Source organism: Bacillus silvicola (assembly GCF_050524305.1).
GTDB lineage: Bacteria > Bacillota > Bacilli > Bacillales > Bacillaceae_G > Bacillus_A > Bacillus_A cereus_AT.
In genome coordinates this window covers 461,370-519,040 of record NZ_JBNGVC010000017.1, presented here as the reverse complement: position 1 = coordinate 519,040, position 57,671 = coordinate 461,370, and the positions used below count along the sequence as shown (strand labels likewise).

Sequence of the window (57,671 nt, the reverse complement as noted above, 5' to 3'; positions counted from 1 at the left end):
TTGAATCACAAAAGGCATTTATGGAAATTAACGCTTCAGATAGAAAGTATGTGCCTGCAATAATGAACGCTATCTCAGATGTGTCAGTATTTGTATCCGTAATATTAGGTGGTTTAATATTGTATGCAAATAATTTCTTAATCAAAAAACGTAAAAAAGAATTAGGAATATACATGACTTTAGGTATGGGAAGAAGAAACATATCTAGAATATTAGTAACAGAGACATTTCTAGTTGGTGTTATCTCTTTAGTGAGTGGGCTTATAATAGGTATTGGAATATCACAGGGATTATCTACATTTGCATTAAAGTTATTTGACTTGCCCATCAATAAATATAAATTTGCAATTTCAACGGGCGCTATAGGTAAAAGCGTAGTATACTTTGGAATCATGTTTTTGCTTGTTATGTTATTTAATGTATATGTTGTTTCAAAATATAAAATAATTGATATGTTAACAGCAGGTAGAAAAAACGAAGATGTAAAATTTAGAAATCCTCTTATCTATGTAATCACATTTATTATGTGTGTAGCATCACTTGGATATGCATATGTGACTGTATTAAAAATCGGATTGAATTATATGAATCCTATGCTCATGGTATCAATCATTCTTGGCATATTAGGTACATTTCTGTTTTTCTTTAGTTTATCTGGATTTATATTATATGTTGTAAAGAAGAATAAAAAAGTCTATTTTAAAGGGTTAAATATATTTATCATCAAACAAATAAATAGTAAGGTTAATACAAATTTTATATCCATGTCTGTAATCTGTTTAATGTTATTCATTACAATGGTGGCTTTATCTACAGGAATCAGCTTTAACCGAATGATGGACGCAACAATAAAAGAATCAACACCATTTGATGCCAGTATTATGTTGATGAATAGGGATGAAAGTTACACGATAGAAGACGTATTAAATAAATCAAATTTTAAACTAAGTAATAACGAAAAACATGTATCTTATAATGTATATTCAACAGAGATGAAAGTGGGGGACATTGTACCAGAAGCATTTAAAGATTATAGGGATAGCGGTGTGGAGTTCATTAAAGTATCTGATTATAATAAAATTTTAAATCTCAAAGGTGAAAAGAAAATTACTTTAAATAACAATGAAGTTTTACTTTTATCAAATATTAACCGGTTGGTTAATTCGATAAATGAAAGATTAAAAAATAGCAATAAGGTGAATATTAAAGAAAAAGAATATCTGGTAAAAAACGCTAAAGTTATACAAGAGAATCTTTACACTGCTGATACGCAACCTTATTTCTTCACAATCGTTATAAATGATGAGTTTGTATCAGACCACAAAATTAGTACATCCGTACTTAATGTAAATTATGTAGATGGAAATAGAGAAGAATATAATAAAAAATATGATAACGTTGCACGAGGCTTTTATGACGAAAATGGCCCGAAATTAAATATTGTATATATATCAGGCAAATCAAAGGATGAAGTTCGTGCAGGAAGTAAGGGATTGAAAACGATCATAATGTTTATTGGGATATATATAGGAATTGTATTTTTAATAACGAGTATGGCTGTATTAGCTCTTCAACAATTATCTGAAGCCAGTGATAGCATAGATCGATATAAATCTTTGAAGAGAATTGGTTCAAACGGAACCATGATTGACAAAACGATTTTTATTCAAACTTTCGTATACTTTAGTCTTCCAGTTATTCTTGCCCTAATTCATTCTGTAGTTGGAATTTATATTGTTAATAATTTTATTAACGCAATTCAACAAACAGACATTATTTTACCAGCATTGATGACTGGCTTAGTATTCCTTGTAGTTTATGTAATATATTTCTACACGACATATGTCGGGTATAAAAATATTGTAAAAAGTAATACTTGATTTTATAATGTTCATTAAGGCTATTACACCTTGTTTCTCAAGATGTAATAGCCTTATATTCTGTATAGGGAGGGAAAAGTGATGAAAAAAATCATTCTGATTGAAGATGATGAAATCATCAGAGAAGAATTACAACATTTTTTTATAAAGTATGGATATGAAGTAAAGGCTCCCACAGATTTTAATCATATTATCGAATATATAGAAAGTGAGAATGCAGACCTTATATTACTAGACATAAATCTTCCTGTGTTCGATGGCTATTATATATGCAGAGAAATACGTAAAACTTCAGATGTTCCAATCATCATGGTTACAAGCAGAAATAGTGATGTAGATGAACTAATAAGTATGAATTTAGGAGCAGATGATTTTATAACAAAGCCTTATAATACAGAAATACTATTAGCAAGAGTAACAAACATTTTAAGAAGAACATCTGGAGATTTCAAGACGAATCATATCTTAATTTATAAAGATTTTAATTTAAATCTTTCAAATGCAACAGTTACTTATCAAGACAAGTCTGTAGAGTTAACTAAAAATGAAGTTAAAATACTCTCATGTTTAATAAATAATCGCGGAAATATTGTAAAAAGAGATTCACTCATTGAAACTTTATGGAAATCTGATTATTTTGTGGATGATAGCACCTTAACTGTTAATATAAATAGATTAAGAAAAAAGCTTGAAGAGATAGGTATAGAAAATCCAATTGCAACAAGAAGAAGCTTAGGGTATATAATGCCATGAATATAGGTGAATTTATTAAAGATAAAATGGTAGTAATACTATTTAATGTACTGGTATTTATTATACTAGCAGGTATATTGCTGACTGTGAATGTTCCATTCATTATCATATTCTTTGTCTTTTGTATTTGGTTTTTTCCATTGATTTCATATATGGCTATAGAATTTATAAGATGTAAAATTTATTATAATGAGATTAACGGCATATTAGAAAACTTGGAGAAAAAATACTTACTTCCAGAGGTAGTAAAGGAAGCAAACTTTATACATGGGGAAAAGCTTAACGCTATACTGAAAGAAGTAAGTAGAGATATGCATGAAAATGTAAAGTATTATAGAGATATGCAATTGGATTACAGAGAATATATAGAAACATGGGTGCATGAAATTAAGACACCAATAGCTTCTACAAAGCTTATAATTGAAAATAATCAAAATGAAGTAACGAATAAAATTGACTCTCAAATGGATCGAATTGAGGGGTTTGTTGAACAGGTTCTGTATTATTCTCGAAGCTCTAACGTGAATAAAGACTATATGATAAAGCCAATCAACCTTGATAATGTAGTAAGGAATGTAATTAAAAGAAACTATAGGGATTTTATTCATAAGAGAATAAAATTAGATATACAGGATATTGATGAGATTGTATATAGTGATGGAAAATGGATTGAATTTATTATTAATCAAATAATAGGAAATTCTATAAAGTACTCAAATAACAAAGAACAAATGATACGTATATACACAATTAAGAAAACTAACTCAGTAATACTAACTATAGAGGATAATGGAGTAGGGATAGTAACTAAAGATATAAATAGAGTTTTTGAGAAAGGGTTTACTGGAGAGAATGGAAGAAGATTTAGCAAAAGTACAGGAATGGGCTTGTATCTTTGCGAAAAATTGTGTTCAAAATTAGGATTGAAAATTGGCATTGAATCTGAAGTGAATAAAGGAACTAGAGTTACATTAATATTTCCTTTATCAGGTATGGTGATTTTTGAGTCTTATTTATAAAAGAAATGCTGCATCTTCCCACGAATTTCATATGAAACTTATAAACAAATGCAAAACGGTATGAAAAGAGTAGAAATTCTCTTCATACCGTTTGTATTATTTATCCATTTAACATATTGATATATTTAATTGTGAATCGAATGGATGTTAATCTGAAGTAGTCATTACTATTTTTGATGGCCACTAATACTTAACGCAAGATTTGATTCGGTTGCTACACAGACCTCGTTAGCGAGAATATGTACACTACATAAAACAGTAAAGTAAGTATCCGATCCCTTTGCGTACAAGGAATTGTATATTCTGTGTCTAAAATATGTCCAAACGTACAATTTTCTTTTTTTGATATGGTGCCCCCATCGCGATCAAGCTAAAATTTTATAGCACCCCTAGAACTAAATTTTGTACTAACTTGTAACAAAAAAGCTCATTTTTTCGTTTTGGGGTGAATTTTGAATTCTTAAGTTGTGATGGGCATGTGGCAATACCCCAGACACAAGTTGGAGACATTTTAACCCGTTCCCAGTACGCTTAGGAACTGGTTATTTCTTTTACTGCTTTTTTTATAGAATTTTTGTATCATAACGGTCTTTAATTATTGAAATTTGTTTTTAAATTTAATTCCAAACATAATCATCTGTTAACGTGATAAGTTCTCATCCAAGTGAAGATATATGTTGTAAATATTCTTCTGGAATGTCCACTCCTTTAGTGCGCAAAGAATTTACTGCACGTTATATGTATACGGTGACCTCAAGTAATTGTGTATATAAAAATTTATAAAATGTAAAAAGACATGAAAATAGGAACTAATTTTATAGTCTAAAATACGGAATTACCTACAGCAACATTTCATTTAGAACCCATATTTTTGTCTCAATATGCAGACAAGAATATGGGTACTTTTTAAAAACAACAAAACAGGAAACTAAATTTGATATAATCGATAAATTTAAATATACGAGTTAAATGAGTTCTAAATAAGAAATTATTAGCTTTTATCAAAAAAACCATAAAAATTATAAAAACCTCTATCTATAGATAGAGGGCATTCAAAAAAATCATCTTTCAGATAGATGTTCTAAAATAGTATGGATGTTACAATCCTCCAGTAAGTAAGCAAATAAACAATAAATTTATACTTTATGGAGGTTTTAATTTGAATACTCAAGCTTGGATAATGATTGGTGCATTTTTAACAATTATATTATTAACACAAATCGGAAGAAAAGTATTTACAACCACAAAGGCTGTATTGCCATTTATTCTTTGTGGTATAAGTGTTTATTTATTCGTCGAGGAAATACCTACCTCAGGTTCAAATATGACCGCACTCATAATCATGACAATGGTCGGCATGATCATGGGAGGGCTAATGCTTTTTACAGTGAAAGTAGAATATGGTTCTGACAATAAAGCGTACGTAACTGCTGGTATTCCTTATTTATGTTTATGGATTATTGGACTTGGATGGCGTGTCGTATTAGCTTATGTAGCGACAGACTGGTATCCACAACAATTTATAGATTTCATGGTATCGAATCACTTGGACTTTAATGTTATAGCCCCTGCTTTCGTATTTTTTACAATTGCGATGGTAGTTATTCGTACTATTGGAATTGTGATTAGGATACAAAGATATAGAAAAAATCAAAAACAAATTAAAGAAATAGGTTAAGAAAAACAACTTCTTTTGCATAATGAAGTAGGTAAAACAAACACACTATAATAACTACTTCATTATTCTTTTAATTTCAGATTCTAGATGATATGCATTAAAGGAATTTAACTCAACTATGAACTATTATAATTGGGAGCTGTAAATTTCCAGCCTTTAAATCAAGAAATGGGTATTCATCTATAGCTAAAAAATATAGAAACTAAACAGTAAGGTTGGGAGGGAATAAGTACATGGAAAAAGTATTTTTAAAAATTATTGATAGTCATGCAGGAAATGCGATAGGAATCATCTTAATATGTGTATTTTTTTATCAAGGTTTCGCACCTCATGGTACCTTTGCAATATGGGTTTGTAGCCTTTTTGTAACAATTTATCTATGGATGTTGTATTCACCAAAATCTTGGTGGAATGCAAGGAAGTACGCTTTATTTACGAGTATATTAATAAGCATATCATGTGTATTATATTTTTCTCATCCTAATTTTCCAAATTATGCGTTATGGCCACTCATAGTTTTTCTTGCCGCTGCAGAACCAAAGTGGGCACGAGTAACGACAATTTTAGCTGCTATAACGGGGATAGTTATTATTCTATTTATATATGCGAACACGTTTCCTTATCAAGAAACATTAATTATTATTGGCCTCTTTGTCTCGATCCGAAGTACATCCAAGCTAAGAGACGCATATCAAAAAAATCAAAAACAACTAAAAGAATTAGACGAAGCACATGCTGAACTACAAGAAACAACGGTATTTTCTATGCGATATGCAGCTTTTACGGAAAGAACAAAATTAGCAAGAGAGATTCATGATGGACTTGGACATCAAATGACCTCACTTATTATTCAATTACAGGTTCTTAAAATTATCTTAAGGAAAAATCCTGCTGCTGCCCATGATCATGTTGAAGAACTTTTAAAGGTGGCACGTAAAGGAATGGAAGAAATCCGCGTCGCTGTTAAGGAATGGACAAGTGATGAAAAAGATCTCGGGCTTACTTCATTAAAAGGATTGATTTCACAGGTTCAAGCGAATTCTTTATTACAAATTGAGTTCATTCAAGCTGGAAATATAACAGAGTGGACGATGGAGGAAAGTACAATTCTGTATCGCATTCTACAAGAGTCTTTAACGAATGTATTACGACATTCTAATGCAGACTTTGTTATTGTAAACGTAACAGAAATAGACGGAGTAGTAAAACTCACAATTGATGATAATGGTATATATACAGGGGATAAGCCATTAAAATATGGTTTTGGACTAAATGGTATGATAAAACGCTGTCAATCAGTTGGAGGTAATTGTTCCTTTTTTCTAAACGAACCAAAAGGACTTCGAGTTGAAGCCACTATTCCAATTCAGAAAAATGGAGGAGAAGTATGACAGAAAAGATTCGTATTGTGCTAGCTGATGATGAACCCTTTGTTCGAAAAGGCCTATGCTATATTATTGAAATGCAAGATGACATGGAGATAGTTGGGGAATGTAAAGATGGTAAGGAAGCAATTAAAGTGGCTTTAGAAACTGCACCAGATATGGTAATTATGGACATTCAAATGCCTGATTTATCAGGCATTATGGCTACTAAAAACATTATGAGTATACTACCAAACACAAAGGTTGTCCTATTAACAACATTTGATGTACAGCAATATGTCTTAGATGGTATTCGAGCGGGTGCAGTGGGTTATATATTAAAAGATACTGAAACGGAGGAAATGCTAGATAGTATTCGATCTATGAATAGAGGTGCAATGATTTATAATAGCACGACAGCAAATCAAGCTTTTTCACAATTTATAAAACATGATTATAATTTTGCTGGCGAAGAACTAGAATATACGGAAACTCTAACTAAGCGGGAGATTGATGTTTTACAATTATTAGCTTATGGAAAACAAAACCATGAAATAGCTAAAATCCTTTATGTTTCCGAAGGAACAGTTAAAACTCATATCCACAATATTCTTCAAAAACTAGATGTAACAGATCGTACACAAGCAGCTGTAATGGCAATTCGAAAAAAAATTGTAAAGTGAAATCTGCACTGGGAGCCTGTCTGATGGGGCTTTATCGGCTTAAAAAGAAAAAATATTAAGAGCGGATCATGTCTTTCTCAAAATGGGAAGGGGTTTGCTGTGCAACATGAATTTCATTGAATTAAGTGTAGGAGGAATTCGGATGGATGAAGTACCAAAAAATAAAAATAAAAACCTGTTGTTATTGATTTATCTTAGTTTAGGATTGAATCTCATCACAGCTCCATTAGCATTATTTATAGGCGGGATGGCAACAGACCCTCCAGACAGTACTCAACTTGATTTTTTGAAAGGGTTTCTCTTCATTCAAGCAATACCACTTTTTATACTGTTTATATTTTTGGCATGGTACTCTATCCGTAAGAGTAAATATGCTTATGCTGGAATAGCCTTTTTTTTGTCTGTTATCATACTAGGTACCCCTATTGTTTGGATATATGATATGTATAATTCTTTCGCTAAGAAGGTCTTTTTAATACCTGATGGTTACAAAGGATGTGTGGGTGTCCTTCATAACATCAAGGATGCACCACCCCTAAAAATTGAAGATAAGAAAATTATATATCAAGTAACTAAAGATGGACTATTGAAAACATCATCGAATGAAAGGATTGGTAGGGAAAGTGACCTTGATTCTGGGTGGAATAATGTAAAATTCTATTATGTAGACAAAAGCGGAAACCAAGTTAAGAGGTTAGAAAAAGGCAAAGATGTTCACAATATATCAGTAGCATCGCAAGCGGGATTGACATATTCGCAATTCTTTATAGGAACAAAGAAAGAAGCAGAAAAACATCCACAATTCTCAATGTGTTTTAACGAAAAACAACAACTACAAATTGAGCATAAGTAAGTCATTTATTCATATGGATGATTAGGAGGAAGCATCTACGGTAGCCCCAAGTCGAGTATAATCCTTTATTAATGTGTTTTATACATCCAATCATATTTAATGGAGTGGTTTTGAAAGATGGAACTTCCGCTAAAGAAAATGATGTAAATAAGTTGTCCAAATGGGCAGCTTATTATTTGTTTTTGGGTTACTTCAATATCTAAGCTAAATGTCTATGTAGCAGAACTAAAAAAAGACGCCATAAGGCGCCCCCAACTTAGGTTAATGAGGTTTTAGTTTTCCGATCTAAAGAAATATTGTATCAGCTCACAAAGAGAGTATATCCTAACATCCAAGAGAAATAATATGCATTCTTACATATCGAAATAAATCTTGTATTCTTGCACTGACGGACCAGAAATAGCAAGATGTGAAGCAAATAAGCGCTGTAAAAATATCAAGTCTAGGATGTACTTACTTGCAAGCAAACCCAAAAAATAATACATACATTACCATAGAAGCGATTAATTTCTGATATGACATGTTTTAATATCAAAAAAGCCATCACGCAATGATGATTGCATGATGGCTTTTGTTGTTTTCTCATTTCTTGGTCTCATTGACCCATGTAGCGATGTCTCGGATGACATACGCAGGAACATTGGAAGGGACTTCGTATTCACTAGGGTGACTTAATTCCCCGTCGCCCTCCGTGAAGAAGTGATTCAATTTCGGATATTCTTTGAAATGAACATTACTGCGGCTTGAAAGCCCTTCTTGCCATTTCGTAAACTCGTCTTTTACTGTTACTTGATAATCACGTGCGCCTTGCAGAATCAGTAATGGCTCTTTTCGTGATTTCGCTTCCTCAACTGGCCGCCAACGAGTCACATCATACATGAAATGTGGAGAAAGATAATTATAACCAGCTGGTGGGTGATCCGGATCAAAAGTAGGGTCCTCAATGTAAGCGAATTGTTTTTTTATTTCATCAATATATTCCTTAGGTGCCCCGAGGTACTGATACTGATCAAGGAGCATGTCAGTAAAAGGACGCGCAGGTGGTGCCATTAAAATACTTCCTCTCACAAGTGATGCAGGTGCTCTGCTTAATATACGCGGCATTGTGCCAGCTCCTTGACTATGTCCGAGAATGAAAATGTTAGCAGGGTCAATGCCTTCCTGTTGTGCTGCCGATTTAGCTGCATATATGGCATCATCCGTAGTATCACGGTCTAAGGTAGCAGGTTCTGCACTCATTTTAAAACCGTGTTCTAAGGAACGCTTCTCGTAACGTAACACTGCGATACCGCTTGATGAAAGACCAGCTGCAAGGTCTCTAAAGATTTTAGCTCCCAAAAATGTACTATCACGATCATGCGGACCAGAACCGTGAACAAGAACAACAACAGGCACTTTTTCGCCAGCTTTATGTTTTGGAACCGTTAATGTGGCTGGTAAAGGGTATGTAGCATTTCCAATGACGATTTCGCGTTCTTGATAGGAATCAGGTTGGTCGTAGCTAGGATGCGGGATGGTATAAGATTTCTCGGGCGTCGTTCTTACTCCAACTTCATCTACTTTGCCGCCAGGCGTGAATTTAAGGAGTAGTGGAATAGTAGTTCCTTCGATAGCTCCTTGAATTTCAACCGTTTGATGGACCAAGTTTCGTTCTTTTATAACAGGCGTTCCCATGCTTGTAATCCTGCTCCCGCCACTTTGTGTCCACCAGCTTTGTAATATATTTGCCGTAAACCTGGATTGAAAAGCTGCAGACGTCAATTGAAGTGCCTCTGCATATTTACCTTGCTGGAGATATTCAAAAAATAAAGACGTACGCTCCGTTAAAGAGACTTGTTTCTTTTCTGCAGTTTGTGTCCCTTGTGTATCCGCGTGAATAGTTGTTGTAAGCGGAAAAGAAGAAACTCCTAAAGATAAGAGTAGGGTAAAAGAAAGTGCTGATTTTTGTAACTTCTTTTTTTTCATCCTGTTTAACCTCCAAAATGTAATGGTATGAAATAGGGATGGTAATTAGTGGAATGTGTCCCTATTGTGGTTTCGGTACATGTAAGGGGGAATCCTGCGTACATATCATAAAAAGTAAACTTGATAGAGTGGAGGAGTTTTGCGATGGTTCAATACATAAATCAGTGCTAAATCATAGAAATCGATCGTTTTTCCAACAATGATTCCAATCCCGTTATGATGTAGGAGAAGAAATACAAGTAGAGAGGGAGGAGGCATACGATGAAGAAATTTTTGTGGTTCATTTCTACATTGTGCATGTTTTTAGGATTGGTAACAGGGTGTAGTAGCAAAGATGACAATGGGATATCCATTACAAGAAATGTAGCGGAGATAGACCAGCGGAAAGGAAGCGAAACAAAACAAAATAAAACTGAACAGGATAGTTATGAGGCAGCATCCGTACCTATAAAAAAAGAAGAGGATACGGGTAAACTGAAGCATCCAGAATAGGTCAAACAGGTGATGAAGCCAGTACCTGGGGAGAGTAAGAAACAAAATGCAAATAGGATCATCAAAGCTACGATACTGGAACATATCGACGGCGATACGCTTCGCGTGAAGTTAGCAAACGGTAATGTAGAAGTTTACCTAAATAACAACTGTATATGCCGAATGTGTATATATAAGAAATGAGTAAAGAATGTAATATGCAATCCCATCTAATTATCGTGTGTATGACAATTAGGTGTTTTTTTTTGTATATAAAGAGTCTATTGATTACATTACGAATATGTTAAAGAAACTACACAATTGAGCCTAGAAGTATTTCACCATTTAAACTGTAGGGATTTTCCTACGGTTTTATTTGCGTGTTCCTGAATTCATATTGTGTGATGAAAAAGGAGTAAGTAATAAAAATAGTTAAATATTGCTTGTTGAAAGCGTAATTTGTAACACATACGATTAAAGCATATGAGAGTTAGCTTTATATAATCTTGATATAACATTCACTTTGTCTTTCTATAAATATGATTTTATCTAAATATGAACAAATTACACTCTCCTTAGAAAGCATCGAGGAGAGATTAGTATGAACCTATTTAGAAAAACAACATTTTGTGTATTTACACTATCGGTATTTAATACAGGTATTGGTATGTCCCCTGGTGATAGTCCTATATTTAATAAATTACAACCTGCCGTATTACAAGAAGAGGGTGCAAAATCGGAAGTAGAATATGTGAGGGATGTATCTGCAGTGCCAGAAAAGGTTGTTGAAAATGAAAATGTACCTGTAGAACAAGAGAAAGAGATAGTAAGGCCATTGGATGTGCCGCTTATTTTACAAAAGCCAGAATTGATGCGTGGTTGTGAAGTGACCAGTCTTGCAATGATATTACAGTTTTCAGGTGTACAAGTCGATAAGATGGCATTAGCTTCGAAAATAAAGCATGTACCATTTCAAAGAAATGGTTTAAAGGGAAATATGCATAAAGGGTTTATCGGGAATATGGCTACTTTTGATAAACCTGGATTAGGTGTTTATGTAGAACCGATATTAGAATTGGCGAGGTTATATGTATCAGAAGAAAAAGTGAAGGATCTCAGTCACAAAGATCCTCAGCGAATATATGAAGCTATAGATCAAGGACTCCCTGTATGGGTATTAACAAATGCCCGTTTTAAACAGTTACCTGATAATCAATTTGATACATGGAAAACAGATGCAGGGGAAATGAAAGTGACATATCAACAACATAGTGTTGTTGTGACAGATTATGATGACCAATATGTATACATTAACGATCCGTTAAAGACGGAGAAACATATAGCAATCAATCGAAATGAATTTGAACAAGCATGGATTCAAATGGGAAGGCAGGCTATGACCATTTCGATGTAGATAAATGTAGATTGGATGAGAAATGAAATGAAAAAAGTGTTGATCATTGAAGATGAGAAAATTATACGAGAGGCAGTAGCACAGTATTTCTCGCATGATGGATATGAAGTACTAACAGCAGAGGATGGCCAAGTTGGACTCGAAATGTTTGCTTCACATGAGGATATCAATTTAATCATATTAGATATTATGCTCCCTGTTATGGATGGATGGTCCGTTTGTAGACGGATTCGTAAGAACTCTATGGTTCCTATTATTTTATTAACAGCTCGAAGCGATGAGGATGATACATTACTGGGGTTTGAACTAGGAGCAGATGACTATGTAACGAAACCATTTAAACCTTCGATATTATTAGCGCGAGCAAATCGCTTATACAAAGAAACAAATCAAATTGTACAATTCCAGAACTGCATTGATTTATGTGGTATTCGTTTAGATAAATCGGCACGTACTGTTTCGATAAATGAACAAAAGGTTGAGTTTACACATACAGAGTATGAAATTTTATTTTCTTTAATGCAGCATAAGGATCAAGTATTAACAAGGGAAACGTTGATTACGAACATTTGGGGATATGATTATGATGGAGATGATAAAACATTAACGGCACATATGCGTAATGTACGCGTGAAGCTTGGAGAGAAAGCAAGACATATTACAACTGTCGTACGGACGGGGTATAAGTTTGAGGTAGATAGATAATGAGAAAGAAAATTGTATTTCAATTATTTTCCCTTACTTTTTTACTTTGCTGCATGATCATCGCTGTTATATTTTTTGGCCAAATGTATGTGACGAAATACTTGTATATTGATAAGGAAAAAGAAAGTGTTCAAAAACAATTACACCAGTATGAAAAGTACTATGAATCTCATTTACAAGAAGAGAAGGAAATGCAAAACATAGAAGAGAAGTTTGCAAACCAGCATGGCATTTTGATTGCAAGGCTAGATAAAGAAGCAAATATTAAAATGTTGCCATCAGGGGATTATTATTTGAAAGTCGTAGATAGAAATGACCCTACAAAAACTTCTAAAGTTGTGTTTAATAATTTTGTTAATGCAAAAGAACATTTGGGTTCGAATTTTAGTATTATTATTACGGATTTCATTAATAAATTATCTAATGTGGCTCTCTTGGATGTAGCTAGTAAGGATGTAAGTAAGGATATAGTTACCCCAATGAGTATGAGACCGAAAGGATATGATACCAGGTTTGATGTTTCAACATATCATCAGATTTTGAAAAAATCGCATGATGGTACGAAAAAGGGACATCAATTGATAATACTTGATGGGCGGTATGCACTCTATTATTTAGAAGGTGTTGTCAAAGAAATAAATATGCCCAATTATGCAGACCCCGACGCTGTAAATACAATGTATAACAATGATATTTTTGCGAAACAAATTTTAAATTTTCAAGCCGATTGGATTACAGATAAAGTGAAATTGGAGGATAGTAGTTGGACACAAAAAGAAATTCTTATTAATGGAATACAATATATTGAAACGATAAAACCAATTATTAAAAATGGTCAAGTGCAAGAAATTGTATATACATTATCTTCTTTACAACCACTTACCAAAGCAAGCGATTTAATGAGTGATTATTATATATATATCGTTGCATTTGTGTTAGTTCTATCGCTTATTGTGTCTTTCTATTATTCAAGAATCATTACGAAACCACTATTGAAAATAAATGAAGCGACAAAAAAAATTATGGAATTTGATTTTCAAGATCAGCTATCCATAAAATCGAAAAATGAAATAGGGGAACTGTCCTCCAATATTAATCAGCTTTCAGCAAGAATGGAAGGATATATTAATCAATTGAAAGGTGACCTAGAAAAAGAGAAGCAATTAGAACAGACAAGAAAAGATTTTATTGCTGGTGTTTCACATGAATTGAAAACACCACTGAGTGTGATGCAGGTATCGGCATCTATGCTTCAGGACGGGATTGCACCTGAAATGAATCAATATTACTGGGAAGCGTTAGAAAAAGAAATAGAGAAAATGAATGTGTTAATTGATGAAATGCTTAATTTGGCAAAATATGAATCTGGCACGTATCAAATACAGATGGAGCAAGTTCCTATTGGAAGTTTGATACATCAGGTTCAAAATGACCTTTATGTTCAGATACATGAAAAGTCACTGCAAATCAAAACTAATATAGATGAAGTGTATGTAAAAGGGAAAGCCAATTTATTGGAACAAGTGATAAGAAATCTGTTTACAAATGCAATTCGCTATACAGATGCGGGACAAACCATTGTGATTGAGGTAAAAGATGAAATAGATGGCGTATATATAGGGTTTGAAAATAAAGGTTCACATATTGCGGAAGAAAATATAGAGAAAATATGGGATCAATTTTATAGAGTGGATAAATCTAGACAACGAGTTTGTGGGGGCACGGGCCTTGGCCTATCGATTGTAAAAAATATATTTGAATTACATGATGCAGAGTACGGTGTAACCAATACAGAGGATGGCGTATTGTTCTACTTCCGTTTAGATAAATGGGATACAAAATTGTAAGGTGTATCAGAAGTGTTATAGATCTTACTGATATGTTAAAGGGGAAATTCTTATAGATTATTTTGGAAAAAGGTACGAAGTCAAATTTATGACTTCGTACCTTTTTCCTTCACTTGAACTTTGTTAGAGACCGTTTAGATACGCATTGTTACGCGTGAATTGCCTTTAAAATTGACACTTTATTCGTCGTAAATAATACATAATTTTGTTTTACTGTTCTGATTAAAATACGGTCCGTTGTCCCATATGCTGCTCCAATACGGATTGCACTAGGATCTTCAACGCCAGCATAGGTAGCATCTTCAGTAACCTCAATCACATCGCGTAAAGGGATTGTAACCTTCGCCAATTGCCATTTAATTATTAATTCTTCTTCTGTTTTTTTTACATCAATACCTAGCATTATACCAAGACCTTTCTATAATAGAATGCTACACTTCTAATTTTATTATACAAATTTTTAGATTATTTATCTATATGTATGACTAGAATTGGTTTCTACGTGTTCGTATTTAAAGCCTTTCCAACGTATAGAAGGATATGCTGTCTTTCTGATATAAAATATGTTAAGAACTAAAGTTCACATCAAGTTAATATGAATTTGATATGGTTGCAGTATGATGAACGAGAAACATTTAAAGTGGTAGGAAGGAAATGAATTATGAGACTTAAATTAGTAGGAATCTTCACTTGTATGATTGTGGTGTTAGGTATTTTTATTCTTTACACCAACATATCTATTGGTAAAGGACCAAATAGGACAAACTATGAAAATCGTGAAAACTCCATAAATAAAGAGAAAGAAAGTTCTTTTGCTAGTATAGAGGCTGTAGTGAATAAGGAATATGGATTGCCTGAAAACTATAAGCCAAATGATTTAGTTGTCCCAAATGTACCATTCTCATTTAGTGGAACGGTAGAAAAGAGTCACCTTCGTAAAGAGGCAGCTGACGCACTAGAAAAGTTATTTGATTTAGCAAAACAAGAAGGAATTCAGCTGAATGCAGTTTCAGGATTTCGTTCCTATGAGTATCAAAAGAATCTGTATGCCAGCAATGTTAAAAAGAATGGGCAAGAGCATACGGATCGTTTCTCGGCAAAGCCTGGACATAGTGAACATCAAACAGGGTTAACAATGGATGTTTCTTCTAAAAGCGCGAACAATGAACTAGAGCTATCCTTTGCGAATACGAAGGAAGGCAAATGGCTAAAAGATAACGCACATCGTGCAGGGTTTATCATTCGTTACCCAAAAGGTAAGGAGAGTATTACTGGATATGCGTATGAGCCTTGGCACATACGCTACGTTGGAGATATTGCTGAAAATATATATAAGAAACACTTAACTTTAGAAGAATATATGAATATGAAATAAGAGGAGATATTTAATCGCTTGAAGAATGTATATATTTTGTTCGACAAAATAATATTGTTGATAATTAATACAATTTTTCTAAAAAGGCATGGTGGTTGTTATGAAGCTATTAGAGAATAAATTTACGCATACATATGCTTCTGGTGCAAACGCGATTGCTATCCAGGTGGATCATCATAAAATAAAACGATATATACTAGAGTACAGTGATTTACGGCATATTGGTGTGTGTCATGATGATGAGTGTGAATGCGGATGTATGGATTCACACTTACATGAAACAGAAACCATACGGAACGAGGTTACACCGAGTGATATAGTAAGTGATACATGGATTACAGTTTTAGTAGATGAAAGACTGTATGCCGTGCATAAACCGTTTTTTGAGATTATCTATGATGGGGATATTTCATTATTAAGAATTGAAATTGAAGAGAATTACGATGATTTTGTAGGCTTCTCTGTTATACTTTGTCCCAATTGCGGAAAATGGTCTGTTTGTGATTAATCATCATAAACGGGCCATTTTTACTTTAAGTCACTGACAAACATTAAAACTACGATCTCAACAATCTAATACATGTAGTAAGAATATTGGATGATTAAATTGGTACAATCCCAAACTGAGGTGGCGTTGCAATTTAGATAATATAGTAATATCGTCTCGAGGAATGCACTTTGAGCAAAGTATTCAATTTTAATAAATAAGGAGTGAAATGTATGTTTGATGAAATAACAAGGGAAGAACTGATAAATCTAGTAGGTAAAATTGTAGAATGTGAAGGAACTGAAGAGGAGATTGATGAAATGTTAGAAGCTGTAGAAAGAAATGTCCCACATCCAGAAGTAAGTGATCTAATATATTGGAATGATAAAGATCTTAGTTAAGAACAAATTGTAGATATAACACTAGCATATAAACCGATACAGCTTTAGAATTTGGATGCATTGTTATTCTTGCTATATAAATAAAGTTAATGCTTTTTTAGATGAAAATTAGGATGAGTTAAAAATTCAGCAAATCAGGGGGGAGAACTCGCACTTGAGTCCTTCCTCTTATTAAATTCCAGAAAATACAAATTTAGATTGATGCCTATAAATCATTATAGTATAATATACATCTTAACCGATAAAATAGATGTAAATATAAGTAATGGAGAGAAAAGATTGTACTAAAAAATATAAAGTTCATATTAATGTTGTTGATTGGCTCTACACTTTTACTGGCAGGATGCGGGGATACTTCGACATCAACTAATAAGGACACTGTCCAGAAGGTTTAATCCTACACAACTAAGCAAACGAACGGAAATATTGCAATTGTAGGCAACAAAATGAAATTACTGAAACTTGGCCTTGTTCGCTTTGCCAAAAGTCGTGAAGTAGAAGGAAGTATTCTAAATGCAACGATTCGCCGAAACCCAAGTGGTAAATACTTTGTAACCATCCTCGTCGAAACGGAGGTACAAGAAATGCCTAAAATGAAATCCACTTGTGACTACAAAAACAAAAATGTTAAAAATCTAACCATTCGTGAGTGGGATTGTCCTTCTTGTGGCACACATCACGATAGAGATCGGAATGCAGCGCTCAATCTTAGAAATGAAGCCATTCGTCTCTTAACCGTAGGAACTACGGGGATAGGCTATTGAATTAGAAATCGTTAGGTTTCTGTACTTAGGAATTTCACACTTCAAACAGTCCGCAAGGATGTTAAGTGGTGAGTAGTTCAAGATTAAGTGAAGGTATAACCATACATAGCGGTAGAATAATACCATAGGGCATCAAAGATCGATTAGAGTGTTGGTAGCTTTTAAAATAGCTAGTTTATTAAAAAACGAAAAAGTATTTAACGGAATTCCAATAATTTGGTATAATATCTCTGGTATAATGTATATCTAATTATAAAACTTATTGGATTTGGGGAGAAAATCTATGAAACAGAAAAAGATTAGTTTACTAGTATTTACAATTATCATTTCCTTAATTTTTTCAGCTTGTAGTAATAAAACTAATAAAACTGAAACTGGAAGTCAAAAACAGGTATTGAACTTAACGATACCGGAAGAAATTCCGTCACTAGATACGGCAAAAGCGATGGATGGTACATCATCACATATTATGCAAAATATATTTGAAGGATTATATGTACTGGATAATAAAGATAATCCTATTCCAGGTGTAGCAAAGTCATTTGAGAGGAGTAAGGATGGGAAAAAATATACATTTCATTTGAGAAAAGATGCTAAATGGTCAAATGGTGAGATGGTAACTGCACATGATTTTGCTTTTGCTTGGAAACGGACATTAAGTCCTGAAACAGCATCTCAATATGCATACATGTTATTTTATATAAAAAATGCCAAAGAAATAAACAAAGGTATAGTTGCTGCCGATCAGTTAGGAGTAAAAGCAATAGATGATTATACGCTAGAAGTGGAATTGGATCAGCCTGTTCCATATTTATTGCAGTTATTAGCACTACCTATTTATTTACCTCAGCATGAATCGTTTGTTAAAGAAAAAGGAAGTAGTTATGGTTTAGAACCGGAGAATCTTATATATAATGGGCCATTTGTGTTAGAAAAGTGGAAGCATGGACAAGAATTTCAATTGAAGAAAAATAATAGATATTGGGATAAGAAACAAGTAAAGCTAGAAGCAATAGATTTTAATATTGTAAAAGATTCAATGACGGCTATAAATTTATATGAATCGGGTAGTATTGATCGTGCTCCAATTACTTCAAAATATTTTGAGCAATATAAGGGCAACAAGGAATTACATATGAAAAAAGAAGCTGCAATAGCTATGTTACGTTTTAATGAAAAGAACACTACATTAGCAAATAAAAAAATCAGACAATCTATTTCTTTAGCACTAAATAAAGAGGAGATAGTACATCATTTTAGCAATACTGGAGGAACACCCGCAGGAGGTCTTATACCAGCAGGATATACGAATGAAGCAAATCAAAAAGATTTTCGAAAGGAAAATGGTTCTCTTGCTTTGTATGATTTACAAAAGGCTAAACAAACTTGGGAAGATGCCAAAAAAGAACTTAGTATAGAAAGTGTCACACTTGAGCTTCTAACATTTGAGCAAGATAATGAAATACTTATAGCAGAATATATAAAAGGAGAACTTGAAAAACACTTACAGGGTTTAACAATACAGATTAAGCAACAACCATTTAAACAAAAATTGCAGCTTGAACAATCAGGACAGTATGATATCTCTATGGTAGGTTGGACACCTGATTATAAAGATCCAATTAGTTATTTAGAATTATTTACGACAGATAATCCAAATAATAAAATGAAGTATTCAAATTCGAGTTTTGATGACCTTATTAGTAAAGCTAAAAATGAAGTTTTATTAGATCAACAGAAGAGATGGGATTATTTACGAGAAGCAGAGAGAGTGTTGTTAGAAGATGCTGCTGTTGCTCCCCTTTATCATACTGGTAAAGCATATGTGCAAAAGGATTATGTAAAAGGAATTGAAAAACATCAATTTGGTGGTGCTTATACTTACAAAAATGCATTTTTGATTCAAAAATAAAGAGCTTAAAATTGAAAAGAGTTGAGTACTTGATACAAAAAGTATTCAACTCTTTTTTACTTTTCACAAAAAATCCCCTAACCAATAGAATTTTCCTGTTTCAAAGTCTCGTGTTATAACGGTCGACAAGAATCCAGCTTATCCTATAGCAATTGAACAGTTGAAAAAAGAAAAAAGCATACCTAACGGTATGCGACTTAGACAACAAAAGTACTTGAATAACATAGTAGAACAAGATCATCGCTTTATAAAGAAACAAATCCATTCTATGCTAGGGTTCAAATGCTTTGACACAGCTACATCCATAGAGGCTATGCATATGATAAAAAAAGAACAGATTGATTTACGGGACCAGTCTGTCCAAAAACAGAAAGAATTCATCCATCAATTGTTTGAACTTGCAGCATAAAATACAATTCTGTTAGGAATATATGTGTTTTACTAGTTTTTATTTTATCTTTGCACCAGAACCTAGCATATTTACATCAAAATAATGAAAGGTCTAAAGGTAGTTATGGAGATTCTGTTCGTTTTTAATATTAAAAAAATTCCATAAATACAATTGGAAACAAGTTGTATAAATGTTAAAATGAGATATAAAAATGAAAGGATTTTATGAAATGTAAAATCTTTTCACTATTTTTTACTTAAGTGTGTAACTTTTTAAATAAAGTTTTACATAAAAATATTAAAATTTTTTCAGGTCAATATTTGAATTTATATGAATCTGAATGTAAGGAAGGTTTTGGGGATAATATGAGAAAAAATCAAAGCTTAAAACGTTTAGGGGCCACGGCATTAACTATGGGATTATTAGGTGTTGGGGTTCTCCCAAGTAATTCTTATGCAGATGAAGGGGATATAACTAAAGTACAATCAATTTCGTCTAACAAAACTACAGAAGGAAAAGTATTAAGTTATATTGATACCGTAGAAAGTAATGAATTTCTGACTGATAAGGAAGTCAAATCAATTAATCTATCTGCTTTAAATGCTATATATAAAGAAGTGAAAAACATTGCTGACAGCAAATCTGAAGACGAATTAAATCGAATTGTGGTTGAAAAGATTAAAAACAATCAATCAGTATCATTTCGCTCCGCATATTCACTTCAAATACCTGGATTTGGAACATTGACTGATGCTGAAGTTGATTTAGCCAAGAAAAATCCATTTGAATTTGTAACCTATGGGGCTTGTTCCGTTTTAGCAAAGACAACTTCAGAGAAATACTACAGCAACTCAACACTTTATCAAGGAAATGGTGATGCTTTTAGGCACTCTTTTTGGAATGCAGCCCTTGCTAAGGAATTAGGTACTATTAAAGGTCGTGATGTTGGTGTTGCAAGAGCAAAAGTTTGGACAGATGCCCATGAGCAATATTCTAGTGGGGTTGATAAGGAAATGGACCTATATAATAATGAAGTTGGTAGAACGATTGCTTACAACAATTATGCCTGGAGTATTACTCAATATAGTAGTCACATAAGAAATGAAGTTGCAAATGGTTCCATGGTTAGAATTGCTGAAGACAAACTAGTTAGAACAAATGGCGATCTTTAATAAAATATCTCAAAAAAAGAAGTAATATTATATAAATATGCTTTTTTCTTTACTTTTTTGTTTCGTACAAGACAGAATCAATATAAAATAAAAGATTCCATATAAAAAAGACCCTATAGAAAATGAAAAAATCCATTCTATAGGGTCTTTTTAATATAAAGAGAGAATAATCGGAATCAGTGAAATTCGACAATTGAAGGGCGGTGATTATTTACTCTAAAAACACACAACAAGTTCGCACGAAATACCAATTTTACGCAGAATAATACGGTTATATAAAAATCAAATACAGTATCTAGGAATTTCAAGCCCAAGTGCATGAATCTTAGTATATTGGTATACGCCATATAATTGATACTTTATATAAGAATTATCAAATGCTAAATTACTCATACGCAATTTTTATAGTGAATTACATTTTTATTTATAAGAGCTTTTCTTGTGTTGATCTAACTAACTCCTGATTAACCTTGATTAAATTAACCAATTCACATTTTATAACGACTTTTAAACTGTTTTCATGTAATCATTTTGTTAGAATTTATATTTGAAAATCGTTTTATTTTATATGCATATATAATTTTTATAGCCAAGTATGAATTTATCACTTGGTTATCTATAACTTTTATTAGAACAATTACACTTTCCCATTCAATTTCGAGTGAATTTTAGTGTTTCATAATTTAATTATGTAAATAAGTTCGTGTAAAAATTGAATTTAACGCGAACTTGTGTTCGCATCTTTTTTCTGTTATAGTATATATGAGGTGATTTTTATGGATTACAGCAAGCAACGTCAAAAATCCGTACATCGTAAGAAATTATACGAGAATTTAAATGAAATGCCCTTTTACATAGAAGAATTTGTGGAGTACAAAGAATTGCATGATGCCTCTCCCTCCACCCTACTGAATTATGTATATGATTTTAGAGTCTTCTTTAATTGGTTATTATCTGAACAAATTATTGAATTAAAATCCATTAAAGAAATATCCTTCTCTGATTTGGAGAATTTAAAGAAAAAAGATGTTGAAAACTTTATGAGATTCCTAAAACTACAACAAAATATGCAGAATTCTTCTGTTAACAGGAAAATTTCAGCTTTAAAATCTTTATTTAAGTACCTTACCTCCCTATCAGAGAATGAAGATGGAGAATGTTATTTTTATAGAAATGTGATGGCTAAAATTGAAATACATAAAGATAAAGAAACATTAAATGCTCGTGCAAAACGTATGAGATCTAAAATATTCCATAATGATGATGATCAAGAATTTCTGAATTATGTTAAGTACGAACATGAAAAATCTTTAACAAAACATCAGTTATTCTATTTCCTAAGAGATAAAGAGCGTGATGTAGCCATCCTCTCCCTCTTTCTTGGTAGTGGTATTCGTGTAAGTGAATTGGCCGATCTCCGTATGGAGGATATAAACCTAAAAGAAAGACTAATTGATGTAATCCGCAAAGGAAATAAAGAAGATTCAGTATGGATTACCCCAATTGCATTGAATGATCTTGAAAAATATATGGAAATTAGGGATAGCAAATATGCTCCAGGGAAAGAATTACAAAATGTATTCTTATCGAAGTATAAACATACTGCACAGCCTCTTTCTGTTAGGGCTATCCAAGATATAGTAGAAAAATATACTAAGGCTTATGGAAAAAGAATGTCTCCTCATAAATTAAGACATACATTAGCAAATAAATTATATATGGAAGAAAAAGACTCGTTACAAGTAATGCAGCAACTTGGGCATACGAGTCAAGATACAGCGTTGTTATACACTCAACTTGGGGAAACAACTATTAAAGATAGTTTAGGCAGAATAGGGAAAGAAAAATAATAAAAGGTTCAGCTCTCATATGATTGCTGAACCTTTTATTATTTATTGTAATTTTAATTTTATTATGTAAAAAATACATAGTTTATCTGTCGCTTCGTTTGGGATATGAATGATGAAAAATATTAATAAATATTTGAAAAACTATCTTTAATTTGAATGTAGGTATATAAATTCATGAATTTCAGTTAGTATTGTATGTTTCATTTTTCTCATCCTTCTCTATTTTATTTTTTTCAATGTTACAACTTAAAATGTAATCTATTTAAATTTGTTATTACGCACTTCTTACTGTTCGTAAAAGAGATCTAATTTTTCCTTTAATACTTTGTGTAAAACTTCTTCACTTGTAGGTTGCCTTTTCTTTTCACCAAACCTAGTGCTTCTGCTTGATCTTTTTTGATTTGTAATTAAATCCCAGAGTGACCCCTCATACCTCGAATCGTTTCCGTACCCCAACATTCGTTAGAATAGAAAAGAGGCATCTTTCCGAAGCAGGAGAGATGCCCTATTTTACAACAATAGAAATTCAAGATGAAATTTTTTGTGCCAGAATCTTACAATTTAATCTAGTCTCTGTAATTTAAATTTTTGATTAGTACTAGCTGTAAATGGATATACTATAACATTTGTTCCATTTTTAGTACCAGAACCAGTTACATCTAAATACCTAGAGTTTTTCTTGTTTTTTAAATAAAAATATCCATTTCCTGCATCTTCAACTATCCAATAATGCTCTTCATAGTATTGGTTAGGTGTAGCAAAAACATTGTTAGAACCTTGATAGTCATTCCAAGCTAATATTAAATTTTCATTTGTTATACTTTTAATTTGATAGGCCTTTTTATTTGAATCATATACTAACTTCCATTTTTGATGATTACCGCCGTTATTGCTCCATAAGGTAACATTATTCGTTGATCGATCCATATCTATAACGCTACTATTATTTAACGCAGAAAATAGTTGATAGGTACCATTCAAATTAGCTCCAGGAATGTTTTCTCCTACTTCTTTATATATGACATAATCCATTCCATTGACCGTTGCTATTACCGCATATTGGTCTTTTAAGTTTAATGGAAGCCGGTCAATCCACATGCTTGCATTTGGTCCTCCGCTCCACATATTATGAGTAGTCCGTTTTGTTAAATTCATAACTTTATAGGACGCATTTGGTGCATTTGCTCCCGTTTTTATTTCAAATGTATAGGCATTGTGTATCGGTTTGTAGAAATATTGAACACTTGACGGACGAAGTCGATCCATAAGATCCTGCTCTTCTTTCTCCGCAATTTTCACCGATTCATATAATTTATCAGCATAATTCTTAAGATCTTGCCAGCTATCTTTTGCTGTATTAAGATCTGCTTTTATAAAAGCAAATTCTTCTGGGGTAATAAATGTGATATTTTTTACTAAATTATTATATTTTGCTGCTACAGTATCCCAACTATTAGACATTTTCTGTATAGAAGTAATAGCTGTGTCAATTGTTTCCGCCATATTCGTAGTCTTATTTTTTGCATCAGTTATAATAGCTATTTCTGCTTGTGCCCCAGAAATTTGTGCTTTTAAAATTTCTATTTCTCGCTCAGCAGATGCAATATTACTTTTTGCTGTTGCAATCAGCGGTCCACCAATGATACACGTTATTAACGTCGCGCAAAGTACTGAACCTGCAATAATTTGATCATTGCTTTTTTTGATAGACTCATTATACCCATTAATTCGCTGTTCTAAATATGGAATACCTGCAGTTGTACTAGCTAAAATAGTCGTTAATTGAGTTGTATCTTGTTTAAAGTTTTGCGTATCTGCTGTCATTTTATTTCGGAATGTTTTCAGCTGTTCCAATAGCTCGTTAACTTCACTTTTATTAGTCAATATACTTTGATACAATTTTTCGAGCTCAGTTTTCAATTTTTCAGTGTCTTTTTGATCTATTGCAGCTAATAAAATACTATAGTGTGCTTGAAATGTATCATTATAATTTACAATGTTTTGATTCGTATTCATAATACGTGGTTTAAGATTATCTAACCAATAGGTCGCGTTTTTTTTTGCATCGTCCTGGTGCTTCAACATATTTGCTCGTAAATAACTATTAAGAGAACTTATACCACTAAGGTCTGTCTCTTGTTGATTACGTATTGTTTTGGCATATGAATCCATAACAAGTACATTAGACATTGCTGGTGCTAGTACATCTTGAAAGCCCTCAGGACCAAGTGAATAATTATGAATGGTTTCTTGCGATATAGTTGTATGGACTTTTTGTTCTGCCGCGAAAGAATGAAGTGGTACTATATTACTTGTTGCCATTCCAGCAATCATCATTGATAATAAGAATTTCTTGTACAATTTCTTATTCATATTATCCCACCTACGCTTTTTAAGAATTCGTATCTTTTAGTGAGCATTGAGGAAGTTCCCTGCTCAAGTTTGAACAGGGAACCCTTATCACATAAAATCAATTGATTATTTTGTATCTACTAATTTAATATCAGTTTCATAAAGATTTGCAGCAGTATCTCTAACTTCTTTCCAACTATCTTTAGCCACATCGAGATCCTCTTTTATGAAAAATAGATCGTTAGGGTCCATAACTGCAATATTTTTAAGTAAAGATTTATATTTTGATCCAACTACATCCCATTTGGTTGAAAGATTTTGTAGTGCAGTAATTGCTATATCAATAGTCTCTGTTAAGGATTCAGTTTGCTCTTTTATATTGGTTAAACCAGCTACTTCTAATTGAGCCTGGGTTATTTGTCCTGTTATATTCTTAATCTCTTCCTGAGCCTTATCCATCTCTTGCTTTGCTATAACAATTCCCGCTATACCTCCTGCTGTTGCTCCTAAACCACCTACAATGAACACCACTCCTAGTTTAGCTCCTAAACCAGTACCAATTAGAACTGCTCCACCTATAATAGCAAGTGGACCTAGAGCCGTTGCAACTGCTGAGGCAATAAGAAGTTTATTATATTCAGCAATTGTAGCATGATACGTTGTGAGTTGATTTTGCAACAGCGGAATTCCAGCATCTTGACTTGCTAAAATAGACGTTATTTGAGTTGCATCTTGTTTAAAGTTTTGCGTGTCTGTTGCCATTTTCTTTCGGAATTCTCTCAGTTCTCCTAATAATTCGTCCACTTCCGCCTTATTTGCTACAACATCATTATTTAGCCTTGTAAGTCCATTTGATAATGTTTCCTTGTCCTTATTGTTTACAGCTGCTATTAACGTATCATAGTAATTTTGAAATTTAGTATTATAATTAATAATGTTTTGATTCGTTGAAATCATTTGCGGTTTAAGTTTATCTAACCATTGCCCTGCATTTATTCTGGCAATATTTTGATCATTAATTATTTTCGTTCGTAAAGATGTATCAATTGAATTGAGCCCATTGAAATTGGCATTTGCTTGTTTAATGATTGTTAAAGCATAAAGGTCCATTACTAAAGCATTTGACCCTGTATTTGTTATTGCCTCTTTAAGACCCTCTGGTCCTAATGAATAATCCGGGTACTCGTCCGTTGTACCTGTTTTAGCGTGAATAGGAGTTGATTTTGCCGTGCTTTCCGCTGCAGAAGCATATGTTGGCATGATACTACCTGCTGCCATTACCGTTATTAATGCGGATAAAGCCATTACTTTATAAGGCTTTTTTGTCATTTTTGTCTTCTCCTTTAACTTTCAGTATAATCATATTTCACTCTTTGCTTAAACTTAATTTATTGTTACATTTGAAATGAAATTTTCAAACTTTTTTGTTTGCAAATACAGTTCATCACTGAATTCTTTGAGCTGAATTAATTGATTTTGCAATCCAACACTATCCATGTGTGCCCCTGCACTCAGATTGAGTTGGATTTGGATCATTGTATCATTTAGCGCTTTCCAATCATTCATCAAATACTCAAAAGTAGTAATTTGCCTCTTAATCATCTCAGTAAACCCATTCATTTGATCCTCAATAAAAGTCATTTCAGTCACTTGAATTTGGGTTTCTGCTAACTGCTGAATTAGTGGTAGTAATTCTTTTTGTTTCTGCTCAATGATCCTAGCAGAAGCAGCTGTTTGGCTGTCGAAAAGATCTAAAATTCCACCACCAAGAGATGAAATAGAGATAAAATCTATAGTTTGAGTCTGAGCTGCTCCGCCCGCAATCGTAAAGACTTGCTTCCCAATATTTATAACGCCGTTACGAACTTCATTTGGTCTATTTAAAATTTTTGCGAGTTCTACCAGTATCTCTTCTTGAAGTCTTTTAATATCAGCTCTTAGCTGTGTAACAGTTCCATCTGACCCCTCTAAGGATTGAACTGCTATTTTTGCTTTTTCAGAAAACCCTTTGTTATCTTGAAGCAATAAATCATTAAAACGATTTATCTGCAATAAGGTTTGGTTCATACTATCTTGGATAGTTTGTACGTCCTTTTGTAGTCTATTAAAAGCATTTACAAAACTCACCTTTGTTTCCGCATCTGTATTTACCGTTTCCGCTAAATCATATAATGTACCATAATAACCATTGAATCTTGTACTAAAACGCTGCATATCTTGATTTAAATCAACTAACTTAGGATTATATTCATCTAACCATTCGCGAACATGATTTTTTACAAATTCTTGGTGATTCGTTAAACTGCTCATACCAGTCCCTTTAATGGTTGGTTGCTGTAAAATAATTAATCCATATGCTTGCGCTAAAGGTGATTGTGAACCTAACGTTCTAATCGAATGTGATAATGTATTCGCATTTTTGACATTTTGTACATATGTTGACTCTGATTTAGACTGCACCCTCTCCGCGTAAGCACTTACATAGTTGGAAGGACTTGCTAATATTGCTGTAACCAATAATCCTGTAACTAAAGTTTTTTTCACTTGAACTCCTCCTTTTCTTATTTTTTAAAGAGAGATTCTAGAATAAGTCTGTTACAATTACTATTTTTATAATGGAAATAGCAATAGATATTAACTAGATTCTTTCTTATTCTCCTTTTTCGGGGGATGGAAAAAGAAACCCCCTATTAGAATATATAAAAGTCAGAAAATACGCAATGTTATGATTAATTACTCACTATAAGATAATAGTGACTAGTTTTTTTTATATTTTGTTATATATACCATTTGAAATATATGTTTTTTTTTTGGTAATGTCATATTTAAAATAAAAAGATATATATGAATTAAGAAATCCATCGTTAATTGTCATAAATTCTACAATATTTTTGAATGTGCTTATCTTTCCAAAATGTAAAAATAAATACTCTTAAATTATGTTGGGGATTAAAATTTAACCTGTGACCGATTTTTACACGTATCTAAGCTTGTACCCCATGCCATATTGGGAAAATTGTACGTTTAGACACAATTTGGACACATTTGAAGCATCTCCTGTACGCTAAGAGACATCTGTCCAGAAAACCTTATGTTTATGAACAGAGGATAAAATTCAATAATATCAACGTTTTCTAGCTATAATCATGTTCATAAAGTGTGTAAATAAATCAATCAATGTTCAATTAAACTTAGTTTTTTATCTTTCTGAACATGTAGTTATCTCTAAAAAAGGCTGTAACACCAAGGGTTGGCATCCCTTAGCGTACAATTTTCCCAGAATGATATGGTGACCCCATGCCCATCAACTTAAGGATGGATACAAAATTAACTTTTGTTCAATTGAACTAAAATCTCCCAAAATGGGGACAAGTTATTAAAAATAAGCACACGAAATAAACCCTAACGGGTTTCATTTTTTTCTTATGCAGCTTTCTTTTGCTTGCTACATCCACTATACTCATAGATAACACCCATGATATCAAAGACAGTTTTCTTCTCATATCGATGAGATTTCCGCCCGTTTTTCTCTAGAAGGTGGAACAGGCGGATCAGAAGCTTTGTTATCTCTTGGGTGCTTTTCCCTATGGCTTGATAGAGGAGAAACAGATGATCTTGGATCATTCCAATCGCTTTATATTCACTTAATTCTTTTTGCTTCTTTTGTAACACAAGTTGGCGCATTTTAAACATCGTAGAAGAACATAAAAAAATAGCGATGAGTTTCCCGTATAAATGGCACTCTATTCTTTCTTGTTTGACGGTACGACAATGATTAATATCAAACAATGATTTCCACGTTTTAAAAACAATTTCTATCTGCCAACGCAATGTATATAATTCATGTACTTGTTCCATCGGAACCCATTCCCAAGGTGCATTTGTCACATATACATTTAATCCCGCTGCTAATTTACTTTTATCTGAATAGGTTTTGTGTTTTGACTTTTCTTTTTCTGCAATTTTCTCTAGACGTTTTTTTAATTGTGCCTCTGTTAAACGATGAAAAATGAGACGTGAAAATAGCTGCTGTTTATCCCCAATATAAGCTTGCTGATATTCTATCGTTTCGCCTGGTTGGAGTTGATTCAAAATCTGTATGACATTGATTTGTATGTATTCTGATTGTTTTTTAATGGAACCATTTTTAAAATATTCCGGATTTGGATTTTTTACATATACGTTCGTATTTAACTTTAACCTCGAAATATAATACGTACCACGTTGATCCATTTGATCTAAATCCTCTAATGAAAAATACCCTAAATCACGAATACATAAATCGCCTGGCCGTAACGTATCTAAACATTCTGTTCCGAATGTTTTATCATTATTTTTTCCAGGTCCCACTTGAAAATTAAGAAATTGCCCACTATGTAAATCATATTCTAATTGAATTTTGATCCCAGCTGTTTGAGCGCAGCCACCTGAACCAGGATATATATGTTCCAAAGTATGGGGTACTTGAAACATAGTGGCATCCATGATGCGAATGCGTTTAAAATGAGCAAAAAGTTGGTTAGAAATGTGAGTCTGCTCACAGATTTTTTGTTGTAACAATAACGAAAAGACATGCTTTAAAAATAACACTGATTTTGCAGTAAATCGTTTATTTAAGCCCTCTGGGCTGAGTAAAGTACCTGTAGCTGCATGAAGTCTACTACATAATCGGACTAAAGGATCACTGGCCACCCGTTGGCTAATCCAAATACAAATGGTAGCTAAATCTGATCCTGAAAACTTGCGTTTTCGCTTTATAAACTTAATCTCTCTTGCTAGTTCTTCCAAAAATCCAGGTGTGATATAGCGCTGTAATTCTTCTGCAAATGGTTGTAACTCCTCTTGAATCGAGAGATTCATAAAAAACGTCACCCTTTCTCATAGATTATTAAGAAAGAATAACGTTTTTTTGTACTTGGGGGTAGTAAAAAGTCTTAAGTTGATGGGCATGTATGGTGACCCCTCTATGGATCTATTCAATTTTTTATACATTCCTATCTTGGCGCGGTTTTAGGGTTCTCGTTTGTTACTGGATTAGCCGAAAAACTGTATAAAATCTTGCATGCTCTTAACGTGGGGTTTTTCCAAAATGCTGGCGGTCCCCCATCGCCATCAAGCTAAGAAAAGCAAATACCCCCAAAACGAAAAAATAAGCCGTTGTCTGTCAAAAATACATGGAATTTTCATCCTGGAGGTGTTATAAAATTCTTGAGTTGATGAGCATGGGATACCATCAGGAAAATGCTGATTTACAACGATAAGCCCATTTCCAAAACGATTTCCTAGTTTTTAACAACACCAAGAGAGTTTTAGTGATCTTAAAGAATGTAATGATACTACATTATCCAAATTAATATGGTATTCTTCTAGTAAATTGATATGCCTCCCTAAAGGTGACTATAGAAAGCTATGGGAAAGGAACAAATAATCATTCCTTATTCCATTAAAGGGGCGGATTAATAGAACAAGAATAAATTATTTCTTCTATCGAAATATAACCCCAAAAACAAAATAATCCGTTAAGTAATTCTCATTGCACAAAAAGAGGTGTGGAAAAATATCATTAACATCAGTTTTATTAAATGTGTTATTTAAAAAGGGTGATGCTAAAAGAGATAAAGGGTTAACTACCCCAGAAAATATCGAAAGGTTTGACAACCTTGATTACTACGGGGATAAAAGTGAAGACCATTTGCTTGACGTGTATTATCCAAAGGATACGGACAAACCTTTGCCAGTAATTATATCGATTCATGGTGGTGGCTGGGTGTATGGGAACAAGGAAGCTTATCAATTTTACTGCATGAATTTAGCCCAGTACGGGTTTACGGTAGTAAACTTCAACTACCGTCTTGCACCAAAATATAAATTTCCAGCGGCTCTGGAAGATGTAAATTCGGTTTTTCATTGGGTGAAGAATAATTCAACAAAGTTTCATATGGACTTAAATAATTTGTTTATTGTAGGTGATTCAGCGGGAGCCCAGATTGCAAGTCAGTATGCAGCAATAATAACTAATTTAAAGTATGCAAAACTGTTTGACTTCAAAATGCCTGATATAAAAATAAAAGCAATGGGATTAAACCACGGAATGTATGATCCTCTCGATAGAATAAAAAACAAAGAAACGAAAGAATGGTACAAGAGTCTTTTAAATGCTTTGATGAAGGACTACCTTGGAACAGAAATTTATAAATATGAAAAGGAAATGGATTTTCAGTCAAACATTACGTCATCTTTTCCTCCGTCCTTTGTGACTTGTAGTGTTAATGATGGATTGGTTGGGATTCAACCTGTTTTCCTTAGTAAATTAGAATCCGCAGGACTTCATTATATTTACAAGGAATATGGTCATAATGACAAAGCTAGCGGTCATGTATTCCACCTTGACTTAAGAAAAGACGAAGCAACAATACTTAACAACGAACAAATAGAATTTTTCCGCCAATACATAGGCAAATGAGTGGATATCTAGTAAGAAAGGAATTGAAACAAGCTGAAAATGGGGTTCCGCCACATGCCTATCAATTTAAGAATTTTATTACACCCCTAGGATGAAAATTCCGTGTGTTTTTGACAGAAAACAGCTTATTTTTTCGTTTTGGGGGTATTTGCTTTTCTTGGCTTAATAGCGATGTGGTGCTATCACATTGCTATCAACCTAAGCTCATGTAACTTCAATGATAAGCAAGAGTATTTCTTTTTTCAAAAATCTATATGTAAATGCTGTAAAGATTTGTATACGAAATAAAACCTAATGGATTTCATTTTTTAATTTAAGCCGCGGGATTATCAAACTTGGTGCAATTGAAAGCAACACCTAATATATCAAAGACCGTTTTCTACTCATACCTATGAGATTTTCGCCTTTTTTGCTTTAGGAGGTTGAATAGGTGAAATAGAATCTCTGATAGCTCTTGAGTGTTTTTCTGTATAGCTTGGAAAATAAGAAGAAGGTAATCTTTAATTATATATGGCCTTATATTCACTTAGTTCTCGTTACTTTTTCATAAGAAGTAATTACCGCATTTGAAATATGGTAGAAGAACATAGAAAAAGAGCGATGAGTATTCCATAAATTAGGGATTATCATCACTCTCGTTTGATATTGTGCCAATCATGAATATGAAATAAGGATTTCCAAGCTTTAAAGATAATTTCAATCTGCCAGCGAATGGAATAAAAATCATGTATTTGTTCCATTTTTAATGATTCATAAATCCGTTGAAATGTTCGCATCAAATTCATCTGATGTTTTGGTATCTATTTTTTTCCCATCAATTGTCATCTTTATTTTTTGTTTTTGGTTTGCTGTTACCACCCAAGCGTTCGGTAAATAACGATCTTCATGGGATAATGTAGACGGTGAATTTATAACCTTTCCTCCTAAAAATAGCGTAGCAGAAGAACCTCCATCCATAGCCATTGCATTTATAGCTCCTTTTTCATATAGAATATCTTGACACTCTTTTAACGTAGCTCCTATACTATGCGTCTGTCTACCGTCAATAACTAGAAACATAATTGTACCATCTTCTTTTTGGGCCATAATACTTCTTGGAGCCGAACCCCAACCACCGTCTCCTTCTGTAATCATTTTTTCTCCATTTACAATTAACTGTGGCATAAATCCAGCTGCGGAAACGACTTGTTTATCCAACAGTTGTTGGGTAGAATAATTTCCTGTTATCATTTGACCAAACTTTGTTAATCCCGTAATAATTGTAGGGGCATTTCTATCCATATTTGTATCAATAGCTTTCCCATTTTCTATCACAATTCCAGTAGCAACATTTCCTCCACCCCTTCCTGTTTCGTCAGCAAATCCACTTGCATTCACAGCAACAAGTGCATGATTACGTTTTGCCATTACACTAATTTTTTCTCCCCTATTAGCGCCCTGTGTTCCTTGATGGTTAACAAGTTTAACATTGAAGGGGTTGCTAATGGTAACTAAGAGCCTGTTTATAGTCTTATCTTTTTATTAAAATAGCGAGAAATCCTAGGACAACCATTTGTTTACTTGTTTCTAGTTTTCTCTCTACATTTTTGAACAATCGTCTGTATTTTTCTAACCAAGCAAATGAGCGCTCTACGATCCATCTTTTAGGGATCACTTGAAATTGATGCAATTCGGACCGCTTGGCAACTTGTACTTCAGCATTCAATAGCTTTTGAATTTCTTTTTGAAACTTTTCTCCTGTGTACCCACCATCCGTGAGGATGGCTTCTATGGTTTCTTTCAATTCAGGATATTGCTCGTACATTTCGAGTGCGCCTTTTCGATCTGTGACATTGGCAGTGGTAACATGGATTGCATGGGGAAATCCAAGAATATCTACACTGATATGTCGTTTAATACCAGAAACTTTCTTACCACCATCATAACCTTTTTGTTCAGCCGTATCTGCATTCTTAACACTTTGGGCATCGACAATATTAAAGCTAGAGCTTTTGGGGCGATTCACTGCTTCCCTTATTTGCCCAACAATTTTTTTAATAAGGTCTCTAATAGACTACTACCTTCGGCATTGGATTTACTCCATTTTGCATAGTAGCGGTAAACATTTTGCCATTTGGGATAATCTTTTGGTAAAGCACGCCACTGGCAGCCTGTACTCAGAACATAGAGTAGTGCATTGAACACATCATAAAGGTCATACTTTCGCGGACTTGTGCGTTTGCTAAACGTTTCTAGTTCCTCACGAATGATCTCGAATTTTTCACGGCTGATATCACTTGGATAAGACATACACTCATCTCCTGTTTTTGCATACATCCTAACATATTTATAAGACTATAAACAGGCTCTAACTTTCCTTCGAAAAGAAAACGACTATCTTTATTACTTTTAATTGTTTCTACATCAATTTCTAATGGCTGATTTTTTAATTCTTCTAATCTTTTTCCTGCTATTTTTTTATAAATATGCTCATCACTGTTTGACCATTTCGGATGATTAATTCTATCTTGCAATTTATCTAGTTCCTTTTGGGATAGGAATGTATATTTCGCATATTGTGGATGCTGAGAAGTTAGTATACTCCCAGCGATTGTTATACGAAGCTCTCGTCCATAGCTAGTACCAAATAATATTCCTATACCAATAATCATGAAAATAGAAAATAGAAGCAAAATTCGTTTGAAAATTTTTCTTAGATGTTTCATAGTTTTATCCTCCGGTATTAATTACATTCAATGAATCCTTTAAAATAGTATTTATCCCAAGGCAAAAGTGTCTGATTTTCTCATTCCTGAATTCTCCACTATATTTTAGTAATCAAGGCAAAACACTTATTCCCCATTTCGTTTTTATTTCAGTGTATATTTACAAATTTAATAACGTTTTTGCAACCATGAAATAAATTACTAATCCTGTTCCGTCAACAAATGTTGTAATAAATGGACCTGAAACAACTGCAGGATCTAGTTTTAATTTTCTTAGAATTAAAGGTAAAACAGCTGCTACAAGAGAGGCCCAAATAACAATAAATAATAAAGTAATTGCTACAACTTTTGCAACTTCTGTTCCAACTCCTAACATATAAGCACGAGTGAGCCCAGCTATCCCAAGTGCAAGTCCAAGAAGCATACCAATTGCAAATTCCTTTTTCATTACACGGAAAATGTCTTTAAATTTCACCTCTCCAATACCGATTGCACGAGTAATTGTTGCTACAACCTGTGTTCCTGTATTTCCTCCAGTACCTACTAATAACGGTACAAAGAAAGCTAAGGCAACTACTGTTTCAATTTCGTCTTCAAAATACTTTAGTACTGTACCTGTATATGCTTCAGCAACAAAAAGAAGCAATAACCATGGTAGACGTTTTAAGAAAATGCTCCAAATACTAGATTCAAAGTAAGATTGATTTAACGGTTCACTTCCGCCTAACTTTTGGATATCTTCTGTAGCTTCTGCTTCCATAACATTCATTACGTCATCAAATGTTATAATACCAATCATTTCATTATTTGCTGTTGTTACGGGTAATGCTGCTAAATTATAATTCAGTAGCTTTTTTACAACTTCTTGCTGATCAACTTCAGCGTGTACTGAAATTACCTCTCGAATCATGATAGTAGATAATATCTCTTCATCTGCTGCTAGTAATAACTCATGTATGGAAACGATTCCCTTAAGATAACCATGACTATCAAGAACATAGATATAAGATATTGATTCTACATTTTCAGAATGCTCCCTAATGTACTTCAATGTCATTTTTACTGACCAATTCCCTCTAACTGCAACAAAATCACTTGTGACAAGACTTCCTGCCGTTTCAGGTTTGAAAGCCATTAATTTTTTTACATTATGTTTTGTAATTTTATTTAAATACGCCATTAATTTAGCTTGTTTTTCCGGATGAACCGCTAGAAGTAGATCTACTGTTTCATCAATCGGTTGTAAATCTAGTAACTTTTTAGCTTTGTTTTCAGATAAGTGAATTAAGATATTATATTTTTCTTCTGTACTCAAATGTTGAAGAATTTTTGAGCTTTTTAATACAGGAATCTTATCTAGTAATATGACTTGATCTTCAATTGAAAACCGTTTTACTTCTTGCGCAACATCATACGACGGATGACGTAAAACTTTCTCTGCATCCAAATTATTTTGGGTTACAAGTAATTCATTTAATAATTTCTTCATGTTAACTCCTCCTTATATTGCTAAGGGAGACTCTAGAGTTTCATGAGTGGTTTTGTGTTATTTTATCTGTCTAAAATTTTTATTAGAGCATTAATAGTTACATTGCAATCAATTTATTATTTAGAACTACCTCCTTTTTGAATATAGACAAGATAAAAATAAATAACATTAAACAAAAAAACCTTTACTCAAAAAGGAGTAAAGGTTTTTTACAATACAAATAAATGATTATTAAGACAGCTCTGCAAAAAATCCCAGAGGTGCCTTTCTATCAAATCGTATACCACTCCCTCGTTGAGTTTTAGCACTGTATAGCATAGGTTTTTATAACCAGCTACATTAAAAAGGGCCTTAATCCGACCGTTCCTGTTGACCCATTGGCGTCTCTCGACATTTTTGGGCAGCAGCGTTTCTCTATACAGGAGCCTCACCTAACAAAGATTATTGAATTACTTCAAAATTTAAACCAGAATTTAATATTTGTCAACTAACTTTCGATTCGATTCATAATAAATTCTTTTTTAGAGCAATGTAATTCAATTCTATTGTAATTTGAAATTCAACCTAAAAGATATAAAATTTAAATACAATTAGTTCGAAGAAACGTTATAAAATATATGAAATTTCGTATAGGAAACTTATTGTTTATGATCAATTTATAACTTTATAGCAGGAGTTGAATCTTTGGTCATACCGTACTTCAAAAGAACATTATTCAAAAATCTTATTTTATGATTAAAATCTTCTTTACTGTTTATCAAATTTATATGGTTAAACTACTCAATCAAATTATACACTACAGGCCGAAAATAAGTATCTATACGAGATGATTAAATACATTTTCTCGTATTATTTCTCAAAATTCATAAAACAATAAAAAATATAAAATTAGCAATATGCTTACTTGACAAGCAAAAAAAAAGTATTTATGCTGGCTACACGAAACAAATACATAAAATTTATATTGCTAAACCTGTTAGGTGAGGCTCCTATACAAACACAGGCTATTGCCCAAAAATGTCGAAAGACGCCAATGGGTAGAACAGGAATTGTCGGATTAAGGCTCTTCTTAAGATAGCTAAGTAATCAATTTCCATTACTTTACGTTGTATAGTGCCAAAGCTCTACTAGGGGGAGGAAAGCTTTATTTAGTCATGCCAATTTAAATCCCCCCTAGTATGTAACTAGGGGGGATTTTTGCGTAAGAAAACAGGGTGTAAGCGATAGAATCTTTCAAAACAAAAATACTATTTAGTAGTTGATGAGAACAAGATTCTACTCATTAGCAAATGTAATATTAAGTGTTAATGTAAATCAGGAGGATATTAAAATGAAAAAAATATTAAAACTCGATTATCTATTGCTCCTCCCTCTATTCATAACATGTACTTTAGGTATTATCATGATGTATAGCGCGAGCTCCATTGTTGCTGTTCAACATTACGGTTATAACAGTAGGCATTTTGTTGATTCTCAATTAACAAAGCTATTTTTAGGAACAATTGGGTTAATAGTTTGTGCTATTCTCCCATATGAAATATGGAAAAAACGAATAGTCTCTATCTGTATTATGGTTGGGGGAATTTTTTTATTAATTATGGTTTTGTGGAAAGGAAAAGTGGTAAATAATGCTCAATCATGGATCTTTGGAATACAGCCAGCTGAATTTCTTAAATTAGGAACAATACTTGTAACAGCCCGTTTTTTTGCATTACGACAAGAACAAGCTAAAAAGATTTGGCGTGGTAGCGGAAAACTTTTATTTTTTTTAGCTGCAATTTTTTTTCTAATCTATAAACAGCCAAACTTAGGATCTGCACTTTTAATATTAGGTATAGGTTTTAGCATATTTCTTTGCTCTGGAATAAATGTAAATCTATTAATTAAAAGAATTATAATCAGTTCTATTTTTTGGTTACCTTTTTTATACTTTTTAATTCAATTTAGCTTGTCAGAAGTTCAAAAGACACGTATTACTACAATTCTCAATCCCTTTGTTGATGCGCAAGGAAAAGGATATCAGCTTGTAAATTCTTTTATTGCCATTGGCTCTGGAGGAATTACTGGACGTGGATTCGGAAATAGCATTCAAAAAACCGGTTATCTTCCAGAACCACATACTGATTTTATAATGGCAATAGTTTCTGAAGAACTAGGGTTTATTGGTGTATTTATTGTATTGGCAGGGGTTTTGACTATCGTTCTTCGTTCCTTAAAAATTGCACAACTATGTGTAGATCCATTCGGAAGTTTTATAGCAATTGGTATAGGATGTATGATTGGTATGCAATCCATTGTAAATTTAGGTGGTATTACGGGACTATTTCCTCTTACGGGTACTCCATTTCCATTTGTTAGTTTTGGTGGAAGTTCTTTAATGGTCAATTTAATAGCAATAGGAATATTGCTTAATATTTCAATTTTCAATAAAATTAAGTTTAATAATTATAATATATAATTTTTATATAACTCTATTTTTCAGAGATTATAAAATTTAACCTCATTGAGCAATCTATGTTCAAATAATTTCTAATTAGGTTTTTAACTGTATGAATATTAATTTTAATACCAGAAAAGGCAGGAGCTTTTGGTGAAAACTTATTAAATAATTGTTTAATCGATGTATGTGTCTTTTCATTATATGTATTATTCATCTCAATCACATACCCTTCACCTAAAATGATTAGAAATATATTGACTTGTTATTTTTCTTATATTGAATTTAATTGGACCACTTTTGTATTGTCATGTCGCCTATAAAAAAAGAAAACTTAATTAAGTTTTCTTTTTTTGTTATTCCAAACCTGATTAGTTTTCATAAAATAAATGAATAGCTATAATTTGTCTACAATCATAGGTATGGTAATAATATGTACCAGACTCCATACACATTGCGCTTGTATAAATGTTATTATCTAATGTACCTTCTTCCGTTATTACTCCACCTTTTGGAACCTCACAATTTGATAAGATATGAAAAATGGCCGATATGCCCTCTTCTTCGTTATCTATACCTTGAATATTTTGTTTGCCATATGCTGCCCGAACAAACCTTGATGGTGGGGTGAAATCCCCAGGGAGTCCCATCGAGCCTGAACCTTGTCCAAAAGCACTTAATGGTACATTCCCCCATTGTGTTGGCACATATGGCTGCGATTTAAGACCGATATATTGTCTTAAATTTTGTAGATGCCAGTTAAACTCAGGACTATTGGTCATTACCCCAAGAGGATTATCATATATTTTTAGTCCTGCAGTTGTCGGCTCTAGTACAATACAATCTCCCCATTTATCCGCTAAAATCCAATGTAGCGGTGGAGTACCCCCTAAAACAGGTAATGGTACATCCCAAAAGGAAATACTATCTACAGAGTTCTTTAACTCTTCGACAGAATTGAATTGTGTGAGACTCCATGCCACAAAATCAAATGGAGCCAGATTCGTTTTATTTTCATCTATACTGTTACTATAACTAGCGAATCCTGGAAAATAGGGTGTTGCACATGTCATACCTGATTCATTTACTCCGTCCGCCAGGATGATCTTTTCCTTGATGGTTAATCCCCATCCCTACAACAGCTTGTTTCGCCTCGATGGTTTCACCAGTTATATTGTTCCATTGATAACTTCGAGGAACTATTATTACTTCTTGATGGAAATCTAATGTAAAATCCATCGTTCTTGCAAAAAGATGCTGACCGCTTTTTGTCTGTAATGTCAAACTGGTACACATAAAGAACACCCCTTTATTTAGTTTATTTGAATAGAAACCATTTAATTTCTATCCTTAAGTTAATAGGCATGTATCGTGACCTCTATTAATAAATATGGTTGCTAATTTTATTTCGATCTTCCTTGCACCCAAGCAGCAATATCATTTATAACATACTCAGGGATATTAGCAGGACTATAATATTCATCCGGTTTACTTAACTCCCCATCTCCTTCTGTAAAGAAGTGATTTAACTTTGGATATAGTCGATAATCAACGTTATCTCGCTCTTTTAATTGTTCTTTCCAAAGAGGAATTTCGATTTTTGATTGAACTTGATAGTCTCTTTCTCCTTGAAGAATAAGAAGCGGTGTCTTTTGTTCTTTTGACATTTCTGCTGCTTTAATTTTACGAATAGAATCCCAAAATACTGCTGATCCTAAGTAAAAATCTTTTGGAGGATTCTGACTAGAGAAATTGGGATCATTTAATAATTCAAATTGCGATTTGTAAAATTTATATTCATCCGGTTTCATTGCTCCAATGGAAAAAAGATACTCAAATTGATCTAAAACAACATCTTGGATCGTACGGGCTGGTCCTCCCATCACGATTGCCCCAGCAATATTTTGATTTTGGTCTTTTTCAATCATTTTCGGAAGCATCATTCCACCTTGACTATGACCAAGAATATAAATTTGATTCTTATCTATCATAGGTTCATTTTGAAGAAAATGAGTCACAAGAAGAGCATCATCTGTTGTCTCTTTATCAACTGTATAAAAAGGACTGGACTGTGTTTTCAATCCATGCTCATAAGTTCGTTTATTATAGCGAAGGACAGCAATTCCTTTCGAGGCAAGACCCTCAGCTAAATCGCGAAATGGTTTTAAAGCAAACGCTGTTTCATCCTGATCGCTTGCCCCAGATCCTTGAACAAGAATAACCGCTGGGAAAGGACCCTTTCCCTTCGGAACAGACAATGTTCCTGGTAATGGAAACGCACCACTTCCAACTACTACTTCTTTATCAATGAATGATTCAGGCTTACTATATGATGGACGCTCTGCAACAGGACTAAACGACATGCTAAGTTGAAAATCATCTATTTTTCCAGATGAATCTAGCCTAATTAGTAAAGGTACTGTAAATTGTTCAAAAGCTAATTTAATCTCTACATTTGTATGAACGGAATTTGTCTCTTTTTGTGTTACCTCTCCAATTCCCATAAAAGTACCTGCTTGTAATTGCACAGGGAGTCCCTTCCAATAGCTCTTCAGCCATTCTTCGGATATTATTTTCCGTAATGATCGAGAAGTTAAATCAATTGCAGATTTATAGTCTTCTGTATCCAGATAACGGATAAATGAAAGGGTAGTAGCTATAACAGGGTTTTCATCGTCAGTATTGCCTATTTTTTTTATATTTGTGCTTGTTTCCTTTAATGTCGAAATAAATTGGTGATAGAATGGATTTTTATATGTACCAGGATATAAGCTTGATTTCAATACATCCATATTCCGTCCCTCATGCAAACTTGAAGAACTCGCGAAATTTTTAGGTGAAATTACTTCCTCCGCATATGAAACTGAAGGAATAGTTATTGCACAAATGGCACTGACAAGTAATAACTTATTCCCTATTGTCTTTTTCGTGCTCATATTTATTGATTCTCCCTTCAAAATTAAGATTTTTTAATACAGCATGCCATGTTCTATAAGGAAAATTAAAATTATCAAAGAGATTAATAGTCTACTTTATGATCCCCCCTAACAGATTAAAAAGCTATTATAAACAAACTTCAATAAAAAATGCCTTCACCCTCTTTTTTTGATTGGATTTTTGAGTGACATGGAAAGACCAAGCTGAATCACATGTAGCTGACAAAAGGTATACAGATACACCAGTATCCAACAGTGAATATAAAATCTCAGTAGAAATGTTCTTTTGAATTTCTTTTTTCTTGTTATTTGATTAATAAAAAGAGAGCACTCCTCAGTAAGTGCTCTCTCGTAAAAAGTATCAGTAATTCTATTCGTAACCAATCTGCACACCATTCTCACATTCGCAATACGTATTATCTCTAAGGTGTTTTTAATGCGTAATTTCTATATAATAAAGAAAAACATTTATTAACGAGCATTTTCCAATACTTTTATTAAGTCATTTACATTTTCAATTTTCTGCTGAAATTTATCAAGTCTGGTATGTAGCAATGAAGGATTCTTATCTTCTTTTGAAATAACTTGTTTTAATTCTTGATCTAAATGATCATACGCATCAAAAAAATTATCAAATTCTACACTCACAAGTTCTTCATTTTCACGATAATATCTTTTTGCTTCTATGCGGGCTATGACAAAAAACCTGACACTTCCCCTACTAGGCCTATTTCACATATTTTACCCCCTGTGCACAATACTCTTTTATAAAATATATTTTATTCATATATCATTACCCAATATTTTTCTTCTAGCTCACCTTCTTCAATAACTTTTTTCCAGCCCATATTCTCATAAAATTTTAGTGCTTTTTGATTTTTAGAAACACACTTTAATCTTAATGGTGTATTCATCTTTTCTATGGAAGCATGAAGTAACTGTCTTCCAACCCCCTTACCAAAGAACTCAGGATGTACAAATAAATTGTGTATAAAGTTTTCAGGTAAATATAAAGAAGCAAATCCGAGGATATGATTATCTTCCTCTGCTAGTATTATATATTCTCCTTCAGTATGTTTATCAAAATCTTCTACAGTCATTTCATTTCTATCTAGCCAATGAAAACTTTCACGCCGTGACTCTAAATATATCCTTCTTAAATTAGGGTAGTCTAATGCAGTCGCTACTCTAATATCCATTTTCTCACTCTCTCTTCCTTTTTTTAATTGAATAAATCTAACCGTTTCTAGAGGAAATGGTTAGATTGACGAGAGAAAATTTCTTCACTCGTATCTCTTTAAAACAATGGCTGCATTATGACCTCCGAAACCAAATGAGTTAGATAGACCTATATTTATTTTCACTTGGCGAGCAACAGATGGCACATAATCCAGATCACATAATGGATCAGGATTTTCTAAATTAATTGTTGGAGGAACTATCCCTTCCTTTAAGCTCATTGCTAAAGCAATTGCTTCAACTCCACCAGCTGCCCCTAACATATGTCCAAGCATAGATTTATTAGCTGTTACTGGAATCTGATAAGCTTGTTTTCCAAACAGCTGCTTAATAGCCATCGTTTCAGAGATATCCCCTACTTTTGTACTTGTTGCATGGGCACTAATAACTTCAATTTCTTCAGGCGATATATTGGCATTTTTTAAAGCTGATCTCATTGCAAGATAGGCACCTTTACCTTCCGGATGTGTAGCTACGATATGGTGTGCATCTGAACTTGCACCATATCCAATGACTTCTGCATAAATCCTTGCCTTTCTACGTAAAGCATGAGATAAAGATTCTAAGATTAGAATTCCAGCTCCTTCTGACATGACAAATCCATCTCGATTTTCATCAAATGGACGACTAGCCTTTGTGGGAGTATCGTTTCTTGTTGATAATGCTGTAGCGTTACCAAAGCTTGCTATTGATAAGTCTGTTATAGCTGATTCTGTTCCACCCGCAAATATAACGTCAGCTTCTCCAGAACGAATTAGTCTAAAGGCTTCTCCAATAGCTGTATTTCCAATTGCACAAGCAGAAACAGGTGACATAGAAGGTCCCATCGCATTCCACTTGATACTAATTTGTGCTGCAGCAGCATTAGACATTATGGCAGGTACTAGAGTTGGGCTGACTCTTCTTGGCCCCTTTTGCCTAAGCGCATCAACATTCTCAATCAAAGTTTCAATTCCTCCGATACCTGAACCTACGTATACGCCTAACCTTTCTACATCTATACGATCGAGGTCTAACTTAGAATCTGACCAAGCTTGTTCAGCTGCAGCCAAAGCAAATTGAGAAAAACGATCTAAACGTCTTGCTTCTTTCTTTCCTAAAACTTCATCTGCATCAAAATCTTGGACGATACCCGCAATTTTTGTTTTATGATTGGTAACATCGAAAGTATCGATATTGACTATACCAGATTCCCCTTTAATTAGATTGTTCCAAAACGTTTTGATGTCGTTTCCTATAGGAGAAACTACTCCCATACCAGTAATCACAACTCTTTCCACTTTGCATTCCCTCCAATCAATAATATACTTGTATTTTACAGTCAATTTATCCTATTACAAGGGGGAATTTATCCTAGTATAACTACTACTAGGATAAATTGATAAGATAAGGAGTTTTAAAAATGAATAATAAAACAAGGCTTGAAGCTCTGTCGACATTCTTAAAAGCTAAGCGCGCCCAAATTAGGCCAGCGTCTATTGGTTTGTCTGCCGGAAACCGGAGAAGAACACCTGGGTTACGAAGAGAAGAGGTTGCACAGTTAGCAGGTGTAAGCACCACTTGGTATACATGGCTAGAGCAAGGAAGAGATATAAAGGTTTCTACAATCGTACTTGATTGTATTTCTAAAGCTTTGCAATTAAATAATGATGAAACAGACTACTTATATGACCTAGCATTCGAAACAAATTCAGAAATTACTAGTCCAAAAAAGGATCAATCAAAGCTTAGTCCTTCTTTAATACGAATACTAGATGAATTAACATATTGTCCGACTATCATTACGGATCGACATTGCCATGTTGTGGGATGGAATCCTGCAGCTGCTTATGTTTTTTTAGATTTTGAACAAATACCGAATGATCAAAGAAATTTAATTCGTTTAGTATTCACTAGAAAAGAATTAAAAGCATTGGCCGTCAATTGGGAACATTTTGTGAAAGGTTTTCTTGCTATTTTCCGTACCTATTATGGACGCTATTTAGACGATGAATGGTACAGCCAGTTTATTAAAGAAATGATTCATTCCCATTCAGAATTCCAGGATTTATGGCAAGAAAGCCAAGTGAGTAAGGCTCCAGACATGATAATTGAATTCAGACATGCTAAAGCAGGCAAAATGTTGTTTAATTTAACTTCTCTTCAAGTTCAAGGTGATATGGATTTACGGTGCAGTATCTATACTCCAGTAGGGGAAACAGATACAGAAAATAAATTAAAGCGATTAATGAAGAGGGTTTCCAGTGAAAATTAATAAAGTAAGTTCATTACATTAGCAAAATGATACTGATTACTGAACAAAGTCAATATTCCTTATGGGAAAAAAGAGTTAACTTTACTGTTTCCTTTTTGTTCCATGAGTGGATGGCGTTAGTTGAAGGAAAATAAGCTAATTTGCATTCGGATTTCTATGATCCTTCTTCCATTATAGGGTGCTTTAATGGAAGAGGGATCATAGAAATGAACAGACTTTTTTATAAAAGAATGAATCAATTAAATAAAGTAAGAGCGAGAGCGTGTTTCGAACAATTTCAGAAGACATAGGTTATTTATCTCTTTGTTCTGTACCCATTAAAGATTTCCACAATACGAGGTCAATCTATCTTGTTTCTCGTACAGAAAAGATAGAACGAGCTCTTTTTAAAACATTTATGACTTAGCCCCCCATATCTATCAACCTAACAGAAAAGGTTGCCCCAAAACGATAAAAATGAACTTCGGCGCTGTAAAAAACACAAAATTATCGTTTAGGGGGTACTTTAAAGTCTTAGCTTGATAGCGATGTGGCGGTACCCATAAATAACCAAATTCTTTTACTTTATGCAATTTCTATAAGTGGTTCAGTTAGGATTTCATATTGAAGTTTTTAGTTTATGTATTTATTTACACTTGGATTAGTAATAGCAAACATAACACAATTGGAATCTTATTTTTCTTCAGGAGCCAATGACAATAATGAGAAATTTAAAGATACATATTGATTACTCGTATCACTCATTACAACAAAGTTTATTCAACTGAATATATTATGTTCTTTATAAAATAATACAACCCCTGATACAATATGACTACACTGTATCAGGGGTAATTTTTGATGTTGCACTATCTTCTAACACATATGATAAATATAGTTATAAAATGATGGAGATTAGTTAGGCCAAGACCCTGTCCACGCATTGTGTGCACTTTTGGAATGGTGGTCTACTAACCATTAACAGCCGCGAATTAGCTGTTATACAGATTAGCGTAGTACCCGCCGCGCTCCAGCAGCTGTTCATGACTGCCACTCTCGACGACATCCCCGTCCTTCATGTAGAGAATCATATCGGCCTCACGGATCGTCGACAGACGGTGGGCGATGACGAAGCTCGTTCTGCCTTCCATCATCTTCAGGAACGCCGTCTGGATACGAATCTCCGTCAGCGTATCAATGCTGCTCGTCGCTTCGTCGAGAATTAGCATAGGCGGATCAACCAGCATAACCCGAGCGATCGTCAAGAGCTGTTTCTGTCCCTGGGACAAGCTGTCGCCGGAACCGTTGATTACTGTATTATAGCCCTTCGGCAGCCGCTTGATGAAGCTGTGGGCGTTAGCTGCCTTAGCGGCAGCGATAACCTCCTCCTGGCTAGCATTCGGTTTCCCGTAGGCGATATTGTCATGAATTGTCCCGCCAAACAACCAAGTATCCTGTAGCACCATCCCAAAGGTATGACGTAAGCTGTCACGGGCCATGTCGTTAATGTTAATACCGTCTATCGTAATCTCGCCGGCATCAACATCATAGAATCGCATTAACAGATTCACTAGCGTTGTCTTACCAGCACCGGTCTGTCCCACAATTGCGACACGTGTGCCTGGTTCGACAACTAGGTTCAAATCGGTAATAAGGGGACGGTCAGGCTGGTAAGCGAAGTTCACATGATGGAATGTAATCGTCCCCCTCTTAGCTGAGATATGAACTGCATCTTCAGCGTCCGATGACTCCGCCGATTCATCAAGTACCTGGAAGATACGTTGCGCCGAGGCCGTAGCTGATTGCAACTGTGTAATTATTCCGGTAATCTCGTTGAACGGTTTAGCGAACAGATTGGCATAAATCAGGAAGCTCGATAGTCCCCCGACCGATATTCTAGACATAATGACCATAATACTCCCAATTAAGGCGATGATTGAGAAGGTAACATTGTTCACGAAACGGGTGGATGGATTCGACAGAGAGCTGACGAATTGTGATTTTACCCCGGTGTGATACAATTCATCATTTCGCGCTGTAAACTCCGCAAAAGAGTGGTCTTCATAACGGAAGGCCTGAACAACCTTCTGCCCGCCGATCATCTCCTCGACATAGCCATTCAGCCCACCCAATATACGGGCCTGATCACGAAATAACTGCTGGGAGCGCATCGTGATGAACCGCGCTACGAAGAAAGTCACTGGTGCAGATAACAGCACGACGACGGTCATGAGCGGATTCGTATACAACATGAGCGCGATCGCCCCGATGATTGTAACAACACCGGTTAATAATGTGGAGAATCCCTGCAGCAACCCGTCCGATATGGCATCCATATCGTTTACGAATCGGCTGATGCTGTCCCCTTGCGGATGATTATCATGATATTTCAGTGGCAGTACATTCATCCTGTCGAACATTTCGCTGCGCAAATCATTTACTGTTTGATTAGCAAGCCGATTCATAAGATATGTTAACAACCAACCGAACAAGCCTCCGATGAGATACACCAGACTAAGCTGTATAAGCAGTCTGAATATGTCTGCGAACTCAACAGCATCCTTGCCGACCATATGGTCGATCGTAATCCCAATCATAAATGGACCGAACAAGCTGGAAGCTACGCTAATAATCGCACTAATGAAGGCCCAGATTGTATACCTTTTATATTTTCCTGTATAAATTAGTAGTCTTCCCCATGTTTGCTTCATGTTCATTGTTGTCCTACCTCCTCATTAGAGAACTGTGAGCGGCAAATCTCTTGATAGACACTACAATCTCGCTTGAGTTCAGCATCGGTGCCGATGCCAGCAATCCGTCCGTCTTCGATGACTATGATTTTATCCGCCTGCTGCACGGTGCTAACCCGCTGCGAGACGATGAATACCGTAATTCCCTGGCTGTTTTCCCAGATCGACCTTCTTAACGCCACATCTGTGGCAAAATCAAGTGCACTCGAAGAATCATCAAGGATGAGAATATCGGGACTGGCAACAATTGCCCGGGCGATTGTTAAGCGCTGCTTCTGCCCACCCGACAGATTAAGTCCGCCCCTGGACACCAGAGTGTTATAGCCTTCTGGCATTTTCGTTATGAATTCATCGGCCTGGGCAATGATAGCTGCCCGTTTGACCTCTTGATCCGAAGCTAATTCGTTGCCCCAGCGGTTATTATCGGCAATCGTCCCTGTGAAGAGCAGTGCCTTCTGCGGAACGATCCCGATCTCGCCACGTAACTCATGTAGACTATAATCCCTTACATCAATTCCGTTGACGAGTATTTGTCCGGAGGTAGCGTCATAAAATCTCGGAATCAAGTTCACAAATGTAGATTTGCCTGAACCAGTACCACCGATAATTCCCACAGTCTCGCCACGTTTTATCTCCACCGATATATCTGTCAGTGCCGGTTCACTCGTTGTACTATATCCGAAGGAAACATGATTAAATGTAACAGCGGGACCATCCTTCTTGTCTTCTATTTTCGCTGCAGACTGTTTTCGCTCCTCAGGCACAAGATCAGCGATGGAAGGAACGGTTTCGAACACCTCATTGATCCGTGATGCTGAGGACGCTGCCTTGGTAAAAATAATAATCAGATTCGACACGACAATCAAAGCGAGCAAAATTTGCGTTACGTAGTTAATAAAGGCGATGACCTCGCCAGAAGATAATGTCCCCGCATTAATATGGAAACCACCAATCCATAGAATAGCGATAATCACCCCGTTGACAACAACCGTCGTTGCCGGATTAAGCAGCGCAGACACCCGCCCTACTCGGATTGCAGTGGCCGTAATGTCGTCGGAAGCTTCGCGAAATCTCACCTTCTCGGCCTGTCTCTTGGCGAACGCACGGATGACGCGAACCCCCGTCAAATTTTCGCTCAATATTAGTGCGATTCTGTCCAACTTCTTCTGGTATAACCGATACATAGGTGCTGTTTTGGTAATTATCAAATATAGAATAATAGCAAACACTGGTGTTGCCGCAATCAGAACAAGCGATAGTCTAAAATCAAGCAGCATCGACATAATGATTGCACCAATGCAAATGAACGGGGCACGAATCACAAGCCGAATCAACATCGCTACTGCAATCTGGAGCTGATTGACATCATTTGTGATACGGTTGATCAATGATGGTGTCCCAAAGCGGTCAATCTCAGTATAAGACAGCATCGAGATATGCCGGAACAGCGTATTACGCAGTGTTGTACCGAACCCCTGTGATGCCCGGGCTGCATAATATTGACAAATCAGCGAGCTGCCGAAGCCCATTATCGACATGACGACCATTAAACCACCCATCTTCCATACATAAGCGATATCATGCCTGCCTATTCCATGGTTCACAATCAGGGCCACAATCGTCGGCAGAAGAAGCTCGAAAATTGCTTCCACCAGCTTAAAGAAAGGGCCAAGAATACTTTCCTTCTTGTAAGGTTTTAAAAATGTTGTGAGTCTAAACAAAGTATCATCCCCATCATAATTGTTATAAAGGTCGCTTTTGATTATGAAGTGATTTCGATATCGAATCTTGAATTCACCTGGGCATTCCGGCGCTCACGTACAAACTATATACGCTCCGCTCTTCACAGCCTAGCTTCATCCAAATTTCTCAGTACTAAAAAGCGGTCATCCTGAACTTGGACTAAAATATTCAAGTTAATGCAATTCAAAAGGTTTGACGAAATTTATTTACCGGATATGATTAAAAAATAACATAACAGCTTCCATATTAATAATATTTGATTAGTATCTAATCTATATGAAATTAATATGGCAATTCAAAAGGAGAACCTTATGGACATTAGGCAATTGAAATACTTCCTGATGATTGCGGAAGAAGGCCAGATTACCTCGGCCGCCAAAAAACTGCAAATGGCTCAACCCCCGCTCAGCCAGCAGCTTAAGCTGTTGGAGGAGGAGCTTGGCGTAAAGCTGGTAGAGCGCGGTGCACGCAGTATCCGACTCACGGACGCCGGAGAGATTCTGCGCCGCAGAGCGCAGCAAATTGTAGATTTAACAGATTCGACGTCAAGAGAGGTCAGTGACTTTGCCAAAGGATTGAAGGGAACATTGGCAATTGGAACGGTTTCCTCCTCCGGAGCAACGTTATTAAAGGATAGATTATCCGAATTTCACAAAGCTTACACCGGGATCAAATTTGAAATCCATGAAGGAAACACGTTCAGGGTCATTGAATTGCTACAGAGTGGGGTCATCGAACTTGGAATCGTCAGAACTCCCTTTCATAATGCGGGGATGGGATACAAATGTGCGGAAAACGAGCCGATGATCGCCGTGATGACCCCGGAGCTAGATTGGAGCAGCGGGCGGGATGCAATCCGAATCGAAGAGCTGCACGAGCGCCCTCTGGTCATTTATCGTCGATTCGAACAGCTGATTCGCGAGACTTGTCAGAAAGCCGGCTTCGAACCAAACCTATTCTGTAAAAATGATGATGCACGTACCACCCTACTATGGGCCAATGCCGGCCTCGGCATCGGAATTATCCCGAAATCCGCGTTTGAGCTAGCGAACCACAGTAGTCTGATCTATAAGGAAATCGACAGTCCTTCCCTCCAGACCAGAATTGCGGCAATCTGGATTAAGGACCGTTACATGTCCTCATTGGCTAGAAAGTTCCTGGAAAGTTTCAGTAAGGAATAATAAAAGAAAGGAGTGAACCGACTGTTCACTCCTTCTCTCTCCATAGCTTTGAGGGCTTTTTTGATCTTTTCATGAGCAAAGTTCAGGCGCCTCTGATTATTTATAACTATTTTTAAATTAAAAAGGCAATAGCTGCATACTGGGCGTGTGATTTGATATTGTAAAGCTCTCTGACATCAATTTGCTCATAATCTATCATCATGTATCCCATAGCTTTTCTGTACCAATTTCATGTGGATAGCTCAACTTAATGATTTGTTAAACCAATTATCCTGTTTTTCCTTATTGCTTACTTACTAAATTCAGCAAGTAAAATATTTTTATAAGGGTTAGGGCTGTCAGCTCTACCTAAACTGTTCCAATTGACTACCAATGTATGCTTACCTCCAAGTCTACCTCCAACAAGGGTAGTAAACCCTAGAGCGCCACCTGTGTGTCCCCATATCGAGACACCGTTTGGAAGCTTAGTTTCAGAGATTCCAAGACCATATCCATCCATTCCCTCTCTTCCTGTAGGAACTGTAGTAAGCATTTGCTTTAATTGCTGTTCTTTTAGTAGTTTGCCACCGAGCAAGTAAGAGAAAAATTTATTTAAATCGTCAGCAGTAGAGATCATTTCTCCATCCGAGCTACCTGGGTTGGAATAAGTAACGTCTATTAGCTCACTTGCTCCGTCTGGCTGGACATATCCACGGGCATGCTTGGTACCTAGAATAACGCTTGAATTACCAGGTAGAAATGTATTCGACAATTCAAGTGGTTCAATAATCCGGTCTTCAATCTCTTCCGCATAGCTGTTGCCGGCTACTTTTTCAATAAGAATACCCAGTAATACATATCCTGTATTGGAATAAGACCAGCCCTTTCCTGGGGCAAAGTCTGGGGGAAGAGAAATGGGGTACGGAAACGATTCAAGGTATGAGGGGCCACTCTGGGGAAATATTCAAATTAATAAGATAAATATAAACAAGAAACCTATCTGCGGACAGGTTTTTATATATGGTATTTACTTAAAAATTGTATACTAAAAACCGTCGGAATTAATTATTCCTACGGTTTCAACATTGAGAATTATTTACTTTTCTTAATTAGTCCGGATATCAAGTTAAATCTGAACTAGAGTATGTACATTAACTTGAGCACCAAATAAAGATGCACCTTCTAGAAAGAGAATATCCTCAACAACCCCATCTAGTATTAATTAATATTTTCTAGTGGCGAAATATCACAATATTTTAGAGTAAATGACTTTAGAAAAGAAAGTACTTCTTCCGTTAAAATAAGATCTCCTCTAGGTGTTAAACAAAATTGATGCCCTGACCACTCGCTATAATTTCCATTTTCATAATTTACTGTACCTAAAGGAATGAGCCTCCAAAAATTAGGTAATTCTTTATCGGGATATAATTTCTGAAATTCCTCAGAAAGACTAATTAAGCATTCCTCCAATCTAAAGTCTTTCAACTCGCTAGATAATAATGCGTTTTTCAATTTCTTGGAAACAATAAAACAAGGTGTAGATTCTAACAAATCATCGCCAAGCCATCCATAGAATTCATAATGTAAAAATTGGACTTTTCCTGAAATTCCTTCTGCACCAATGCTCTTTTCATTACCATAAACTGTGTGTTCTCCATGTCCACCAGCTACTTCAGGTGATAATAGATATAAATTCATAGTTTTAATCTACCTTTTATATTATTTATTTACTGGAGGTGTAAATTTATCTCCATATCTTTTGTCTAATTCTATCATATAATCAATCACTTCTTTTTTTGTTGGATTAGGATGTGATTTGTAAAATTCATTCCAATCTTTTCTTATGCTTGATAAATGTATTTCATTATTTATTTCTTTTGGTATACCCCTTAAGTTTTGGATATCATGAATTTCTGCTTCGGTAAATAGATTGGGATATTTCTTTAGTACTTGTTGTTCATCTGCATGATGTACAATCACATTACCTTTTAATTCTGGATATTGATCAAAAAATGTTTTTCTATAATTTTTAGAGGCTTTTTCAAGTGCTTTCCCTTTCTTTTCAAGGTCACCAATTTTCCCTACAACTTTACCAATTACACGTGTAGTACCACCTGATACAACGGATAGTGTACCCCAGCCATAATCTTCTGGTCCATATTTCCTACCTGTTACCAGATCTTCACCTTTGATTAACTGTGCAATTTCTATTCCTGTTCCAACACCCGGTGAAATACCTAAGATAAACGCTAGATCTTGGTCATCTTCACGATTATATATTCTAGAAGGATCGCCGCCTAAATCACGTAGTGCATTACTTAAATCAATATTTCCAACATTGAGGGCTGTTGCAGGGATATTATACTTATGTTGGACAACTTTAGAAGCTGTATCCATAAACGCATTCCCAAAATCTAACCCCGTATTTACATCATTATAGATACCTGGTACTCTTTCTTGAAATGCTTGTAAATCTTTTGCTATGACTGGAACATTCTTTCTTGTTACTTGTACAAGTTCCTCCATTCCAGGTTTCGCCTTATCTATGGAGTGTTTCAATCGAATTGTACTTGTTGCAATGTTTCCTAAATCCTCAAATGTACCATTGTCGTGTAATACTTGCTGAATATGCTTATGACTCTCTGCTAATTCATGAATCGAATCTGCAATTTGTTTTAAGTAAATATTACATTGGTCTTGAAACTTTCCTACGTTTTGTATATCTTCTCTAATTACGTCATAAATTTGGTTATTAAATTCATTCATTTGAGTAAGAGATTTTAACACTTCTTCCTGGAATCGAAGCATTTCCTTAGAACCTCTAAGGATTAGTTCTGAAAAATGGTTTGCCCGGTCTTCCGCATATTTTCCAAGTTCATCACCATAAATTCCAGCTCTTTGTGCATCAGCCTGAAACATTTCTATCAGTTGTCGCATCTCTTCTTTTGTTAAGCGGTCCCAGTCATTTTTAATTTTTTTCCCCAGAACTTTCATTTTTTGATCGAATTCTAGTATTTGTTTTTTTTGTTCTTCTAGGTCACGTTTCGCATCTTCAGCGTCTTTTGCAACATTATTCCACAATTCAATCGAATCAGTTGTACTATTTTCTAAATCTTGTAGAGTTTTTAATGTATTATTGAGTAAAGGCTCGTCACTTTTGATGTAGTTAAAAACACCTTCAAAAATTTTCAATTTACCGTCTAATAAAGATAACGGTGTCTTTGCTTCTTGGTCAAAAATAATGGCATCATGGATACGTACATACCCTTTTTCACCCTTATACTTTACTTCATACCAAGAACCAACTTTTCCTGTTACTTCTATTAATTCACCAGTATCCACGCGCTTTGCTCGTAAAACTTTCTTTAAATCTGGTTCTGGATATACTTTTTTCACAAGAGATTCTAATGTGATCCACCCTTTTATCATTTCTCCATCATTATTAAAAGAGAAAACCTTGTCTTTATAAGTAAAATCTCCTGTTTGTAAGGCACCATTCGGATGTAACAAATACCAATCATATTCTAACTTCATCCAACCACTTTTTGGTTCACTCTCATAACTAAAGTAGTACGGTTTTCCATCCACTTGCTGCATACCTCGGGATAAAATACCACTTTTATCAAAATAATGCATTTTTCCATCAATATATTGATTACGAAACTTAATATATTTTGTTATTTATGAAACGGTATTTTCACATACAAAAATACTCCTAATCAAGTCATATCAATGGCTAAGACTATAACCTCATTTACTTATGATACGGTTCACTGAAACTAACGTTAAACTGTATTACTTCTTCTCCGTACATCTATCTCTTTTTTAATGAATTATCCGAAAGAATTCACCTTCCTCTTACCCCTAGCTTCGCTTCCCCCCAGCCAATACGCTCACACCCATAAACAAATATATCTGCCTTATAAAAAAATTGTCTATACACGAAGCGGATAAGCTTCATGTACAGACAATTTTACATATTAATGCTTTAGGAAGTTATTAAATAAAGAGGTGACTTTTAAATGTATAATGAGTCATTATATTATCCTTATATAAATTATGATCAATATTTCGATCGTCAATTTCCTGGTCTTCAAATTCCTGGTTTTGCAGGTGGATCAGGTTTTCCGAGTGGACCTGGTTTTCCGGGTGGACCTGGTTTTCCAGGAGAACAAAGTTCACAAGCCCCAACATCTCCTCCCCCATCATTTATTCCTCAACAATCAGCAGCTTCACCATTTGCTATTGATCCAGGAGCAATTTCATTCTGTTTATTTCGAAATACCTATATATGGCTTACAAATGGTGAACAGTTTTGGTATTATCCGATTTTTGTAGGACCTAAATCTGTTACTGGCTTTAGATGGAATGGTAGGTTTTGGATGATTTTTGGAATTGATACAAGAAGGATTAGTTCATTTACATGCTTTTAAAAATTATAGAGTAATGTTAAAAGTTTAATTATATAAATAAAGAGGTATTAGAATGAAAAATTTTCAATCAGTTGAGGGTACAATAACTATGATTAACGATTTTGCAACAGGATCAAATGAAGAAATGGGATGTAATAAGTTAATATCCGTAAATAATGGTTATGGAACTCTAATAAATTTTGTAGTGAAACCAAATACTTATTTTATTGACTACGCAACAGTAGTAATAGGAGATAAAGTAAGTGGATTTTACGATGCTAACGCTCCTGTTCCTCTCATTTTCCCACCACAATTTCAAGCAATTGTTATGGCTAAATATAAACCCCATCAAAATGTAAAAGTAGACTATTTTAATGAACAGTTGGAGAGTGGTGATGGAAAATTAAAATTAAATATTTCTCCTTCTACTCAAATTTTATTAACAAATGGTCAATTTTTTACTGGGAATCTTGTAAATCGAAATTTAATAGCTATTTATGGTCTTACAACAATGAGTATACCAGCTCAAACTACACCATATAAAATTATTGTTTTGTGTTAAAAGGATCGCAGACCGATGCTTATCAAGTTAATAAAAAGAAACACCCCAGTAGCAAAGATGAGATTTCACTTTTAGAAATTGTCTTAGCGTATAAAATTCGGACTTATCTTAACCTCAATGTGTGAACTATTGGATTATTAATGGTTCTCACATTGCTTACATGCATTCAACGAAAGTTTGGTTTCTTCTTCTTCAGACTCAAGCGTATAAACACGCTTTTACAAAGTACAGCTTAAACTATTCTCGAATTTTTTTCCATTTCAACAAAAAGTGTAATACTCCAGAAAATTCCCTTTCATTCGGAGTAAACGTACTTAAAGTTTTATATCTAGCCTTTTCATATATATGAACGGCTTTTGAGCTTTCACATCCCGGATCAATTAATAAAGCAGTCAGCCGATCACCGAGAAATTTTTAGAATGCTATAAGTGTTAAATATGATAAGCCTGTCCCTTAGAACTTTTATTACCTCTTAAAGAATCAACTATCAATGTAACCCCCCTCGGTTTCATATAATTTATACGGTGTTCCGATATATCCGGTTCTGGCGCAAAGTTTCTCAAGAGATAAACATTTAGACAGTACATTTACAGCAGATTCTATTATTTTTTCTTCATCATTTTCATTTAAATTCAGTAAGGAGCCAAGATTATGGTGCAAAAATAAAACATAGGAGAATAAAGCACATATATTCCTAACGGAATCGTATCTTATGCTGCAAGTCCAAATAATTGATGGATGAATTCTTTCTGATTTTGGACAGACTGGTCCCGTAAATCAAACTGTTCTTTTTTAATCATATGCATGGCTCCTACTCCAGAAAGAATGGATGTAGCTGTGTCAAAACATTTGAACCCTAGCATAGAACGGATTCGCTTCTTTTTAAAGCGATGATCTTGTTCTACTATGTTATTCAAGTACTTTTGTTGTCTAAGTTGCATACCATCAGGTATGCTTTTTTCTTTTTTCAACTATTCAATTGCTATAGGATAAGCCGGGTTCTGATCGACTGTTATAACACGTGGCTTTGAAACATGAAAAGACCGCAAAGCTTTCTTGAAAAAGCGCTTTGCAGCCTTCTGGTCTCTTGTTTTGTTTAGGAAAAAATCAATTGTGTTTCCTTTCAAATCAACAGCACGATACAGATACATCCATTGACCTTTTACTTTGATATATGTTTTATCGACTCTCCAAGAGTCATTTGTTTGTTTGAGGTGACGGCGGATTAGTTTGTCCAATTCAGGACCCTACTGATGAATCCAACGCATAATCGTTGTATGAGGAATGGATAAACCCCGTTCTTCTAGCATTTCCACCAAATCACGAAAACTGAGGTTGTACCGTAGGTACCATCTTACCGTTAACAAAATAATATCAGGCTGATAATGCTTCCATTTGAATACATTTTCCTTTTACATACCAATCACGCCCCCTTTTTAAAGTAATAGTAACAGTAACAGTATGTCCAAGATTTATAGATTCATTGCAATTGTTCTTAAGTTTTTGCACCAGAACCCAATTTATCGAAAGGATTTTTTAGTTAAAATAAAGTAGAAAATAGTTACCTTAAAAAGGAATACCTTGATACTTTAAAGAATCTTATAGTCATTGAACATCTAATAAATAAGGGTATTACTGCCTATTAATATATTTAACTACTAACAAAGGAGGTAAATTAGATACGGTAATGAAAAAAGAAACAAACTTAAGTTCATCGTTAAAACAGAATACACAAAATAGAAATTTAGTTTCAACTATTACACAACTCCCCAGTACTTACGTGATGTTTATTTTGGGTGTATTGATTTCTAGGCTCGGTGATTCCATATATACCTTTGCCATTCCTTGGATTGCCTATGAGTTAACTGGTTCAGCAATAATTATGAGTTCACTTTTTGCTATCGGAGTGTTACCTATTGTTTTGTTTGGACCAATAGTAGGTGTAATAGTAGATTGTTTTGATCGAAAGAAATTAATGTGGTTCGCTGATTTAGGATGTATTATTTTAGTAGCATTAATCCCCATCCTTTATTATTTAGAACTACTTCAACTCTGGCATCTATATGTTGTTTCCTTTACTTTAGCAATACTATCCATGTTATTTGATGTAGCAACTATTACAGTAATTCCACACATTGCGGGTCAATCTTTAATAAAAGCTAATTCGGCATACCAAATGGTTAATCAAATTGCTAGTTTAATAGGA

38 protein-coding genes, 12 pseudogenes and 2 riboswitches (2 of these 52 cut by a window edge) are annotated in these 57,671 nt (G+C 34.4%); of the genes and pseudogenes, 26 read left to right on the top strand and 24 right to left on the bottom strand.

Annotated features, from left to right (window positions below):
* The 7 genes from ACP6L7_RS34010 to ACP6L7_RS33980 all read left to right on the top strand — a co-directional run.
* A protein-coding gene (locus ACP6L7_RS34010) for an FtsX-like permease family protein (protein ID WP_097831861.1) crosses the window boundary here: on the top strand, positions 1–1,880 show its 3' portion. Its footprint begins 109 nt before the window's first position; only the last 1,880 of its 1,989 coding nucleotides appear in the window; its start codon lies beyond the left edge, outside the window; it ends in the stop codon at positions 1,878–1,880.
* Positions 1,881–1,961: 81 nt separating this feature from the next.
* Complete coding sequence (locus ACP6L7_RS34005) at positions 1,962–2,633, top strand: response regulator transcription factor (protein WP_097831860.1); 672 nt, start codon at positions 1,962–1,964, stop codon at positions 2,631–2,633.
* Positions 2,630–3,652, top strand: coding sequence for a sensor histidine kinase (locus ACP6L7_RS34000; RefSeq protein WP_097831859.1), 1,023 nt, complete (start codon positions 2,630–2,632; stop codon positions 3,650–3,652). The genes ACP6L7_RS34005 and ACP6L7_RS34000 overlap by 4 nt, the downstream gene beginning before the upstream one ends.
* 1,159 nt (positions 3,653–4,811) lie before the next feature.
* Complete coding sequence (locus ACP6L7_RS33995) at positions 4,812–5,330, top strand: hypothetical protein (protein WP_430529739.1); 519 nt, start codon at positions 4,812–4,814, stop codon at positions 5,328–5,330.
* A gap of 233 nt (positions 5,331–5,563) precedes the next feature.
* Positions 5,564–6,721, top strand: a complete 1,158-nt coding sequence (locus ACP6L7_RS33990; RefSeq protein WP_098519660.1) for a sensor histidine kinase — start codon at positions 5,564–5,566, stop codon at positions 6,719–6,721.
* Positions 6,718–7,377: a response regulator gene (locus tag ACP6L7_RS33985; RefSeq protein WP_098361741.1), complete on the top strand. Its 660-nt coding sequence runs from the start codon at positions 6,718–6,720 to the stop codon at positions 7,375–7,377. The genes ACP6L7_RS33990 and ACP6L7_RS33985 overlap by 4 nt, the downstream gene beginning before the upstream one ends.
* Before the next feature lie 142 nt (positions 7,378–7,519).
* A complete protein-coding gene (locus ACP6L7_RS33980) occupies positions 7,520–8,230 on the top strand; it encodes a DUF6843 domain-containing protein (protein ID WP_097831070.1) in 711 nt (236 codons plus the stop codon).
* Between the two features lie 582 nt (positions 8,231–8,812).
* On the opposite strand, the gene ACP6L7_RS33975 is transcribed toward ACP6L7_RS33980, so the two are convergent.
* Complete coding sequence (locus ACP6L7_RS33975) at positions 8,813–10,195, bottom strand: alpha/beta hydrolase family protein (RefSeq protein ID WP_141533405.1); 1,383 nt, start codon at positions 10,193–10,195, stop codon at positions 8,813–8,815.
* 261 nt (positions 10,196–10,456) lie between these two features.
* Here ACP6L7_RS33975 and ACP6L7_RS33970 point away from each other — a divergent pair, with 261 nt between their 5' ends.
* From ACP6L7_RS33970 to ACP6L7_RS33955, 4 genes are all read left to right on the top strand, one after another.
* On the top strand, positions 10,457–10,687 hold the full coding sequence (locus ACP6L7_RS33970) for a hypothetical protein (protein ID WP_098361742.1): 231 nt from the start codon (positions 10,457–10,459) through the stop codon (positions 10,685–10,687).
* A gap of 580 nt (positions 10,688–11,267) precedes the next feature.
* Positions 11,268–12,080, top strand: a complete 813-nt coding sequence (locus tag ACP6L7_RS33965) for a C39 family peptidase (protein ID WP_430529738.1) — start codon at positions 11,268–11,270, stop codon at positions 12,078–12,080.
* A 27-nt stretch (positions 12,081–12,107) separates the two neighbouring features.
* Entirely contained in the window at positions 12,108–12,785 is a 678-nt protein-coding gene (locus tag ACP6L7_RS33960) for a response regulator transcription factor (RefSeq protein ID WP_430529737.1), read from the top strand.
* Entirely contained in the window at positions 12,785–14,632 is a 1,848-nt protein-coding gene (locus ACP6L7_RS33955) for a sensor histidine kinase (protein WP_430529736.1), read from the top strand. The genes ACP6L7_RS33960 and ACP6L7_RS33955 overlap by 1 nt, the downstream gene beginning before the upstream one ends.
* Before the next feature lie 148 nt (positions 14,633–14,780).
* Here ACP6L7_RS33955 and ACP6L7_RS33950 read toward each other — a convergent pair whose 3' ends face one another.
* Positions 14,781–15,035 carry a SunI/YnzG family protein gene (locus ACP6L7_RS33950; protein WP_097831075.1) on the bottom strand — a complete coding sequence of 85 codons (255 nt, stop codon included), beginning with the start codon at positions 15,033–15,035 and terminating at the stop codon, positions 14,781–14,783.
* A gap of 258 nt (positions 15,036–15,293) precedes the next feature.
* On the opposite strand from ACP6L7_RS33950, the gene ACP6L7_RS33945 reads away from it, so the two are divergent.
* From ACP6L7_RS33945 to xerS, 8 genes and pseudogenes are all read left to right on the top strand, one after another.
* On the top strand, positions 15,294–16,007 hold the full coding sequence (locus tag ACP6L7_RS33945; protein ID WP_071735009.1) for a M15 family metallopeptidase: 714 nt from the start codon (positions 15,294–15,296) through the stop codon (positions 16,005–16,007).
* Positions 16,008–16,107: 100 nt separating this feature from the next.
* Positions 16,108–16,515: a hypothetical protein gene (locus ACP6L7_RS33940; RefSeq protein WP_097831076.1), complete on the top strand. Its 408-nt coding sequence runs from the start codon at positions 16,108–16,110 to the stop codon at positions 16,513–16,515.
* 212 nt (positions 16,516–16,727) lie between these two features.
* The gene (locus tag ACP6L7_RS33935) at positions 16,728–16,895 is read left to right on the top strand and encodes a bacteriocin immunity protein (protein ID WP_097831077.1); all 168 of its coding nucleotides are present in this window, start codon (positions 16,728–16,730) and stop codon (positions 16,893–16,895) included.
* A 395-nt stretch (positions 16,896–17,290) separates the two neighbouring features.
* Positions 17,291–17,659 (top strand): annotated as a pseudogene (locus ACP6L7_RS33930) (zinc ribbon domain-containing protein); the annotation flags it as partial.
* Between the two features lie 283 nt (positions 17,660–17,942).
* Positions 17,943–19,571: a peptide ABC transporter substrate-binding protein gene (locus tag ACP6L7_RS33925; protein WP_097831078.1), complete on the top strand. Its 1,629-nt coding sequence runs from the start codon at positions 17,943–17,945 to the stop codon at positions 19,569–19,571.
* An 88-nt stretch (positions 19,572–19,659) separates the two neighbouring features.
* Positions 19,660–19,980, top strand: a pseudogene (locus ACP6L7_RS33920) (DDE-type integrase/transposase/recombinase); the annotation flags it as partial.
* Between the two features lie 347 nt (positions 19,981–20,327).
* Entirely contained in the window at positions 20,328–21,134 is an 807-nt protein-coding gene (locus tag ACP6L7_RS33915) for a DUF6973 domain-containing protein (protein ID WP_098361743.1), read from the top strand.
* Positions 21,135–21,910: 776 nt separating this feature from the next.
* Positions 21,911–22,984: a tyrosine recombinase XerS gene (gene xerS / locus ACP6L7_RS33910; RefSeq protein WP_087952154.1), complete on the top strand. Its 1,074-nt coding sequence runs from the start codon at positions 21,911–21,913 to the stop codon at positions 22,982–22,984.
* Between the two features lie 561 nt (positions 22,985–23,545).
* On the opposite strand, the gene ACP6L7_RS33905 is transcribed toward xerS, so the two are convergent.
* The 5 genes and pseudogenes from ACP6L7_RS33905 to ACP6L7_RS33885 all read right to left on the bottom strand — a co-directional run bounded on the left by ACP6L7_RS33905 (position 23,546) and on the right by ACP6L7_RS33885 (position 30,196).
* The gene (locus ACP6L7_RS33905) at positions 23,546–23,911 is read right to left on the bottom strand and encodes an RICIN domain-containing protein (RefSeq protein WP_430529748.1); all 366 of its coding nucleotides are present in this window, start codon (positions 23,909–23,911) and stop codon (positions 23,546–23,548) included.
* Between the two features lie 369 nt (positions 23,912–24,280).
* Positions 24,281–25,357: pseudogene (nheC, locus tag ACP6L7_RS33900) on the bottom strand (non-hemolytic enterotoxin subunit C); the annotation flags it as partial.
* A 105-nt stretch (positions 25,358–25,462) separates the two neighbouring features.
* Positions 25,463–26,665 carry a non-hemolytic enterotoxin subunit B gene (gene nheB, locus ACP6L7_RS33895; RefSeq protein WP_097831081.1) on the bottom strand — a complete coding sequence of 401 codons (1,203 nt, stop codon included), beginning with the start codon at positions 26,663–26,665 and terminating at the stop codon, positions 25,463–25,465.
* 54 nt (positions 26,666–26,719) lie between these two features.
* On the bottom strand, positions 26,720–27,880 hold the full coding sequence (gene nheA, locus ACP6L7_RS33890; protein ID WP_098361744.1) for a non-hemolytic enterotoxin subunit A: 1,161 nt from the start codon (positions 27,878–27,880) through the stop codon (positions 26,720–26,722).
* Positions 27,881–28,759: 879 nt separating this feature from the next.
* On the bottom strand, positions 28,760–30,196 hold the full coding sequence (locus ACP6L7_RS33885; RefSeq protein WP_430529099.1) for an IS4 family transposase: 1,437 nt from the start codon (positions 30,194–30,196) through the stop codon (positions 28,760–28,762).
* Positions 30,197–30,920: 724 nt separating this feature from the next.
* On the opposite strand from ACP6L7_RS33885, the gene ACP6L7_RS33880 reads away from it, so the two are divergent.
* Positions 30,921–31,799 (top strand): alpha/beta hydrolase, encoded by an 879-nt coding sequence (locus ACP6L7_RS33880; protein WP_240523194.1) that lies wholly within the window; start codon positions 30,921–30,923, stop codon positions 31,797–31,799.
* Between the two features lie 313 nt (positions 31,800–32,112).
* Here the strand turns inward: ACP6L7_RS33880 and ACP6L7_RS33875 are convergent.
* From ACP6L7_RS33875 to mgtE, 5 genes and pseudogenes are all read right to left on the bottom strand, one after another.
* A pseudogene (locus ACP6L7_RS33875) lies at positions 32,113–32,539 on the bottom strand (transposase); the annotation flags it as partial.
* Between the two features lie 10 nt (positions 32,540–32,549).
* A pseudogene (locus tag ACP6L7_RS33870) lies at positions 32,550–33,293 on the bottom strand (phosphodiester glycosidase family protein); the annotation flags it as partial.
* Positions 33,294–33,309: 16 nt separating this feature from the next.
* Positions 33,310–34,088 (bottom strand): IS5 family transposase gene (locus tag ACP6L7_RS33865; RefSeq protein WP_430528891.1). Its coding sequence is split into 2 segments (ribosomal slippage): positions 33,310–33,827 and positions 33,827–34,088, totalling 780 coding nucleotides; the frame shifts between segments, so codons are not numbered across the junction.
* Positions 34,089–34,120: 32 nt separating this feature from the next.
* Positions 34,121–34,504: pseudogene (locus tag ACP6L7_RS33860) on the bottom strand (hypothetical protein); the annotation flags it as partial.
* Positions 34,505–34,664: 160 nt separating this feature from the next.
* Positions 34,665–35,993, bottom strand: coding sequence for a magnesium transporter (gene mgtE, locus ACP6L7_RS33855; RefSeq protein WP_430529735.1), 1,329 nt, complete (start codon positions 35,991–35,993; stop codon positions 34,665–34,667).
* 278 nt (positions 35,994–36,271) lie between these two features.
* Positions 36,272–36,439: riboswitch (M-box (ykoK) riboswitch) on the bottom strand.
* Between the two features lie 519 nt (positions 36,440–36,958).
* Positions 36,959–37,135, top strand: a riboswitch (M-box (ykoK) riboswitch).
* A 188-nt stretch (positions 37,136–37,323) separates the two neighbouring features.
* Here mgtE and ACP6L7_RS33850 point away from each other — a divergent pair.
* Entirely contained in the window at positions 37,324–38,451 is a 1,128-nt protein-coding gene (locus ACP6L7_RS33850; RefSeq protein ID WP_430529734.1) for an FtsW/RodA/SpoVE family cell cycle protein, read from the top strand.
* A 106-nt stretch (positions 38,452–38,557) separates the two neighbouring features.
* Here ACP6L7_RS33850 and ACP6L7_RS33845 read toward each other — a convergent pair.
* The 6 genes and pseudogenes from ACP6L7_RS33845 to fabF all read right to left on the bottom strand — a co-directional run.
* A pseudogene (locus ACP6L7_RS33845) lies at positions 38,558–38,647 on the bottom strand (serine hydrolase); the annotation flags it as partial.
* Between the two features lie 157 nt (positions 38,648–38,804).
* Positions 38,805–39,726: pseudogene (locus ACP6L7_RS33840) on the bottom strand (choloylglycine hydrolase family protein); the annotation flags it as partial.
* A 107-nt stretch (positions 39,727–39,833) separates the two neighbouring features.
* Entirely contained in the window at positions 39,834–41,366 is a 1,533-nt protein-coding gene (locus tag ACP6L7_RS33835) for an alpha/beta hydrolase (protein WP_430529733.1), read from the bottom strand.
* Positions 41,367–41,837: 471 nt separating this feature from the next.
* Positions 41,838–42,053, bottom strand: a pseudogene (locus ACP6L7_RS33830) (hypothetical protein); the annotation flags it as partial.
* Between the two features lie 92 nt (positions 42,054–42,145).
* A complete protein-coding gene (locus tag ACP6L7_RS33825) occupies positions 42,146–42,565 on the bottom strand; it encodes a GNAT family N-acetyltransferase (RefSeq protein WP_097831086.1) in 420 nt (139 codons plus the stop codon).
* A gap of 84 nt (positions 42,566–42,649) precedes the next feature.
* Entirely contained in the window at positions 42,650–43,885 is a 1,236-nt protein-coding gene (gene fabF, locus ACP6L7_RS33820) for a beta-ketoacyl-ACP synthase II (RefSeq protein ID WP_097831087.1), read from the bottom strand.
* A 122-nt stretch (positions 43,886–44,007) separates the two neighbouring features.
* Between fabF and ACP6L7_RS33815 the strand changes: the two genes are divergently transcribed.
* Positions 44,008–44,859: a helix-turn-helix transcriptional regulator gene (locus tag ACP6L7_RS33815; protein WP_097831088.1), complete on the top strand. Its 852-nt coding sequence runs from the start codon at positions 44,008–44,010 to the stop codon at positions 44,857–44,859.
* Positions 44,860–45,830: 971 nt separating this feature from the next.
* Here ACP6L7_RS33815 and ACP6L7_RS33810 read toward each other — a convergent pair.
* Positions 45,831–47,555: an ABC transporter ATP-binding protein gene (locus tag ACP6L7_RS33810; protein WP_098519672.1), complete on the bottom strand. Its 1,725-nt coding sequence runs from the start codon at positions 47,553–47,555 to the stop codon at positions 45,831–45,833.
* Positions 47,552–49,309 carry an ABC transporter ATP-binding protein gene (locus ACP6L7_RS33805; protein WP_430529732.1) on the bottom strand — a complete coding sequence of 586 codons (1,758 nt, stop codon included), beginning with the start codon at positions 49,307–49,309 and terminating at the stop codon, positions 47,552–47,554. Before ACP6L7_RS33805 ends, ACP6L7_RS33810 begins: the two co-directional genes overlap by 4 nt.
* A 333-nt stretch (positions 49,310–49,642) precedes the next feature.
* On the opposite strand from ACP6L7_RS33805, the gene ACP6L7_RS33800 reads away from it, so the two are divergent.
* The gene (locus tag ACP6L7_RS33800) at positions 49,643–50,512 is read left to right on the top strand and encodes a LysR family transcriptional regulator (RefSeq protein WP_097831091.1); all 870 of its coding nucleotides are present in this window, start codon (positions 49,643–49,645) and stop codon (positions 50,510–50,512) included.
* 289 nt (positions 50,513–50,801) lie between these two features.
* Here the strand turns inward: ACP6L7_RS33800 and ACP6L7_RS33795 are convergent.
* The 3 genes and pseudogenes from ACP6L7_RS33795 to ACP6L7_RS33785 form a co-directional block, all read right to left on the bottom strand.
* Positions 50,802–51,407 (bottom strand): annotated as a pseudogene (locus ACP6L7_RS33795) (serine hydrolase domain-containing protein); the annotation flags it as partial.
* A gap of 302 nt (positions 51,408–51,709) precedes the next feature.
* Entirely contained in the window at positions 51,710–52,189 is a 480-nt protein-coding gene (locus ACP6L7_RS33790) for a hypothetical protein (RefSeq protein ID WP_097831092.1), read from the bottom strand.
* Between the two features lie 330 nt (positions 52,190–52,519).
* Positions 52,520–54,145: pseudogene (locus ACP6L7_RS33785) on the bottom strand (N-acetylmuramoyl-L-alanine amidase family protein); the annotation flags it as partial.
* 368 nt (positions 54,146–54,513) lie between these two features.
* Here ACP6L7_RS33785 and ACP6L7_RS33780 point away from each other — a divergent pair.
* Together ACP6L7_RS33780 and ACP6L7_RS33775 are read left to right on the top strand one after the other, a co-directional pair.
* Positions 54,514–54,924 carry a collagen-like protein gene (locus tag ACP6L7_RS33780; protein ID WP_430529731.1) on the top strand — a complete coding sequence of 137 codons (411 nt, stop codon included), beginning with the start codon at positions 54,514–54,516 and terminating at the stop codon, positions 54,922–54,924.
* Positions 54,925–54,976: 52 nt separating this feature from the next.
* The gene (locus ACP6L7_RS33775; RefSeq protein WP_002169395.1) at positions 54,977–55,465 is read left to right on the top strand and encodes a hypothetical protein; all 489 of its coding nucleotides are present in this window, start codon (positions 54,977–54,979) and stop codon (positions 55,463–55,465) included.
* Between the two features lie 710 nt (positions 55,466–56,175).
* On the opposite strand, the pseudogene ACP6L7_RS33770 reads toward ACP6L7_RS33775, so the two are convergent.
* Positions 56,176–56,838, bottom strand: a pseudogene (locus ACP6L7_RS33770) (IS6 family transposase).
* Between the two features lie 410 nt (positions 56,839–57,248).
* Between ACP6L7_RS33770 and ACP6L7_RS33765 the strand changes: the two are divergent.
* A protein-coding gene (locus ACP6L7_RS33765) for an MFS transporter (protein WP_257156224.1) crosses the window boundary here: on the top strand, positions 57,249–57,671 show its start. 744 nt of this gene lie beyond the right edge of the window; 423 of the gene's 1,167 nt are visible here — the first part of the coding sequence; it begins with the start codon at positions 57,249–57,251; its stop codon lies off the right edge, out of view.

What these genes read in the sequence shown, in the direction of transcription:
- ACP6L7_RS34005 (WP_097831860.1), top strand. Translation starts at nt 1,962, where the DNA reads ATGAAAAAAATCATTCTGATTGAAGATGATGAAATCATCAGAGAAGAA.
- ACP6L7_RS34000 (WP_097831859.1), top strand. Translation starts at nt 2,630, where the DNA reads ATGAATATAGGTGAATTTATTAAAGATAAAATGGTAGTAATACTATTT.
- ACP6L7_RS33990 (WP_098519660.1), top strand. Translation starts at nt 5,564, where the DNA reads ATGGAAAAAGTATTTTTAAAAATTATTGATAGTCATGCAGGAAATGCG.
- ACP6L7_RS33985 (WP_098361741.1), top strand. Translation starts at nt 6,718, where the DNA reads ATGACAGAAAAGATTCGTATTGTGCTAGCTGATGATGAACCCTTTGTT.
- ACP6L7_RS33980 (WP_097831070.1), top strand. Translation starts at nt 7,520, where the DNA reads ATGGATGAAGTACCAAAAAATAAAAATAAAAACCTGTTGTTATTGATT.
- ACP6L7_RS33975 (WP_141533405.1), bottom strand. Translation starts at nt 10,195, where the DNA reads ATGAAAAAAAAGAAGTTACAAAAATCAGCACTTTCTTTTACCCTACTC.
- ACP6L7_RS33970 (WP_098361742.1), top strand. Translation starts at nt 10,457, where the DNA reads ATGAAGAAATTTTTGTGGTTCATTTCTACATTGTGCATGTTTTTAGGA.
- ACP6L7_RS33965 (WP_430529738.1), top strand. Translation starts at nt 11,268, where the DNA reads ATGAACCTATTTAGAAAAACAACATTTTGTGTATTTACACTATCGGTA.
- ACP6L7_RS33960 (WP_430529737.1), top strand. Translation starts at nt 12,108, where the DNA reads ATGAAAAAAGTGTTGATCATTGAAGATGAGAAAATTATACGAGAGGCA.
- ACP6L7_RS33955 (WP_430529736.1), top strand. Translation starts at nt 12,785, where the DNA reads ATGAGAAAGAAAATTGTATTTCAATTATTTTCCCTTACTTTTTTACTT.
- ACP6L7_RS33950 (WP_097831075.1), bottom strand. Translation starts at nt 15,035, where the DNA reads ATGCTAGGTATTGATGTAAAAAAAACAGAAGAAGAATTAATAATTAAA.
- ACP6L7_RS33945 (WP_071735009.1), top strand. Translation starts at nt 15,294, where the DNA reads ATGAGACTTAAATTAGTAGGAATCTTCACTTGTATGATTGTGGTGTTA.
- ACP6L7_RS33940 (WP_097831076.1), top strand. Translation starts at nt 16,108, where the DNA reads ATGAAGCTATTAGAGAATAAATTTACGCATACATATGCTTCTGGTGCA.
- ACP6L7_RS33935 (WP_097831077.1), top strand. Translation starts at nt 16,728, where the DNA reads ATGTTTGATGAAATAACAAGGGAAGAACTGATAAATCTAGTAGGTAAA.
- ACP6L7_RS33925 (WP_097831078.1), top strand. Translation starts at nt 17,943, where the DNA reads ATGAAACAGAAAAAGATTAGTTTACTAGTATTTACAATTATCATTTCC.
- ACP6L7_RS33915 (WP_098361743.1), top strand. Translation starts at nt 20,328, where the DNA reads ATGAGAAAAAATCAAAGCTTAAAACGTTTAGGGGCCACGGCATTAACT.
- xerS (WP_087952154.1), top strand. Translation starts at nt 21,911, where the DNA reads ATGGATTACAGCAAGCAACGTCAAAAATCCGTACATCGTAAGAAATTA.
- ACP6L7_RS33905 (WP_430529748.1), bottom strand. Translation starts at nt 23,911, where the DNA reads ATGGATCGATCAACGAATAATGTTACCTTATGGAGCAATAACGGCGGT.
- nheB (WP_097831081.1), bottom strand. Translation starts at nt 26,665, where the DNA reads ATGACAAAAAAGCCTTATAAAGTAATGGCTTTATCCGCATTAATAACG.
- ACP6L7_RS33885 (WP_430529099.1), bottom strand. Translation starts at nt 30,196, where the DNA reads ATGAATCTCTCGATTCAAGAGGAGTTACAACCATTTGCAGAAGAATTA.
- mgtE (WP_430529735.1), bottom strand. Translation starts at nt 35,993, where the DNA reads ATGAAGAAATTATTAAATGAATTACTTGTAACCCAAAATAATTTGGAT.
- ACP6L7_RS33850 (WP_430529734.1), top strand. Translation starts at nt 37,324, where the DNA reads ATGAAAAAAATATTAAAACTCGATTATCTATTGCTCCTCCCTCTATTC.
- ACP6L7_RS33835 (WP_430529733.1), bottom strand. Translation starts at nt 41,366, where the DNA reads ATGAGCACGAAAAAGACAATAGGGAATAAGTTATTACTTGTCAGTGCC.
- ACP6L7_RS33825 (WP_097831086.1), bottom strand. Translation starts at nt 42,565, where the DNA reads ATGGATATTAGAGTAGCGACTGCATTAGACTACCCTAATTTAAGAAGG.
- ACP6L7_RS33815 (WP_097831088.1), top strand. Translation starts at nt 44,008, where the DNA reads ATGAATAATAAAACAAGGCTTGAAGCTCTGTCGACATTCTTAAAAGCT.
- ACP6L7_RS33810 (WP_098519672.1), bottom strand. Translation starts at nt 47,555, where the DNA reads ATGAACATGAAGCAAACATGGGGAAGACTACTAATTTATACAGGAAAA.
- ACP6L7_RS33800 (WP_097831091.1), top strand. Translation starts at nt 49,643, where the DNA reads ATGGACATTAGGCAATTGAAATACTTCCTGATGATTGCGGAAGAAGGC.
- ACP6L7_RS33790 (WP_097831092.1), bottom strand. Translation starts at nt 52,189, where the DNA reads ATGAATTTATATCTATTATCACCTGAAGTAGCTGGTGGACATGGAGAA.
- ACP6L7_RS33780 (WP_430529731.1), top strand. Translation starts at nt 54,514, where the DNA reads ATGTATAATGAGTCATTATATTATCCTTATATAAATTATGATCAATAT.
- ACP6L7_RS33775 (WP_002169395.1), top strand. Translation starts at nt 54,977, where the DNA reads ATGAAAAATTTTCAATCAGTTGAGGGTACAATAACTATGATTAACGAT.